The following is a 53,034-nucleotide window of genomic DNA, read 5'->3' on the forward strand; positions in this document are numbered from 1 at the left end:
CTTGTTCAGCGCCCTCCTAGCTGAGCCTGTTCGCCGTTTGCGGCGCAGATTGTGGCCGGCTCGTCTCGTTGCTGGGTTGTTTCGGTTTGGAGCGAAGGGAAAAACTTGTGTTGAGGAACGCCGCAGAAGAGTCGATCGTGACTCTTGATACCGCCGATCCCGCTTTCCGGGCGGACCGGTTCAGGACGTATCGAGAGATCCGGGAGTCCAGTCCGGTCACGCGGACTCTGGTCAACGGTCAGCCGTCGTGGCTGCTGACCCGCTATCGGGACGTGGAGCGGATTCTGAAGGACCCCACCTGCGTAGTGGAGCCGGTTCCGGGGCAAATTCCGCCACACGTCGGTGACGGTCCGGCGGCACACTTCTATCGCCTGTCGCTACCGAATATGAGTCCGCCGCACCACACTCGGCTGCGCAAGCTCGCCGGTCCAGCGTTCGCGCCGCGGGCGATCGCCTCGATGCAGGGCTGGGTAGAAGGAATTATCGCTGAGGGCATCGACCGGCTCGCCGACTTCGATTCGGAGGTCGACTTCGTAGGTGAGTTTGCGACGCGGGTGCCGGCGCAGATCGCGTGCCGGTTGCTGCACGCGCCCGTTGAGGACGCAGACACGGTGCTGGAGCGAATGCCGGCGCTCAACGCGGTCCTCAGTCAGAGCGACATCACCGCTGACCAGCTCGCCGATGCTGATGAGGTGGCCCAGTTCTATTTCGACTACATCGGCACCATCATTGACCGGAACCGAGGACGGCTCGGTGAGGACGACCCTGTTGGTGCACTACTCGCCGCGGAGGAGGCAGGGGACAAACTCTCCCGTGAGGAGTTGGTTGTTACTTTGGTCGGATTTTTTGTCGCCAGCTACCACACGACGATGGTGGCAATGACCAACACCGTTACCGCACTGCTCACCGATCGAGCTCAGTACGTTGCCTTGACGCAGGATCCCTCCTTGGCGGGAACTGCGTGGGAAGAGTCGCTGCGCTTCGACGCGCCTGTCCATTTCGTTTGGCGCTACGCACCGCCCGGTGGACTCGAGATCGACGGTCACCACATTGACGCGGGCTCGCATCTGCTGCTCGGCCTCGCGGCTGCGAACCGCGATCCGGAGAAGTTCGACAACCCCGAGGTGTTTGATCTGACCCGGGCGCGGATTCGGCATCTAGCCTTCACGGCCGGCGGTCACTATTGTCTCGGAGCTCCACTGTCTCGGATCGAAGGAGAGATCTTGTTGCGTCGTCTCCCGGAGAAGCTCCCGAACATCGAACTGCGTGAGGAGAATCCGACGCGGATGCCGGATTTGTCTTTTCCCGCGATCACCCGGCTAATGGTCTCGCCGCACGGCCATTGAGTATGTATTCACTGAGGTTGAGTATGTGTCAGCCGAGGAAGTGTGGTGGCGTTGCGATAATCGTGTGATGAGTGGTAATGGTTGGAATTCGGAGGTACCGGTGCTGCTCGACGAGGTCGAGGTCGACCAACTCGCGGCCGAACTGACCGTGCGAATCCGGGCGGCGATTCCCTCTTACAACGGCCTGCCCTACGGCGAGCACCAGAAGACCGTGCGTGAGCACCTCAGTCTTCTGGTGCACAACGTGGCGGCTGGGGAGCCACCGCCAAAGGTACTGCGGATGACTAGCGCCGCCGCCCGCCGCCGTGCGCACTACGGAATGCCGGTCTACGACGTCCTCGGGGCGTTCGGTGTGGTCAGCGCGGGGTTGTGGGATGCACTACGCCTTAAATACTCGGGCGACGAGTCACTCCTCGTTGGACTGGTGAGTCTGCTCGGGGAGTGGAATCAAACCATGAGCCAGGCCGTGGTGGATGCGTATGTGCACGAGAGCGGGAGCCGATTCGAACGCGAACGTAGACTGCGTGGCCGGCTGTTCGCGATCCTGTCCGGCTCAGAGATCGGACAAGAGCTCGACGATGTGCTGTCCCAGCTCGCCTTCGATCTACGGCGACCCTTCTCCGTCCTGTGCTGGCGGAGAGAGCCGTGGTCGCTCGAGGACATCGAGTTTTTGCAGCGATCCGGCCGACGATTGACTGGAATCTGCCATGTGGGAACCGTCCACGAACAGACAGTTCTCGTCGCGCAAGATGTCGACTTAGACGAGTTGGCCACCCGAGTCCTCGAGGTGATCGGCACGGGCGGCTCTCTCGGCCTCGGGTTGGCCCGAGCAGGCGGAGATGGTGTTCTCGCCAGCCTGACCGAGGCGCAGGCCGCGCACCGATTCGCCCTGCTACAACAGGTGCCCATCGTGGCGTTCGCGGATCGTTGGCTCGAGTGCACGCTGTTGGACTCGAGACAGATGCTTTCCCCGCTCGTGGAGCGGCCGATGGCATGCGCCCATCGCATGCCTGATCTGGCCGCCGCGGTGGAGACCTTCGCGAACTCAGGCTTCACCCATGTCGCCGCAGCCAAGAGTTTGCATCTGCATCCCAACTCAGTCGCGTACCGGTTGAATCGCTGGCACGAACTGACCGGGCTCGACCCGCGTCGCTTCACCGACCTGACGTTGTCGCTGGTGGCTATCGCCTTTGCGCGCGGCGACCGAGAATCCGGTCAAGGTGAAGGGACCTACACCAACGCCGAGCCGGGTTCCGAGTGACCACCTGAGTTCTGAACGGCTTCTCGGGACCTCTGCGGGCCCGAGCGCTACGCTGCGGTCGCCTGCACAAATGTTTCGAGATCGAACCCCTCCTGCTGTGCGGTCTCGGGAGTGAGGCCGACATGGCCAGCAAGGAGCCGGCGCGCGCTCATGTGGTCCTTGGGCCGATTGACCGACTCAACGCAGATCAGACGGCCGTTACGGAAAAGCAGGATCGAAAAACTCGACGACTCGGGGTCGCCGAAGGGGACTGCGACGTCGTACCCGGTCGACAGTCCAGCGATCTGGAGTTTGGTCCCACATTGCTCGCTCCAGAACCACGGCACCGCCTCGTATGGCACGGTCGCACCCATGATGCGGGCGGCGACGCTGCGGGCCTGATCAACCGCATTCTGAACGGATTCGAGTCGAACCATCATCCGGCCGAACGGCCCGGCAGGGAAGCGTGCGCAGTCACCGATCGCGGAGATTGCCGGGTCACTGGTCTGGAGGAAACGATCAACGAGGATGCCGTCGGCGACCGCGAGTCCGGCCTGCTCCGCGAGCCCACTGTTCGGCTGGACTCCGACACCGATCACCACCAGATCGGCGTCCACGGTCGCCCCGTCCCTCAGTTCGACGGATTCGACCGAGATGCCACCGTGCAAGGAGACGCACTGCTGACGAAGATACAGTCGGGTCCCGTGGGCGATATGCAGACGCTCGAAGTGCTGTGAGCTGTGGACGGACAACGCCCGAGCCAATGGCCGATCGAGTGGATCGACAACGGCGGTCCGCTTTCCCAATTTGGCAGCTGCGGAGACTATTTCCATACCGATGAACCCCGCGCCCACCGCGACGACGCTTGATGCGCTGTCGAGGGCCGAGCGAAGTCGTTCGGCATCACCGCGAGTACGCAGTTGGTGTACACCGGGCAGAGCGGTTCCGGACAGCCGCAGCTGCCGATTACGGGCGCCCAGTGCCAAGATGAGCTGGTCGTAGACAATGTCGCCTCCGGTGTCGAGCGTCACGACCTGGCGGGCGCGGTCGATTTGTACCGCCGTGCCATGCATTAACTCGATCTTCCTCTTGTCGTAGAACGTGGTTGGGCGCAGCGCGATGTCCCTGTCCGCCCCCCCGGGGAGCAGGTACGCCTTCGACAGCGGTGGCCGGTAATACGGCAGTCCGGGTTCATCACCGAGCAGAACGATCCGGCCGGCGAAATCGAGGTCACGCAGGGAAACAGCCGCCTGGAATCCGGCCTGACCGGATCCAAGGATGAGTACCGTCGGGTGTGACGCCATTTGTCATTGCTCCTTGGGAAGTCGGACGACGAGTCCGTCCACTGCGTCGTCGAGGACGATCTGGCAGCTGAGTCGACTGTTGATCTGCCGCGGTGACGCGGCGCATTGCAGCATCTCGTCCTCCTCGGGTTCCAAAGCCGACAATGCTGCACCACCCTCCTCGACGTAGACGTGGCATGTCGCGCACATCGCGTTGCCGCCGCACTCCCCGACGATTCCGTCGATGTCCGCCGCGATCGCGACCTGCATGACCGTCTGTCCTGGCCGGGCGTCGGCAACATACTGTGCCTCGTCGGCTGCGATGAACGTTATTTGCACCATAAAAGGCTCCTCTGCCATTGCTTGAACGGGGCGTCGCCGAAGTCAGATCCGCTCGTCCTGGACGACGAAAGACATCTGGCCGAGTCCGGAGATTGAGGCCTGCACTTCATCACCGTCCTGCAGGTACACCGGCGGTTCGAATTGAAAACCACACCCGGTCGGGGTGCCGGTCAGGATCAGGTCGCCCGGCTCGAGCGCCATACTTGAGCTGACCGATGCGATCAGCTCGGCGATGGGTACCAGCATGCGGCTGGTAGTGTCGTCCTGCCGAACGGTCCCGTTGACGCGCAACTGCAGTCGTAAGTCGTCTGGGGCGGGCACCTCGTCGGCGGTCACCAGCCACGGACCGGTCGGGCAGAATGTGGGAAATCCCTTGCCGCGCGCGATTTGCAGCTGCAATGGGCTACTGAGTCCGGCCCCCAACGCGACATCGCGGGCGGTGATGTCGTTGGCGACGACATACCCCATGACATGGTCCATGGCCTTGAGCGGCGAAATCCGGCGACCGGCACGACCGATCACCACAGCGAGCTCGATCTCGTAGTCGAGCATGGTCGTCTCTGGCGGTTTGATGACCGGGTCGTTCGGACCGCTCACGCTATCTGAAGGCTTGAGGAACACCACCGGTTCGGTCGCGGTGGCTGGCGACCCGAGTATTTCATGGGTGTGCTGCGGGTAGTTGAACCCGATGGCGATGACCTTGCCGGGCCGGACAAGGGGTGCACCGATCCGCACTTCCGATGCCGCGAGCCGCGTCGGTTCGCAAGCTAGCTGCGGCTCGATGGCAGGTCGTACTAGGTCCCATAGTGCGATCACGTCCTTCATGTCGCGCAGGTACAGGCCGGTACGGGCGAGGATCGGTCCCAACGGGACGATCGTGTTGTCGTCGACCAGCACACCAGGCTGCTCGGACCCTGCGGGCCCGAAGTTCACAAGTCGCATGTGGAGATTCCTTGTCAAAGAGTGGAATTCGAGAACAGAACGTCAAGCGCAGAGACGCCCCATACCGCGGACGCGTGCCGGGTCACGATGCGGGGTCGTCCTGAAGGGTGATCGCAGGAAAATCGTGCGGGTGGTCGCACACCCATCCGGCGACTTCATCCGGAGACGTGAGCCATACGTGCCGGTCCCTGGCCAGGATGTCGCTCACGTGCCTTCGGCTTCAGCCTGCGGCAGCTTGTACATCGGTTCGTTCCACCAACCGTGCAGCCCAGTGAGTGGCCGGTGGCCATGATGGTCCGAAGAGCATCCGGGTACGACTCGCAATTGAGGGCCTCGACGTAGAACGTGGTGGTCAATCCCCGATCCTGCAGCAACTCGAGCACGTGCGGCAGGGGTCGGGTGGCACTCGGGTGTTGCCCTCGCGGTGTATCGGAAGAGAGAAGTCCGGCCTGCCGCTCAGCAGCCGCTCCCAGGTGTTCGAACGTCACGCAAATCGCCGCCTGATACTGTTCTGGCCCCAACAGTCCGTGAACACTCACTGCTCTCTCCTTGGAGTTCGGATCCAGTTCCGTCGAATCGGTGACCAGCTGAAACGACCAACTGACGCCTTTACAGTAAGGCGGAGGGATCAGCTAGGGCCTCGTGGAAACCACAAAATCTCCGCGTAGCGGCTTTGGGAATCTTCAGACGGCGCGGTGCACGACCCGTATCCCCGACGACGGGCCGCCGGCTGGTGCCGGCTGTGACCTGTTGTGATGACTGTGTCTCGGTCGTGTTGCCGGCACTCGGATCGGTCGTGAGGCCGGACTCACTCCAGCACTGGTCAAACCTCCACGGTGTCGAGCTGACCGGTCCGAGGTGGGTCGTTTGGGGGTAACTCACTGGCCCGGCGCTCGAGGAATGTGCTGGACGGCCGCCCAGCGAAGCCGGACACGTTCATAGCAACTCCGGGAGCAGGGCGGATGGGCCAGTGTGTGGGCCGTCCGTGCTGCTCATGGACAGTGAACTCCAGGAAGGCCGTCCAGTGGCACGAGTTCCACACACTGTTCCTCCCGACAACAGCCCACGACGTCGTCGATCCACCATGGTCACCGGCGGGTGCCCTGAGCGCACTGCTTGCGGCGGGCCACCGACGAGGGGCGCTTGTTCTCAAGTGAGGACGAGGGGCGGACTGCCGATGCGGTTGCTCACCTTCAACTTCGCGCGAAAACAGGTCTGGTGTCAGTCCATCCCGGTCGTGGAGAGCGAGACCGTATCGCCGTTCCAAGCCGCCGGCACGGTGGCGACCTGACCAATCTCGTCACCCATTGGGGCACGGACGGCGGCCGCCATATCAATGCCGACGTCCACTCACCTTGGCGAGGCTCCCCGCGAGACATGACCTGGGCCTATCGGCGACCGGTCGAGCCGGATCGGACGCGATTTCGCAGGTACAGCCGAAATATACGACAGTCTAGACATATTCGGCTACCAACGGCGTCACTGTCCTGCAATCCAGTCGTCCGGTGGACACCCTCACCCAGCTTATGCGGAGCAGTCCGACCGAGCTTCCAGCGCATCGTCAGGGAAGGATGGCAGAACCGTGACCGCGTCGAGACGGCCGGACGTCGCGACCTTCCAGGCCCACCGCGACAACGAAACTTCGATGATCGCAGTCAACGAGTTCCGATGTGCGGTCCCCACGATGTGGTGGTTGTGCCGCGAGCTACGGCGCTCCATGTCGCTGATCCGCTGATGAGGAAGGGCGAATGCTTGGTTGGGCCTGAACTTCTCTTCGTGCCGGGAATGGGGGCGGCCCAGCGAGTGATCGAGGTAGGCGACGAGGGCGCTTACGTCCGCCGGGGTGACAGGGTTCTCGCCGTGATGGCCCGGGGGGAGTGATTGCCGGCGCCGCAGTGACACCGGGGCGCCGGTCGCTACGATTCCGGATCCGACGACCTCCTCCGCCGCCGCGATGTTGCCGCGTGGGTTGCAGACCGCTTCCTCGACGAGTGAGTCGCGGTGCGTACAGGTAGGGATGTGGGTATTTCTACGCGTGTGGTCCGCGTCTCAGTCGTGCACGCTGGCCTGCATGCGTGTCGGACGAGGTCGATCCCGCCGAATCGTCGGCCACCTCCGCGGGCAATGGAGGGTGGTGACCGAGTTCGGTGTCGCTGACCTGGGGCAGCTGCCCATCGCTGCACCGGACTTCCCTCGCCGCGAAATCCGATGGGCCGAACGGCACGGGGCTATGTAGCAGAAAGCGCTCACGAATACGACCGATCCGACGGCGCACGGCCAGCACGCGACATCACCCCACGGCACCTCGATGCAACTCGGCACCGACATCGATAACAAGGACAATGAGCTATTTCCATCACTGCTGGTTGGACGAGAGCGTTGCTCTCTAGCGGTTGGTGCCAGCCACTTTGCCGGGCACCACCTGGGTGGGCCGCAGCGGAATTGCAGGGTGGGATGTCGTGCCGTCGTGATGCCACCGGGACGGCACCGCCGAGTGATTTCGCCCTCGAATTGTAACGAGGCCCAACTTGGATCGACCAGGTCTGGCGTTCGTCCGAGGAGCCCGAATGGCCGACCCGAGGCCGTGCCCATGCGCGGTGACCTAGAATGAATTCCATTCGTTACATCGATGAATCTTCCCTTATGCTCACGAATCTCGCTCATCAGCCACGGACTTCATCCGGATCGGAGTGATCAATGAAAACAAAGGCGGCGGTACTCACGGGCCCGAACAGGCCGTTTGAGATCATGGAGCTCGAGTTGGACGGGCCACGCGCTGGCGAGGTCTTGCTCCGCTATGTCGCATCTGGGCTATGTCACTCGGATCTTCATATGGTCGATGGAAACTCCAACCCGAGATTTCCTCTCGTCCCCGGTCACGAGGGCTCTGCCATCGTCGAAGAAGTCGGCGCCGGGGTCACGCGGGTAGTCCCCGGAGACCACGTGGTATGCAGCTTTGTGCCCAGCTGTGGAGTATGTCGCTATTGCTCGACCGGACATCACAATCTGTGCGACCTCGCGGCCTTCATCCGCGAAGGGTGCATGCCGGACGGGACTTTTCGCTTCCACCGGAATGGCATCGACTATGGTGCCGGTTGCTTCGTCGGAACATTCTCCGAGCGAGCGACCGTTCCACAGCAGTCGGTGGTGAAGATCGACCCCTGGCTGCCACTCGAGGCGGCCGCCTTGGTAGGTTGTGGCGTCGCAACTGGTTGGGGGGGAGCGGTTTACACTGCTGGTGTACGTCCGGGCGACACAGTAGTCGTCTACGGAAGCGGCGGAATCGGGATCAATGCGGTTCAGGGTGCAGCGTACGCCGGAGCGAAGTACGTAGTGGTCGTGGATCCAGTCCAATTCAAGCGAGACACGGCACTGAAAATGGGTGCGACGCATGCCTTCGCCGATTCCGATCAGGCCGCAACAGTGGTGAATGATTTGACGTGGGGTCACGGTGCCGACCACGCTCTGGTTATGGTCGGCACCCCGGATGCAGGTGTCATCAGTGCGGCATTCGACATCGTCGGCAGGAGAGGCACTGTAGTTCTGACGGCGTTGGCACACCCGGACACAATCAACATTCAGCTGTCTGGGTCAATGCTCACACTGTATGAAAAGACCATCAAGGGTAGCGTTTTTGGCTCAGCAAACCCGCAATACGACATCGTCCGGCTGCTGCGCTTGTATGACGCTGGCCAACTCAAGTTGGACGAGTTGGTCACCAACACCTATTCACTCGAACAGATCAACCAGGGCTACCAGGACTTGCGTGACGGAAAGAACATACGTGGAGTCATCCTCCATGACACTGAGTAGCCATCCGATCGATGCACGGAGGTGCCACAACATGTCAGACCTTCCGCGGTTCAGCGTCATAGGCCGTGACCCTGTCCCCTCGTCACACGGCGATAGATGGTTTCCTCTGCAGAATCCAGCGACCGGGGAAGTATGGGCCGAGGCCCTGGAAGCCGAAAAATTAGTAGTAGACCTTGTAGTCGATGGTGCTGTGTACGCCTACCGGTCGGTGTGGCGCAATACTGCGCCAGTCGAACGGGGCCGACTGCTGAGTCATTGGGCGACGCTTCTACTCGAGCATCGCGACGAAATCGCGGAGCTCGAGGCAACCGACGTCGGACATCTCCTACAAGAGTGTCGGGTTGATGTCGAGCGCGGAGCCAAGTGGTTGTCCTTCTATGCTGGTATGGCCGACAAGATCGAGGGTCGTACATATCCTCAAATTCCAGGCCAGCTCGCTTACGAGGCTCGTGAGCCCTTCGGTGTCGTCGCTGGAGTGAACCCGTTCAACGGGAATCCGCTGATGTTTGCGATGAAGGCCGGCCCGGCACTTGCTGCTGGAAACTGTCTGATCTTGAAGGCTCCCGAACTTGCCCCTGCGTCCTCCTTCCGAATCGGAGAACTTGCGCTCGAGGCAGGATTCCCGCCAGGTGTCGTCAATGTCGTGACCGGACGAGGTGAAATCACCGGAAAGTTCCTCAACGAGCATCCAGATGTCACCATGATGGCCTTCACTGGAAGCATTCCGGCGGCCCGATCTGTAATTGCACAATCGGCCAGCACGATTATGCCTCTCATTCTTGAGCTTGGAGGCAAGAGCGCGGTGATCGTACTCGAAGACGCAGACCTTGATGTGGCAGTAAACTCGATCTTGCATTCAAATTTCGTGAAGAGCGGCCAGAGTTGCGTTGCGGGCTCTCGAGTATTCGTGCCTTCGTCGCTCGCAGACCAGTTGCATACGAGATTCGCACAGGTTGCGTCGCGAGTAAGGGTTGGTGATCCGCGCGATTCACGGTCTGATATGGGAGCGCTGATCAGTCGCCAATCACGCGACCGCGTAGAGGGCTTGGTCAGCGAAGCCATCCGGCAGGGAGCTACGTGCTTGCAGGGTGGAAATCCGGCGACAAGCGGCGTCTTGGCGCGCGGGAATTTCTTCGAACCTACAGTATTGGTCGATGTTGAGGACGACAATATTGTTGCTCGGGAAGAGGTCTTCGGACCCGTGATGAGTGTGCTCGAGTACTCTGACGTTGATGAGGTTCTCGCTCGGGCGAACTCACTGCGGGTGGGCCTCAGCGCTCAGATATGGGGTAATGACGCAGCGAAGATTCAGCACTTGGCGGGACGGCTCGAAGCCGGAATGGTGTGGATCAATACATACCGCGCCATAGATCCCACAATCCCCTTCGGCGGATTTAAAGAGAGCGGCTACGGTCAAGAAAATGGTTTCGCTGCGATCGATATGTATACGCGCTCGAAAGCGGTTGTATGGGATCTGACAACAGATCGTCAGCTGCCGTACACCTGATAGCTGGCGTGAGGGCATTGTCAACTTGGTTGTCGGCTGGTTGCGAGCCATAGTCGTCGGGTTCAGGGAAAGGGGGTTGTAGACGCGGAAGCGCTGAAACGTCGATGGATGGGTTCTTTCGGGCTGCGCGCGCACCGCGTGTGTTTCGGCTGAGCTTTCGACGAGACCCCTCCACTAGCACATCGGCCGACGTACCAGGTCGCGTTTGCGTCGCCTCGCCGCTGGGTTCCTCAGATCCAATGCTGCACTGCGGCACCAGTGGTTGAGGAGGTTGAAGAGCGGATCCACCGGTGCGCCATGTCGTAGCAGGGCAGTCGGTCGATTCGGATGATATTCGCCCCAGGTCGGACAGGAGAATGCAGCAGAATGAAACCGGTCGCCGCCCAGTTCGACATCTTGCTGCCCGCGAGAGCATGGAGTTGCCATCGCTTCTGGTTTCAATCGAATACTTCCGAGCCTGCCCGGCCCTATTGATACTGCCAATTCAAATAGTGCGAAGCATCGATTTGAACATCTTGAATCGCATGCGCATGGATTTTCGCCATCCATTCTCATTCTTGACGGCCTCTACCGGATAGGGGCAATATCACCGGAGGCATAGTCGAATATCTGTCACGGATGCGGCGACCTGCCACGTCCAGATACACCCCCGTTCGGTGGCGTCCCGATGCCGATCCTTTGCCGCGAGTTCGTTTCGAAGGCGTGGCGGTGCTCGCCAACGCCCCACCAGTCAGTTTCGTCACCAAGGAGTGCAACAGTCATGAGGGAATCGATATCTCGCACGGGTACACGCGACAGCGGGGAAGTGGTGCGGCCGTGCTGACGCGGGGAGCGGTGCTGCGACAGTCGCCGGGTGAGTACGAGGTCGTGGAGTTGGAGGTGGACGACCCCCGGCACGGAGAAATCCGAGTCAAGATGGTGGCGGGCGGTCTGTGCCACTCGGACGACCACTTCGCGACCGGAGACCAGCAACCGGGGATCCTGCCGTTCGCGGGCGGCCACGAGGGTTCCGGCATCGTCGAAGCAGTCGGACCCGGCACCGCGGGCTTCGCCGAGGGCGACCACGTGGTCTTTTCCTTCCTCCCTGTCTGCGGACGCTGCCGCTGGTGCGCCACCGGGCATCAGAACCTGTGCGATCTCGGCCGATTCCTCGGCACCGGTGCCCGCTTCGACGACCCCACCTCGTTCCGCCTCTCGCTCGACGGCGCACCGGTCGGGCAGCTCGCCGGCCTCGGCACGTTCTGCGAACACGTCACCGTCTCCACCGCCTCGGCGATCAAGATCGATCCGTCGATCCCCCTCGACATTGCCTGCCTCACCGGGTGCGGCGTCGGCACCGGCTGGGGCGCCGCGGTCAACTCCGCGCAGGTGCGGCCCGGACAGGTCGTGATCGTGATGGGCATCGGTGGCATCGGCATCAACGCCGTCCAGGGTGCTGCACACGCCGGGGCGGGCGCCATCATCGCCGTCGACCCGGTCGAGTTCAAACGCGAATCCGCATTGAAACTCGGAGCCACCCACGCTTTCGCCGATATCGAGGAGGCCACCGAGTTTGCGCAGTCGATGACCAACGGGCAAGGTGCGGACTCCTCCATCGTCACCGTCGGCGTCACCACCGGACGGCACATCGGTCAGGCCTTCGGCGCCATCCGCAAGGGCGGGACCTGCGTCGTAGTCGGGCTCGGCGACACCCATGTCAAAGACGGCGACATCAACCTTCACGAGCTGGTCCTTTACCAGAAGCGGCTGCAGGGGTCGTTGTTCGGCGCCAGTTCTCCCACCGCGGACATCCCTGCGCAGCTCGAGATGTACCAGCGCGGGCAACTGCGCCTCGACGAGTTGGCCACCGCCCGCTACACGCTCGACGACATCACCATGGGCTTCGACGACATGAAGGCGGGCCGAAATCTTCGCGGCGTCATCGCCTTCGACTCCTGATCACCTGAGCGAACCGGTCGCCCAGTCGAGTCGGCAGGCGACCGGCCTCCGAAACGAACTTGCGCGGCCGGGTGGCATCAGGTCCACCCGGCCGCCCTACTGATCGGATCAGACTGGAGCGCTCAAGGATTTACGATGGAGAAGTCGCGCGGCAGGCCCACCGATTTGAGTTCGGTGTACGCATCGAATCCCTCGGGCCCCAGTTCCCGGCCGATACCGCTGTTCTTGAACCCGCCGACCGGAGCCGACAGCCCGACCGGGTTGCCGTTGATCTCCACGGTTCCGGTTCGGATCCGTGCAGCCAGGTCCACGGCGTGCTGTACGTCTGCCGTGAAGATCGATCCGTTGAGTCCGTACTGCGAGTCGTTGGCGATCGCAATCGCGTGGTCTTCGTCGTCGTACTCGAGGATCGACAGGACGGGCCCGAAGATCTCCTCGCGGGCGATCTCCATCGAAGACTCGACATTCGTGAAGATGGTCGGTTCGACGAACCACCCCGCATCCAACCCGTGGGGGCGCCCACCGCCGAGCGCGATCCCGGCACCGGACCCGCGTCCCGATCGGATGAGGCCCTCCACGCGTTGGCGTTGCTGGGCTGTCACCAGCGGGCCGAATTCCGTCGATGGGTCGGACGGGTCTCCGACTGGCATCTTCTCGGTCGCCGCCACCAGCGCGTCGATCAGGTCTTTCGCGCGTGTGCGCGAGACGACGACGCGCGTCTTGGAACTGCACACCTGGCCAGTGTTGCGGAAGGCGCCGACGCGGAGAGACTCGACCGTCGCGTCGAGATCGGCGTCGTCGAGGACGATCGCGGCCGACTTTCCACCGAGTTCGAGAGTCACGCGGCGTAGCGCCTCGCCGCACAGGGCTCCGATCCGGCGACCGGCGCCCGTCGACCCGGTGAACGAGACCTTGTCGACCCCGGGATGCGTCACGAGATGCTCGCTGACATCACGGTGTGCTGGAATGACGTTGACGACACCGGCCGGAATCCCGGCTCTGTCGATCAAGTCCGCCAGGAGATACGCGTCCAGTGGGGTTTCGGGGGAGGGTTTGAGCACGACAGTGCAGCCGGTCAACAGTGCAGGCGCGAGCTTCATCATCGTGACCAGGTGAGGGGCATTCCACGGAACGATCGCGGCCACCACACCGACCGGCTCGCGAGTGACTCGGGCGCGTCCGGTCGCGGACTCACGGACGACGTCGAAGGGATACTCGAGCGCGAGATCGATCGAGGCATCCAGGATCAATCGTGGGCGCAACGCCTGAATCGCGTGCGATTGCGTTATCGGGCAACCCATCTCTGCGGTCACCAGCTCTGCCATCACAGTTTCGTTGGCGGCGAGTAGTTCACTCAGGCGCCGCAGGATCTCGACCCGCTCGCCGAGCGTCATCCGCGGCCAGGGGCCCTGATCGAAGGCCCTGCGCGCGGCGGCTACCGCGTCGTCGACGTCTGCATTCGCGGCCGCCGGTACCCGAGCGATCTCCTGTTCGGTGAACGGCGACACGACGGAGATCACCTCATCCGTCGACGGCACCACCCACTTACCGTCGATGTACAGCCGGTTGTAGTTTCCTTGCCACTTCATGTCTTCACTCCCATAACTCGGGCTGATCCACTTGAGAATTCGCGAATCGCCAATCTGGCCAGAACGAATTGACTTGATTTACCTTTCCGCGCGCGGCATTCTCCCATCGTCGGCGCATGAACATCGCGAATTACATGCTGATACTCCGGAATCAGCGTCACTGCTGGCGTGAGCGCATCTGACGATTCGGTGGAAACGCAAATTCCTCGCGGGCGCGTTGCACGTCTTTCGTGGTCGAAGCCCGATGGAATTATGCGGAAATTGGAGTGGCGGTCACCCATACTGGACGAGGCAGAAGTCCCCGTGGCAGCAGTTCTGTGAGGCACACTACTGAAGTGCAGTCGAGCCTATTTCGCCCAAGGACGTGCGCGCAAGTCCTGCAGCGAGCTACTCCAGGAGCGTGGGATGGTCCTTCCTCTCACTCGAATGGCTTGGTGACGGTCAGGTCGGTTCGGGTAGGACCTTGAGGCGATCCAGTGCGGCGATGATCGCTCGTGCTTTAGGGGCTCGATCAGCGAGTCTGAGCTGGATGCGGCGGCGGGCGCACGATCCGACCGGCAACCGAGAGGATACGCAGCCGCAGCCTTTGGGTTCCTAGCGTCGAGCGGGTTCGATGTTGAAGGCGACCATCTGGGGCGACGAGATCGCAGGCGAGCTGCACGAGGGCCGGCCCAATCCGGTTCTGGTCGAAGCGTGCAGCGGTGCTTTTCGCGGACCGGGTGCGGTCTTCGCACCGGGCTCGACGTCGGTAGCAGTTTCAGATCGAGCAGCTCACCGCGGCGGGTCTTGGTGACAAACGCGGTCAGACGTAGCCCGTCGTGGTCGGTGAACCGCAGCTGCGCGCCCTGATGTGGTCTTTCCTTCCGCACAAGCACCCGAACTCCCCGCAGGTCAGTGCTGTCGATGCGGCGTCGTGGCCCGCGGATGGCGTCGTGAGTTTTGTTTCGAGCACGGTTGAGGATGATGCCGGCGACGAGCACGGCGTGCGCGCAGCCATACGCACCGCGACCGCGTTATGGCTTGTAAGACCGCGACATTTGGGCGCCGGTGATGCCGGTGCGGCGCGCAAGACAAGCACTACATCGCCCCGTCTCGGCGAACGCGTCGACGAGCGAAAACTGAACCATTGAAAATGGAGAGAATTCCGCTGACGTTATGCCCCGATGTAGCTCCTCGGCGGACGGGATCGTACTGCCTCGCTGTCGTGCTATCACGCGATACCGCAACCGCGGCAAGCCGATCAACCTTTTGACCATGGCGAACCCGGCTGGCGACGGCAGACTGCGGAGAGCCCGCTGCATCGAACATGTTCCGTAAGTGAGTGGGGGCGGCCTGATGAAGGCGGACCGGCGGGAACGCCGGCGCGGCCAGGCCGATTGCAACCAACCTGATGGCTGGATACACCCAGACGAGTTGGTCGCGGTGCGCACAGGTATGGATACGGGTATTTATACGCGTGTGATGCGAATCTCACCCGTGCAGGCTGGCTTGTGTGCAGATCGACAAGCGCGAACACCCGCGAGTCGCGGGCCGGCTCCGAGGACAACCGACCTTCCCGCAGGTCGATATCGTCACCGCAGTGATCGAGTTCGGCATGGCTGACATTTAGGGCGGCTTGCGTTTGCTGTACCAAACTCCATCTCAGAAGCACCCGGTGGATCGAACGATGCGCGCAGCCTGCGTAGTCGGAAAGCAGTGCACACGACCAATACGCCGGTGGCTCCAAGCACGCATGCTGCGTCGCTCCGCAGCACCCTCGATGCAACTCAGTACTAAAGGATCCCAAGGACAATGAGCTACTCCGTAGGTACAGATACCGGTGGCACGTTCACCGATACAGTTCTGATCAACGATGCGGGCGCGGTCACGATCGGCAAGCGCCCGTCGACGCCCCCCGAGTTCGTGGACGGGGTTATCGACAGCGTCGGTGACGCCACCGCGAAGCTCGACAAGCAGGGCCGCTTGCTGGCCGACGTCGATGCGTTCCTCTACGGCACGACGATTGTCGTCAACGCCATCGCCACCCGGAAGGCAGGCGAAGCAGGCATTCTCACGACACAGGGATTCGCACGCACGCTGTCCATGGCCCGAGCCACCAGCCGCACCAACGGTTTCTCAGCCGAAGGCCTCCGGCACTACGCCAAACGCCGCAAGCCCGATCTACTCGTGCCCAGTAGTCGCAAGTTCATCGGTGAGGTCCGCGAACGGATCGACTGGAAGGGACACGTTCTGGCCCCGCTGGACGAGAACTCCGTCCGCTCCGAGATCACCCGGCTGCTCGACCTCGGCATGGAATCGCTGGCGGTATGTCTGCTGTGGTCATTTCGCAACGACGTCCACGAACGCCGAATCCGCGACATCGCCCATGAGATGGCGCCCGACGTGCCGGTCACCTTGTCCAGCGAAATCGCCCCGAAGCTGGGGGAATACCAGCGGATGACCACCACGGCCTACAACGCCGCGATGGCGCCGGTGGCGACCGCACATCTGACGGACCTGAACGATCGCCTCGTGGACTCGGGACTCGAGGATGGTCAGTTGCTGGTGATGCAGGGCAACGGCGGCCTCGACCGAGCTGCGCAAGCCACGAACCGGCCGGTGAACCTGATCGGATCGGGACCCGCAGGAGGAGTACTCGGAGCGAAGATCCTGTCCGAGGCGATGGGTCTCCCCAACGTCATCTGCACGGACGTGGGCGGGACGACGTTCGACCTCGGCCTGCTCGTGGACCACACGCCCGTGTTGACCCCCACCGCCGTCGTCCACCAGCACGAGCTGTATCTGCCCGTGGTCGATGTGGTTTCGATCGGTGCAGGCGGTGGCAGCATCGCCCGGGTCGACCCGGTGACCGGCCTGCTCAGCGTCGGACCCGACAGCGCGGGCGCGCGGCCGGGTCCGGTCTGCTACGGCAACGGCGGCACCGAACCGACTGTCACCGACGCCGACGCGGTCCTCGGGTTCATCGACCCCGACTACTTCCTCGGAGGCAGCATCCGGCTGGATGTCGAGGCTGCACGGCTGGCGATCAAGGAGAACATCGCCGATCCGCTGGGAATGGGTGCCGAGGAGGCCGCCGCTGCGATCGTCGAGATCGCCGACAATCACATGGCCGATCTCGTGCGGCAGATGACCGTGGAGCGCGGACATGATCCACGCGAGTTCAGCGTTTTCCTCTACGGCGGTGGCGGGCCATTGCACGGCACCTCGTACGCAGCGAAGCTCGGCGCACGGTCGATGGTGGTGCCCGGCGGCGAACTTGCCTCGGTCTTCTCCGCCTGGGGGATCGCCAACGCCGACATTCACCACACCCATGAGCAGTCCAGCCCGCAACGGGCACCCTTCGATCCTGTCGCCACGGCCGCAGTGTTCGCCGAACTCGAACAGCAGGCCGACAACCAACTTTCGCTGGATGGGGTGGCCGAGGCCGACCGCGTGTTCGAGCGTTTCGGTGAGCTGCGCTATGTGATGCAGACCAATGAGGTCGTGGTGCCGATCCCGCCGGGTCCGATCAGCGACGTAACCGTCGCGCAGATCGTCGACGCGTTCGAAGCGCGGTACGAGCAGCTGTTCGGCAAGGGAAGCGGGTTCAGCGCCGCGGGGATCGAGTGGATCAACTTCCGCGTGCAGGCCTACGGCCGGCGACGCAAAGCAGCCCTGCACAAGCAGACAGTTCACGAGGACCATCGTCCGGAACCGGCCGGGGCAAGACCGATCTACTGGTACGAGGAGCAGGGAACCGTCACCACCCCGATCTATCGCGCCGACGGGCTACGCGCCGGTTCACAGATCGAGGGCCCCGCCGTCGTCGAACTACCCACCACCACATGCGCTGTCCATCCGCGCCAACGGCTCGTCGTCGACGAGTACGGCAACTACCTCATCTCCAATTCCTGAGCGACGAGGAAGAACCATGACCACGACCATCCCCGGCGCGGACAAATTCCAGTCCACCGCCAAACTCGCCACCGACCTCACGATCGACGCCAGCCTGCGCTTGTACACCCCGTCGGACGACACCCCGGTCGACCCGGTCACCTACGCGGTGATCTCGCACAAGCTCACACAGATCAACGACGAGGCCGCGACAACGATACGCAAGGTTTCCGGATCGCCTGTCGCCAACGAAGCCGCCGACTTCAACACCGTCTTGGGTGATCCCCAAGGAGACTTGTTCGCCCTGGGCTCCTACATCAGCATGCACGGCACCGTCGTGCAGCGGCTGATCCAATGGACCCTAGAACACCGCAGTAAGAATCCCGGAATCCGGGAGGGCGACGCGTTTCTCGTCAACGATCCGTGGGTAGGCGCAGCACACCAGAGCGACACCGCTATCCTTCGCCCGATCTTCGTCGACGGGAAACTGTTCGCCTGGGTCGGCGCGACGCTGCACTTCCTCGACCTCGGTGGGCGCTACCCGTCCAGCCTGATCCCGGACGCAGAGGATGTGTTCACCGAGAGCCTCCCGATCCCGCCGGTGAAAATCGTCGAAAACGGCGAAATCCGGGAAGACATCGAAGACATGTTCCTGCGCCGGAGCCGGCTGCCGTTGTCGGCCGCGCTCGACCTGCGATCACTATTGGCGGCGACCACCGTTGCCGAACAACGGATCCACGACGTCGTCGCCACCTATGGGGGCGACACGGTGGCCCAGGTGATCCAGCAGATACTCGACTCCACCGAGTCGCGATTCCGGCACCGTCTCCATGAGCTACCGAACGGGACGTGGCGACATATGGTGCTGTGGGACAGCGCCGGCGTCGGTGACCGGTCGGTCTACCAAATCCCGGTCACCATGCACAAGCAAGACGATCGCCTAGTCTTCGATCTCCGCGAGGTCGCCGAGCAGAGTGGTGCGATCAACAGCACCCGCACCCTCACCGAGGCGTCCATCATGAGCGCGGTCCTGCCGCTGCTGTGTCCCGACCTACCGTGGGCGCCCGGCGCGATCCTGCGCGCCGTCGAGTTCCGGTTCACACAGGGGACCATCCTCGCCGCGGAGTTCCCGGCATCGGTGGGTGGTGGTACCACCCAAGCTGCCTGGAGCGCCGTCAATGCGGCCACAGCGTTGATCTCCAAGATGCTGACGGCCTGCCCACAGTACAAGGAGAATCTCCTCGCCGTCTCCACGCCGGCATGGATCTTTCAGCTGATCGGCGGATTGAACAAGGACGGCAGCCCGACGCTCGCACTGTCCCTCGACCAGGCGGCGGGTGGTATCGGAGCGCGCGCCTGGGCCGATGGCGACGACGTCGCGGGAATGATGCTCAGCCCTTCGTGCGAGATCGCGAACGTGGAAACGCAGGAGTGGCACGAACCGCTGCTGTGGCTGTATCGCGACGAGTTGCCCGACAGTGGCGGGCCGGGCCGATTCCGCGGCGGCAACGGCGGCCGTTCCGCGATCATGGCGTACGACACCGCCGCACCGCTGTTCAACATGTGCTACACATCCGGCGTCGCCGCACCCTCAGGCGCAGGCCTGTGTGGTGGCTGGCCATCCAAAACGGGGTACTACAAACTCGCCCGCGACACCGACATCTGGCAGCGGTACGCGTCGTCCGACATCCCTCGCAGCGAGCACGACATCAGCGATGACCTCGAATGGCCACCGTCGCAAGGCGGAATGCTGCCCATCGGACTCGACGACGTGCTCGCGATCGGATGGTTCGGCGGCGGCGGCTTCGGCGACCCCCTCGAACGAGACCTCGATGCGGTGGACCGCGACCTGCAGGAAGGCGCGATCACCGAGCAGCACGCACGGGATGCGTACGGCGCCGTCCTCACCGGCGGCGTCGTGGATGTCGACGCGACCGAACGGCGTCGCGCCGAACTGCGCGGTGCACGAATCGGGTCCGGACCGAAGCCGGCGCCCACCCCACCACAGCTGCAGGCCGGACACCGCTGGCTGGACGAGAACATCGCCCTCGACCCGGTCGGCGCCAGCCACTGCGCCCGCTGCGGACACCACCTGGGAGGGCCGCAGCAGAACTACAAATTGGGATGTCATGCCATCGAGACGCCTCTCGGAGACACCGACCGAGTCTGGATCTCGCCCTCGAATTACGTCGACGCCACCGACATCGTGTTCCGCCAGTACGTCTGCCCTGGCTGCGCGACTCTCCTTGAGACGGACATCACCCTCGCCGGCATCGCGCCGATCCACGACAAGGAGCTGACACAGTGACCACATGCGAGCACGACGCAGGCCACGACGCCAGGTCGGTGCGGCCGTGCTGACGCGAGGTGCAGTGTTGCAGGGGGTTCCGGGCAACTACGAGGTGGTCGAGCTGGAGCTGGACGATCCCCGACCGGGTGAGATCCAGGTGAAGATGGTGGCGAGCGGTTTGTGTCACTCCGACGACCACTTCGCTACCGGCGATCAGCAGGCCCCGATCCTGCCTTTCGCGGGTGGGCACGAGGGTGCCGGCATCGTGGCAGCCGTCGGTCCCCAGACCACAGGGTTCGCAGAGGGCGACCACGTCGTCTTCTCCTTCTTGCCGGTCTGCGGCCGGTGCTGGTTCTGTTCGCACGACATGCAGAACCTGTGCGATCTCGGAGCATCCATCGGCACGGGCGCCCGTTTCGACGACCCGACGTCGTTCCGGCTGTCCCTCGACGGCCGGCCGGTCGGGCAGATGGCGGGCCTGTCGACCTTCTGCGAGTACACGACCGTGGCGACGAAGTCCGCGATCAAAATCGACCCGTCGATCCCACTGGAGGTTGCGTGCCTCACCGGTTGCGGCGTCGGAACGGGTTGGGGTGCGGCGGTGAACTCGGCTCAGGTGCGGCCCGGGCAGATCGTCATCGTGATGGGCGTCGGCGGAATAGGGATCAACGCGGTGCAAGGCGCCGCTCACGCCGGAGCCGACGTGGTGATCGCTGTCGACCCGGTGCAGTTCAAACGCGAGTCGGCGATGAAACTGGGGGCCACCCACGCTGTGTCGGACATCGGGGAAGCCACCGAGCTGGCACGCTCGATGTCCAACGGGCAGGGCGCCGACGCGTCGATCGTCACCGTCGGAGTTGTCAAGAGCAAGCACGTAGGTGAAGGCCTGGCGGCCATCCGCAAGGGTGGCGTCTGCGTCCTGACCGGTCTGGGGGACACCTTCGTGCGCGACGGCGACATCAACCTCCACGAGCTCACGCTGTACCAGAAGCGTTTGCAGGGTTCCCTTTTCGGTGCCAGCGCACCCATCGCCGACATTCCGGCACAGCTGGAGATGTATCGCAGGGGGACGCTCGCGCTGGACGAGTTGATCACCACCCGTTACACCCTGGACGACATCGCGAAGGGCTACGACGATATGCGGGCAGGCCACAACCTACGCGGCGTCATCATCCACACTCCCTAATTGCTCACGCGACAGCAGCAACTGATACGGGGTTCACGTCGTCCACCGGCATCGGGTCGCTTTTGCCCGAACGGATCACGAGCAAAAGTGGGTTCTGGTGGGAATCCTCGGCAAGCCTGCCATCGTCGCCGTGCATGACCACCCGGCGAACCCTCGACTGCGCGAGTTCAGTTGCTCTGCGGGGCGCGGATACCACAACGCACGCCTCGGACGGTGCGCCTCGCACACGGTGCATCCATCCATCAGAAAACACCAGAGCTATCAAACAGAAAAACAATCCCTACGCGCTCTCCAGCGGCACGCGGACATGACCCGGATCAATCCGTTCCCATGAGGCGCCCTTTCCAGGCGTTCGACACGAAGGAGACGAAGATTATTACCACGGTTCATGACTGCCATTTCATCGGCGGCAAATTTCAATCGTCGAAGTCATCCGATCGAATACCTGTTGTGAACCCCGCAACCGAGGAGGAATTTGCTTCAATAGCCAATGGGAGCGGCGAAGACATTGGTCGCGCTGTCGACGCTGCCGTCGACGCGGCGAGCGGTTGGGCACACACTGCCCCGGCCGATCGGGCGAACCACCTGCGTTGGCTGGCAGATGCGTTCGAGAGCCGGATCGACGAAATCTCGACGTTGGTGACGCGGCAGAACGGCACACCCATCAGTGTGTCGCGAGCGATGCAAAGCCAGGTTCCGGTCTACTACCGGTACTTCGCCTCGCTGGCCGACGAGTTGGTGGTCGAGAAGCATCTGCAGACATCTGTCGGGGATGCGCTGGTACGAAAAGAGCCGGTCGGTGTCGTCGGTGCGATCACGCCGTGGAACGGCCCGCAGCCTCTGCTTGCCTGGAAGATTGGTCCCGCGCTTGCTGCCGGCTGCACGACGGTGGTGAAACCTTCGCCGGAGACATCACTCGATGCCTTCCTTTTCGCCGAGTTGCTCTCGGAAGCAGGCATTCCCGACGGAGTCGTAAACGTAGTCACCGGTGGGCGCGACACCGGTTCGACGCTCGTCGGTCATCCACTTATCCGCAAGATCGCCTTCACCGGATCGACCGCCGCGGGAAAGGCAATCGCGGCGGCGTGCGCCGCCGACCTGAAACGCGTGACGCTCGAACTGGGTGGGAAGTCGGCCGCGATCCTGCTGGACGACGTGAACCTCGATGCGTTCAGCTCGTTCGTGGCGTCGGCGTGTGCACCGAACACGGGTCAAACCTGTCGTGCGCTCACCCGAGTATTGGCTCCTCGTTCGCGTTATGACGAAATCGTCGACATGGTGAGCGCCACACTGAGCAAAATCCCGCTCGGCGACCCGACCGATCCCGGCGTGTCTTTCGGGCCGCTGGTCAGCGCACGGCAGCGGCAGATCGTCGAATCCTATATCGCACTCGGCAGGCAGGAAGGCGCAAAAGTGGCTGTCGGCGGCGGCCGGCCGGCCGGCCACGACCGCGGATACTATGTCGAGCCGACCGTCTTCAGGGACGTAACGAACGACATGCGCATCGCTCGCGAAGAGGTGTTTGGTCCAGTGATCGTGGTGATCCCCTACGACAGTGAGGATGACGCCATCGACATCGCCAACGACTCGGAGTTCGGGCTCGGAGGGGGCGTGTTCTCGCCCGACAAGCAGCGTGCGACTGACGTCGCACGACGGATCGTCACCGGGACCGTCGGTGTCAACACGGCCTCGTTCCCGGTCGAGGCACCGTTCGGTGGGGTGAAGCAAAGCGGGCTGGGCCGCGAGCTCGGACCGGGAAGCCTCGACGCCTATCTCGAGCCTAAGACGATTTATCGAGGCACCTGAGACTCCTGTATCTCAGACTCACGGGTTGCACCCGAGGCACATTCCCGAGAGCGTTACTGCCGAACCGTGACGCTGAAACATGCCTATGCTCTGGCATATTCTTGCGGAGTCACTCCGCCTCTGCTTCCGAGGCATTGTTCCCAGCATGCGGTGATCAAAGTCCACGACCACCTGATGCCTCCTCCAGGATTGGCTGTCCCGACTATTGGATGTGTGAATTCCCATGAACTCTCGTGAGTATGGCCAGTGGCGCCAAAGGCGCCGGGCCGCCTGGATCGAAGCCAACCGCAAACGCAATCATCCTGACACCGAGGCGGACCGCCTCATTGAATTCGCCAGCAAGTGGGCACCATTCGGGGGTGCCACCGAGGAGGAAGTCCTGGTGCACTTCGGAATGACAATGCTCCGCTTCATCGAGCGATTGTGGCAGGTCATCCCTGAATCGAACTGTGTCCAAGACGAGATACGCATTCTAGCGAGCGTATACCCGCAACCCCACCGAGTCGGTGGCACGCACGTCATTGGGCATGACCGGATCTTCTAGGTTTCGTGACAAACTTCCTGGCAAACTACTTGCCCCGCGGCGCACCGGTGGCATAGATGTCGAGGATCACCTGATCCTTCGGGCGCTTCGCGGGTCTGTTCACGCGACATCAAGAACTCCGGATGACAATCCCGGGGCCCGCACTGGCCGATCATGTTTCCGGTAACACATCGAGCACCAAGTGCTGAATTGCATTGCTAAAGAGCATAGTCCGTCTCAGGCGTTCCTGTGACGATCTGATCAAGAATAGGGACCTTCATGCAACCGTCCATCCAAAAAAGAAGCTGCCTAGTCGTCCTCGGGTTGTGCTTCGTCACGCTCATCGCAGACGGCTTCGACCTGATCATTTACGGCGCGACTTTGCCCTCACTGATGACTCAATGGAAGCTAGAGAAATCCGCGCTGGCTGATGTCCACAGCCTGACGCTGCTTGGCCTAATGGTTGGCTTCCTAATCGCTGGGCCCCTCGCCGACCGCTTCGGCCGTCGCATCATTCTACTGGGCGGCTGTACGTGGTTCTCGATCGCGTGCACGCTCTGTGCGTTCGCTCCGAGCTTCCAAATGTTCGGCGTCGCCCGGGTGATTGCTGGCATCGGCCTGGGAAGTGTGGTCCCTTCGGCAGTAGCCCTTACAGCTGAGTACGCGCCACGCGCACGCAGACAGCTGTACAACGGCATCATGCTGGTGGGTTACTCCGTAGGCGGGATTCTGGCTTCCATCGTCGCGCTGATCGTCCTACCTCGTGCTGACGTGGTCGCCGCGGCGATCCCACCAGACGAGAGCTGGCGTATTTTGTACGGATTTGCAGCACTGTTTCTCGTTGCCCTGCCTATCATGTACTTCAAGCTTCCCGAATCCGCCAGCTACCTGCACTTCCAAGGCCGCACCGAGGAAGCAGAGATTCTCGCCAATCAATTTGGCCTGGACTTCGATGAAATCAAGGCCGAGAAGACCGCCCACGATGCTCTGAACTCGGGGGGCGGTTACCGTCTGGTGCTGTCGCCTCGCTTCCGGCTCGCCACAGCCGTCTTCATCCTGATCATGGCGTGCACCCAGATCCTGAATTATGGCCCCAACACATGGTTGCCAAGTATGACCAAGGAGATGGGTTTCGGCGGCGTTCAAGGCACGATGGCGCTAATGATGCTGCAGATCGGCGCCGTGATCGGCACCATCGTTGGTGCGATTCTCGTCGACCGTGGCGGCGCCACCAAGGTTATCGTTCCGTATTTTTTCATCGGTGCCATATCGCTGTTGACCTTGGCGTTCGGTGCCGACATTGGTGCGGTGGGAATCTTCGTCGCGTCACTCTTTACCGGTGTGGGAACCTTCGGAACCGGTGCGCTGATGTACGGTGTCGTAGCTGCGCACTACCCCACTGTCTGCCGGAGCTCTGCGATAGGCCTGATCCTGGGGATTGGCCGTTTCGGCGCGATTCTCGGGCCGCAGATCGGCGTCATCTTCGGCAGCCCGCGCGCAGGTCTCCTCGCCTTCATGGTGCCGGCTCTACTTGGCGCGGCTCTGTTCGCATTCCTCAGCGTGATCACTCGCCCCGACTCTCGCGCTCAGAACGGAGTGGGGGGTGAACTCGCAGTCCGGTACTGATCGGACAACGATGTTCATGGACCGCAGGTCGAAATCTGGACTGTCGGGACAGGCGCCTCAGATAGAGTCGTCGGATTGTTGTGAGGTGCCCATCGACCGCAAGTTTAGGAGGCCCCAGATCGAGCGCCGTACCTGATAGGGAGTCGGTGCCGTCGGCAAAAGCAGAATCTGTTGGCCACCCATGCAATAGGGGATTGGTAGAGTTGATGTGAGTTCAAAGCCGATCTGTCCCACTGGGGACACCGACGTCCGCGATGGCGACATCAACCTCCGTGAGCTCACCTCTACCAGAAGCGATTGCAGGGTTCCCTTTTCGGTGCCGGGGCACCCTCGCGGACATTCCGGCGCAGCTGGAGATGCATCGCGAGGGCACGCTCTAGCTCGATGCGCTCGGGGATCACGAGTGAAGCCATGCGCCCGTGAAGCAACCAGAAGGCCCGCAATCGCGGATGATCGCCAGCGAACCGTGAGAAGGGGTGCGTTATCGGGAGGAATCGGTGTACGACTCTCCGGCGGTATGCCGACAAGACCCCGATGCATGTGTACCAATCGAGATGCTCCCTCGGGCTCTCGGCACGAATGAGCCGGTGAGAATCGGGTGTTCACAGGTCGATTGGGTGGCAGCCGAGACTACGTGCTCCCGGGAATCTGAATCGATTGGGGCCTGACGGATCGGTCCGCGGTCGAATCCATCACGCGATATTCCGGCTGTAGTCCACTTCTGCCGCAGGGTGACAGCCGTTGTTCCACAGACCGCGTCGATCGAGTTCCGCGATCATGTGATCGGCTCGGGCCAAGGTGTGGGTCTCCATGAGCGTCTTGGCAAGAGCGGCGTCGCGCTTGTGAAGAGCGTCAAGAAGACGCGTCTCGTGTGTGGTCGACTGGTGGGTATCGGGTCTGGCGTCGAAGAAGTTCGGCAGGTTCGCAGCGACGGAGTCCAGTAGGCGAGCAATCCGGGGTGAGCCGGCAGTCACGATGATTTTCCGATGGAAGTCGTGCCTGAGTGCAGCGATATCGTCGACTCCACCCCGGGAGATCGCTTTCTGATGGTCGTGAAGAATCGTCTCGAGCTCATCGATGGCGGTGGGGGTGATGTTCTCGGCAGCGCGCGAGGCGAGTTCACCCGCGAGCCTCGCGTGTGCCCAGAAGAGGTCGCGCACATCTTGTTCGGTAAAGGGAGCAACGACATAGCCCCGGCGAGGGGCGGCTTCGACGAAGCCCTCACTGTGGAGTTTGAGAAGCCCCTCTCGGACAGGCGTGGTGCTGACGCCGACGGCCTCCGCGATCCGCTCGATGCGTAGGAACTGACCTGTTCGCACTGTCCCGGAAAGGATCATGTGGCGTACATAAGTGGCCACTTCGTCGGGAAGTTGCTGGCGTTCGAATGCGGGATGCTCGGGCATGGGCAGTGGCACCCTTCTGGTAGTTGAAATCGGATACGTGCGGGCACCTGTGTGAGTTAGCAAAGGTGGTCGTGTGGCGTTGTCCAGCGCGGATCGGGCGACTATTGGTTCTTCGCCCGTGCCGGCATTAGCGAGGGCGACCACCTCGCACAGAACCACTCGTCTTATTCGAGTGGATTCCTTATCTGGCGCGAGCGGCGCTATGGTGCAGGCCGTCCGCACCGGCAGCGATCACGTTCTCTGCCCACCTTCGCGATGCGCGGGTACGAAGCGGTCTCATGGTGTCCCTACGTGTGTGAAAGCCATTGTCATAACTGATGATTACGAACGAACACCGATGTCGCGGTGTGCTGTGCTTGCGAACTCCGTCCGGATGGCCTCGGTGTCTGCGCCCAACTCGGGGACGCTGCCCGATGCGGCGGTCCATTCCTGTGCGAGGGCGGGGGGAACGAGCGCGGGGACCGGGCCGACCGGGGTGTCGATGTCCCGCCACCGTCCGCGGGCAGCTAGTTGCGGATGGTCGGCGAGGCCGCGGACCCCGTTGAGCCGGGCGTTGCCGATCCCGGCCGCGTCGGCGGCCTGTTGGATCTCGGCCAGACTTCGCTGCGCACACCAGGCCGAGACGATCTCGTCGAGCTCTCCACGTAGCCGGACCCGATCCTCGTTGCGGGCGTATCGCGGATCGTCGGCAAGATCCGGGCGCTGGAGGAGGTCAGCGGCCAGGCGCCGCCATTCCCGGTCGCTGGTGGTGCCGAGCACGGCGGTCCGATCGTCGATGGTCGGATAGGCGCCGTAGGGTGCGACCATCGGTGATCCCATACCGACTGGCTCGGGTTCGACACCGCCGTGGATGACCTGGTTGAGGGCGAAGCCCATCATCTCGGCGACCACGTCCAGCATCGCGATCGGGATCACCGCGCCGCGCCCGGTCTGCTCCCGCTCGTAGAGGGCGGCGAGCACCGCCGAGTACGCATACAGTGCCGTTCCGATGTCGGCGATCGGAATGCCCGGTTTCGACGGGTGTCCGGGCAGGCCGGTGATGGTGCAGGACCCGGCCTCGGCCTGAATGAGCAGGTCGTAGGCCCGTTTGTGATCGAGCGGCCCACCGCGCCCGTACCCGGAGATGTCGACGATGATCAACCGCGGATACCGCTGGGCCAGTTCGTCCACCCCGAGACCGAGCCGGTCCAACGCACCGGGTGCGAGGTTGCTGACGATCACATCGGCACTTCCCAGCAGGTTGTGCAGCAGGTCGTGGTCGGCGGGCGCATTCAGGTCCAGCGCTGCCGATTCCTTGCCGTGGTTGAGCCACACGAAGTGAGCGGCCAACCCGCGCACGGTCCGGTCGTAGTGGCGGGTCGAGTCTCCGAAGCCGGGTTGCTCGATCTTGATGACCCGGGCGCCGAGGTCCGCGAGGTGCCGGGTGCACAGCGGTGCGGCGATGGCCTGCTCGAGGCCCAGGACGGTCACCCCCTCCAACGGCCGGCTCATGCGAACCTCGGCTCACGCTTGTCGCGGTGCGAAGCAACACCTTCGGCGACGTCCGGACCGCCGAACCCGTAGAACTCGAAACCGAGGGAGGCGTCGAAGATCGGCATCGCCTGCCGGTACCAGTTGTTCAGCGCGTGCTTGGTGAACCGCAGTGCGCTGCGGGATCCGCGGGCGAGGTTCTCGGCGATCTCCAGGGCGCGGTCCTGCACTGTGTCGTCGTCCACACACACCGACACCATCCCGATCCGTTCGGCCTCCTCACCGGTGAGCACGTCGTTGGTGAGCAGGTGATACTTGGCCTTGGCCATCCCGCAGAGCAGTGGCCAGGCGATCGCGGCGTGATCGCCAGCGGCCACCCCGATCCGCACGTGGCCGTCGACGATCTTCGCGCGTCGACCGGCCACGGACACGTCCGCCAGTAGAGCGGCGACAAGTCCGGCACCGACCGCGGGGCCGTTGATTGCGGAGACGATCGGTGCCGGGCATTCGATGATGTTGCGGACCAGGTCGCGCGCCTCGTGCATGACGCGGGTGCGGGTGTCCCAGTCCTTCACCATCGCGTCGATGAGGTCGAAGCTGCCGCCGGCTGAGAAGGCGCGGTCGCCGGCGCCGCGGATCAGTACCGCTCGTACCGATTCGTCCCGGGCGATCGCCGCCCACACATCGGCCAACTCCCGGTGCATGTCCGCCCCGACCGCGTGCAGGTCGGGCCCGTCGAGCACGATCCGCAGCAGTCCGTCCGACGGCCGGTCGATGGCCAGCGTCGGGAACTCGTCATACGTCTTCACTGGTGTACCTCTAGTTTTCTCGGTAACGTTGTTCGGCTGAAGCCCGGACGCCGCCCAGGCGCGGCTCGGTTCGACCGCCGGGTTATGTTTGCGCAGTGCGGCTTCGGCTCTCCTAGCGAACCCCGCACAGGCCTGATAGGCGCGTCGCTGTTGTGGAATGCCGTCGGCCACGGTTGGCGGTCCGTGGCCGACGGCCATGCCCGTGGCCCCCTGTGATCAGCAGGACCCCGGGGGTCGGGGAGGATCAGTACAGCGGCACAGTCCAGCACCGTTTTGCAGGGCCCGCGCCTCTTGCCAGGAACACGTGGAACGTAGATCCCAGTGCGCGGGTTGCTCGTCTCACGAGCTTGATGTTGCTTCTGCTGGTCTGACTCATTGCTGGTCTCTCGACGGGGCGGAGGAAGAGGGGATGTCTTCGAGCGGTGTTGCCGGGTCGAGTGACGACATGTCTCCGACCGGGTCCCCGAGGAACCGTGACCGGATGGCGCGGCGCATGATCTTGCCGTTCTTCGTTTTCGGCAGAGTCGCGACCGTATGGACGGTCGGGGCGAAGGATTTGCCGGCGTTCCGCAGCGCTGTTTCCTGCAGGTCATCCGGATCGGCGTCCTCATTGTTGCGGAGGACGACGAACGCGACGGCGCGCTGACCACGCAGTTCGTCGGGTACTCCGATGATGGCAACTTCCGCGATGCGGGGATCCCGCAGGAGCGCCGCCTCGATCTCCGCCGGGCCGACGCGCCGGCCAGAGAGTTTGATCGTGTCGTCGGAACGGCCATGGATCCGCCACACCCCGTGCGCGTCGACGCTGGCGAGATCTCCGTGAACCCACACGTCGTCCCAACGCTTCCAATAGGTTTCGAGGTACCGGTCGCGGTCGTTCCAGAATGCGTGGGTCATACCCGGGAACGTGTTGCGGACGGCGAGCTCCCCCACATCGTCGACGAGGGGTGCACCATCCTCGCCCAGGACGGCCGCGACGACGCCGGGCAGCGCCCCGTTGAACGCGGCGGCGGCAGTGGGCAGGAACGGGTACCCGATGAGGATGCCGCCGCCGACTTCGGTTCCGCCGCTGTAGTTGATGATGGGCCGGCGCGACTGCCCGACCTCCTGGAACAGCCACCACCAAGTCGGCTCGTCCCACGCCTCACCGGTGGAGACGAACGAGCGCAGCGTGGGCATCTCGCGCACCGATCCGTCCCCGCCCGCCATCAGCGCCCGGGCCGCCGTCGGCGCGATGCCCTGCACGGTGACACCGTTGCGTTCGACGATCTCCCACATCCGGTCCGCGGTCGGATAGGTGGGCAGACCCTCGACCATCACGATGGTGGCACCGAGTTGCAGCGGCCCGGTCATCAACAGCGGTCCCACCAGCCAGCCGAGATCGGTGATCCAGGAGACCACATCGTCGGCGTGGACGTCGAAGCCGTACGCGAAGTCCACCGCAGCTTTCACCCCGAAACCGCCGTGCGAGTGCACGATGCCTTTCGGTCGGCCCGTGGTGCCGGACGTGTAGACGATGGTGAGCGGGTCGTTCGCCTCGGTCGCCGCCGTCGCCACCGGCGCCGGATTCGGGTCCAGGTCGTCGAAGTAGACGTCGCGTCCTGCGCGCATCGCAACATCACTGCCGAGGTGACGGAGGACGACGACATTGCGAATGGACGGGACCGATTCGAGTGCCTGGTCCGCGGTCTCCTTCATCGGCACCGCCTTGCCGCGGCGGGTCGTGCCGTCCGCGGTGATCAGCATGACTGCCTCGGAGTCCTGCAGCCGGGTGGCGAGCGCATCCGGCGCGTATCCAGTAAAGGTGGGCACCGAGATGGCGCCGATCATCGCGATCGCCAGGAACGCGACCACAGCTTCGGGGACCGCGGGGACGAACAGCACCACCCGATCGCCGCGCTGGACGCCGAGCTGAGTCAGGTTCGCCGCGAACCGCCGCACCCCACGATCCAGTTCGGCGTAGCTCAACGTCCGCCGTTGCCCGCTGTCCCCCTCGTAGACCACCGCCGTCTTATCCACGAGCTGGCCGACAGCGTGCCGGTGCGCGCACAGGTTCGCGACATTGAGGTGCCCGCCCGGGAACCACCGCGGGAACGGCTTACCCTCGGACTCGTCACGGACCCGATCGAACGGTACGTCGAAGGTGATCTGCAGATCGTCGACGACATTGCGCCAGAACCGCTCCGGGTCGGCGACCACGGACTGGTTCAACTCGTCGATGTCCTCGTGTCCCCAGCGCCGCATCGCCGACAGCAACCGGCTGCGCTCGACTACCGAGTCACTCGGCATCCAGGCGTACCGCCGGGCGGTATCGTCCTGCTGGCTCTTCGTCATACCCGTTCCTCCTCGACGCCCGCGATCCGGTTAAGCGCTGACTGATTCCGTCGCCGTGCGCTTGAGCATGAGCCCGGCGCGACGGCACTCGCACACGACCTCGTCGCGCTGGTTGATGCCGTAGTGACGGAACTGGACGATGCCGGAGTCGTTACGGCTCTTCGACTCCCGCTTTTCGAGGATCTCAGTGCGCACGCGGATGGTGTCGCCGTGGAAGACCGGCTTGGGGAACTTGACGTCCTCGTAGCCGAGGTTGCCCAGTGTGGTGCCCTGGGTGGTTTCGGGCACCGAGATGCCCGAGACAAGGCCGAGGATGAACAGGCTGTTGACCAGGCGCTGCCCGTAGATCGAGTCCTTGCTGTATTCGGCGTCCAGATGCAGCGGTGCCAGGTTCAACGTCATCGTGCTGAATAGGACGTTGTCCGTTTCGGTGACGGTGCGACGGGTCGGGTGGTCGATGATCGCACCCGGCTCGAATTCTTCAAAGTACAGACCGGGCATGGGAAGTCCTTTCGATTCGGCAGCACCACTGCTGCCGGAGTTGATCGTGTGATGTCGATAGTTGGGGGTGGCCGGTTTCACGGCACGTTCATGCGGTGGTCCGCATGGGTGCTGGTAGCCGCGGACCAGATCGCGCCGCCCCCGAGGCACGCTGGTGCGTCGAAATTCAGGCGCTTGCCGGTTCGTCGACACTCTCGGGGCTCGACTTCGTGCTACTTCGCGTCAGCACGCGCTTCTTCTGGTCGAACAGGACGCCGACAACGACGAGGAGTGCGCATCCCATCAGGAGGAGGGAGACACCCCAGGTGGCGTTTCCGGGGGAGAGGGTGACGATTGTCAGGGCTGCCAGTGGGGCGAGGCCGCCGGCGATGGCACCGCTGACCTCGCGGCCGGCGCCGAGGCCCGAGGCTCGCACGTCGGTGGGGAATTGCTGTGCCATGAAGGGACTGGAGGCCACAATCATGATCGGGGCCAGGATTCCCGTGCCGAGGATCAAAATCGCCCAGACGTACACCGGCTTTCCGGTATCGAGCACCCAGAACATCGGGAACGCAATCAGCAGAACGCTGGCAGCGCTGAACAGCATGATCCACCGGATATCGATCCAGTCGCACAGTCTTCCCACGAGCGGGACGACGGCAATTGCCACTGCGCTGGCTAATGCGACGCCGAACGATCCTACGTTCGCCGGTACATCCTGGAACTCACTGAGGTAGGAGAGCGAGAACGTCTTGAACGTGTAGGAAATCGCCGCGTAGCCCGCATACACTGCCGCGACAACCAACAGCCCACGCCAATCGGATCGCAGCAGATCACTGAAGATTTTGCGGCTCCGGCGTTGGGGCCGGGCTGCCGCAGCACGCTCGAATTCCGGGGTCTCCGGCATGTTTCGGCGAATCCAGTACCCGATCGCGACGAGCACGAAGCTGGCAATGAAAGGGATTCGCCAGCCCCAGCTGTATAGGAACTCGTCGCCGAAGCTGGTGACTGCGGTCACGGACAACGAGGCAGCCAGCAGTCCGATCTGGACACCGAGCGCAGGAAGCGAGGTGTAGCGGCCCCGGGTCTTCGCACCGGCATGCTCGTAGGACAGGGCGATGGCGCTCCCGAACTCGGCGCCCGCACCGAATCCTTGTATCACCCGAAGTATCACCAGGAGCACCGGTGCGGCGACTCCGATGGTGGCGTAGGAAGGCAGCAGGCCGATCAGACCCGAGGCTCCTCCCATGATCAAGAGGCTGAGCGAGAGCACTGTCTTGCGGCCGATCTTGTCGCCCATGATGCCGAAGATGACCCCGCCGAGTGGACGGGCCAAGAACCCGACGGCGAATGTGGCGAATGCAGCGAGGGTGCTCCCGGCGGAGTTGCTGGACGGGAAGAATACCTGCCCGAAAACCAGCGCTGCCATGGACGAATAGAGGAAGAAATCGAACCACTCCAGCGCGGTGCCGATCACGACGGCCGGGCCGATTTTCTTCATGGGTGTCGGCGGTATTGCCTGTCCGGGACCGTCTCCTGGCTGTGACATCGATTCGATTCCTTTCGGGTGCTGAGTCATTGCGAACCCCGTAACTGCTCGATCGCGTTCTTCGTCGCCAGATTCGCGATCTCGTTCGCGTCGAAACCCCAGTCGCGCAGGGCTTCGTCGGTGTGCTCCCCGGGCCGCGCTGCCGGGAGGGTGACTTGCCCCGGGGTGCGTCCGAAGCGCGGCGCCGGCGCGGCCTGCATCACGCCGTCAAGCGGGACGAATGCCGAGCGGGCGACGGCGTGCTCGTGTTCGAGCGCTTCGTCGAGGGTCAGGACCGGGGAGAAGCAGGTCTCCAGCGCTTGCAGCCTCGTCACCCATTCCTGGCGGGTCCGGGTCCGGAAGATCTCGGCGAACCGCTTGCGGGTGTCCGCCCAACCGCTCTGATCCATCTGATCCGGCAGCTCGTCCAGGGACAGGCCGAGGGCCTCGACCAGCACCGCGTAGAACTTCGGCTCGTTTCCGGCTACCGCCACCCACAGGCCGTCCGAGGTCTCGTAGGTGCCGTAGAACGGCGCGCCCCCGTCGAGCCGGTTGGACTCGCGGCGGTCATGCCACGCATCGATCTGCCGCAGCCCGTGGAACATCGACCCCAGCAGCGAGGCTCCGTCGACCATGGCCGCGTCGACGACCTGGCCCTTCCCTGAGCGGGAGGCCTCGAGCACGCCCGCGACGATCCCGAACGCCAGCAGCATCCCGCCGCCGCCGAAGTCGCCGACGAGGTTGAGCGGCGGAACCGGACGGCCCTCCGGGCCGATGGCGTGCAGCATCCCGCTCAGTGCGAGGTAGTTGATGTCATGTCCGGGTACCTGGGCCAGCGGGCCCTCCTGGCCCCACCCGGTCATCCGCCCGTACACCAGGCGCGGATTCCGGGCCAGGCACTCCTCGGGGCCGATGCCGAGGCGTTCGGCGACCCCGGGCCGGCTTCCCTCGATCAGGGCGTCGGCCTGTTCGACCAGCCGAAGGACGACTTCGGCACCGTCGGGATTCTTCAGGTCGACGGCGACCGAGCGCCGCCCGCGCCGGTTGACGAAGTCGATCGGACGCGCACCGTCGGGCTGCGCACCGACGTGGTCGGCCCGGTCGATGCGCAGGACTTCCGCGCCCATGTCGCTCAGCATCATCGCGCACCAGGGGCCGGGGCCGATTGATCCGATCTCGACGACCTTTATCCCGTTCAGCGGTCCCATGTCAGTTGTACTCCACAGTCTTGCCGACGACGCGCAGTGCATCGACGGTCTCCTCGACCAGTCGGTCGAGCACCTCGGCGGCTCCGGGTAGGTCGTTGATCATTTCGGCCTGCATGCTCGGTAGGTCAATTCCCAGCAGGTCACCGATCGGCGTTTTCAATGTGGGCGACATGGTGTGTCCTCTTCTTCATTCTTGTTCAATCCCGTCCGTGGAGTGGATATTTGGGATCGAATTCAGCTCGGTGGTTAGTCCGCGTCCGACAATTCGATTCGTGTGCAGGGCGAGCATGTCGTCCTCGCTATATCCGATCTCGCGGAGGACCTCGTCGGTGTGTTCACCGAGATCGGGTGCGTAACCGCGTGGGCCGGTGTCGGCGTGGGCGAACCGGATGGGGTTGTTGGGGGCCCGGTAGCTCCCGTGTGTCGGGTGGGTCAGGTTGATCACCGCTTCGTTGGCGATGACCTGAGGATCTTCGAGCGCCTCCTCGAGGCGGTGAATTGGACCACATGGCACCCCGGCGGCCTCGAGGTCGATCAGCCAGGAATCGGCTGGGCGCTTGCCGAAGATGGTCTGCAGCCGCTCACACAACTCTCCGCGGTGCTCGACCCGCCCGGTATTGGTCCGGTATTTCGGGTCGCGGAAGTCACCGTACTCATCGAGCATCGGCAACAACTTCTGCCAGAACTTGTCGCTGAGGCAGGCCAGGACGAAGTACTTCTGATCCGAACCGAGGAACGGCTGGTAGGGCACAAGCTGCGGATGCCCGCCGCCCTGCGGGCGGAACGGGACCCTCGTCTTGTCGTACACCGTGATGTAGTTCGCGAACGTCGCCACCTGGCCGTCGAGCAGATTGATGCTGATCTTGTCGCCATGACCGGTTCGGTCACGCAACCGAAGCGCCGCGCACACGCCGAAGCCGAGAAGGAAGGATCCGACGAAGTCGGCGATCGGGACCCCGACCTTCACCGGACCACCACCGACCTCCCCGGTGACGCCCATCAACCCGCTCATTGCTTGCGCCAGGATGTCCATGCCCGGCTGGTGGGCGCGGGGGCCGGTTTCCCCGAAAGCGGTGATGGAGCAGTAGATCAGGCGGTCGTTGAGCTTGCTCAGCGTGTCGTAATCCACGCCCATCCGCTCTACGGCGTCCGGCCGGAAGGCGACGACGAAGATGTCGGCGTCGCGGACCAGGCGGGTGAGCACTTCGTAGCCCTGCTCGCTCTTCAGGTCCAGCGCGATGGATCGCTTGCTGCGATTGACTCCGAAGAAGTAGGCGCTCTCACCCTCACCGAAAGCGCTGTCGACATACCGGAAGCTGTCGCCTTCGAGGGGTTCGACCTTGATGACATCGGCGCCGAGGTCGCCGAGAAGTGAAGTGCCATAGGGACCGGCCCCGACCTGAGACAGGTCGACAACCCGCACACCGGTCAACGGGAGGTTGTCACCGGCGCCGGCCGGACCGTTCGCCCGGTCGTTGTTCTTCGACATTGCGAGCTCCTTGTCGTGAAGTGGTTCGGTTGCAGGAACCGCGAGGCCGGTCTCGGGTCGGTCCCGGGCTGGATTCGCAGTGGTTGTCAGGCCTCACCAGCCGCCGAAGGACAACCCACCGTTGACACTTACCGTCTGCCCATTGATCTGTCCGGCTTCGCCGGAGACCAGGAACGCCACCACGTCGGCGACCTCGTCGACCGTCGGCGGCCGCCCCTGCGGGAATCGTTCGGCAGCCTTCGCGAACAGCTTCTGCTGGAAGTTCGGGTTGGAGAAGATGCGATCCCAGGACGGCGTGCCGGACGTGAGCGTCATGGCGACGCTGTTCACCCGGATCTGCCAGCGGGCGAACTCCTTGGCGAACACTTTGGTCATCAGGATGTAGGCGGCACCTGCCGCGCCCATCACCGATTCCCCGGGGGTTGGGTGTCGTGCGGCGTCGGTGGAGAGCATGACGATCGAGCCACCCCGGACGCGCAGTGCCGGAATCGCGGCATGGACCGGGAAGAGCCGGGGGTACAGGCGCGAGTTGAACGCCGCCTGGATCTCCTCGGGGGTCATCTCCGCGAACGGTTTCGCGCCGGGCTGCCCCTCCGCGCCCGCACTGATGACAATGTCGAGAGCGCCACCGCTCCGTGCGGCGGCCCGGTCGACGGCCGCGCCGATACTGCCGGCGTCTCCGGAGTCGGCGGCCTCGAAGTGGACGTCGTCGGATACCGCCTTCAGTCGAGCCAGTGCGTCCTCAGCACGTTCGGGGGTGCGCCCGGTCACGGTGACGCTGGCACCGGCGCGCGCCAGCCGGATGCCGGCCTCGAGCCCCACGCCGCCCGTGCCGCCGCTGATGAAGGCTGCTTTCCCTGCCAGCTCGTTCTGCTTCATAGATGTTCGCCTTTCGAGATTGTTGCCGCGACTTCAATGCCGCGACAATAGATTTCAGTTTCAGGAGGAGTAGCTCGCCCGCAACGTTGCGCGGTGTTCCGGTGCAGCAACCGCGATGAGGCGTTCCGCGCGCTCACGGAGAGTTGTCGCACGGAGATCGGCGATGCCGAATTCCGTTACCACGAGGTCAATGTCGCTCTGCAGCGACGTGACCGGCCCACTGAGCCTGCCGACGATCTGGCTGGTGTCCCCGGACGGGCTCCTGGCCGCCATCGCGACGATCGCGAGACCGGATTCGGCGAGCCGGGTGGCACGGAACGTGTCCACCTGGCCGCCCACGGCACCGACGTAGCGCCCCTTGATCACCTCGGAGTTGACCTGGCCGAGGAGATCGACCTCCAGTGCCGAGTTGACCGCGACGTAGGGGTTGCACTCTGCCATCGCGGCCGCGGGAAGCAGCTCGATCGTCGGCACCAGCTCGATCGCGTCGCTGTCGCGGATGAACGAGTACAACTCGGGATCACCCAAAGCCATGCTCGTCACACACGCTCCTGCCGCGGTGTCCAGGGAGCCGGCCTTGTGCAGGTCCAGTAGCCAGTTACCGACCAGGCCCGAGCGCACCCGCAATTGCTGGTGGCCGCGGAGCTCGGTTGCGATCGCGTCGGCCAACGCGCCGATTCCGAGCTGGATTGTGGCGCCGTCCGGGATGAGGGAGGCGACGTTGCGGGCAAGAGCCAGCTCGACTGCTGACGGTCTACGCGACGGCGTCCCCGCGAGGGGGCGGTCGGTGGTGATCGAGGCCGTGATCTGGGTGCGGTGCAGCCGCCACTTCGTCCGTGTCGACGGCAGATTCTCGTTGATCTCCACGAGGACGACACGGGCGGACTGCGCCGCCAGAGCCACGTAGTCCATGGTGGCGCCCAAGCTGTGGTACCCGTCCGGATCGGCCGGCGGTAGTTGCAGCAGCACGACGTCGACCGGGAGTCGCCCGCTGGCGACGTGCCGCTCGAGTTGGCTGTAGTGACATGGCAGGACTTCCATGAGCCCCTTGGCTGCCAACGGCCGCAAGGCACCGTGCGCCGCATATCCGACAACCCTCGGCCGACCCGCAGTCACCTTCGCCCATGCACCGCTGAGGGAGTAGCCGCACACCGCGGTCAGCCGCTCACACTGGTGCGCCACCTCGATCAGCCGAGCGACCAGTTCCGGAGGTTCCGCGGTTGCCTGACCGATCACCACGGTGTCGCCGGGCATGAGGTAGTCGGCCATGCGCAGATCCACCAGCGGATCCCCCTGCCGCACCCCTTCGGACACACCGAGATCAGCAGACCGTGTGGTGGTCCTGCGCGAATGGAGGTGCTCATGCAGGTCCCCTGGACGCTGCTGTCGGGTGCTCATGGGCACTATCCTGCGCCGATGAGACGCCGATCACTTGGGGGTAAATACCTGTATGCGTACCTGTACGAGGCTGCGCTCACTCCTGCGTCTGGCTACGCTCGGTTACCCACGCCGCGATCTGAGTACGCGAGCGAAACCCTAGCTTGGTGAGGATGCGTTCGACGTGGCCTTCGGCGGTTCGTTGGGCGATCACCAGCTTGACGGCGATGTCGCGGTTGCTCATTCCACTCGCAACGAGCTCGGCGACCTCGTTCTCTCGTGGGGTGAGCCGAACGGGCCCAGAAGGCGCACGCGCCGCGGACGGTTGGGGCCGACCGCCGGTCGCGTACTCGAGTATCTCCTCGACCGAGAATTCGGCACCCCGGCCGAACGCAGCCCGGTACATTGTCTCGCTCAGAGCTCGGCGGATCGCCTCGTCGACGGATTCGGTGCCGAGGCCGCGGACCACGGCCTGGGGAAAAGGCGCCGACGTTGCGCGCCATAAGGTGTCGGCGGCTCCTCGCAGACACGCGGCACGCTCGTAGTCGCCGAGAGACGCAGCAGACCAGGCCAGACCTTCGCAGCACATCGCGATTCCGGCGACGAAGCCGACCGAGTCGTAGAGCGTCACTGCTTCCCGCAGCCGTGCAGTTGCTCGCTCCTGCTCGCCGTTCCGCCAGTCCTGGAGTCCGGCAATCCACTGGCCACTTGCGATGCGAAACGGCGAACCGTGCTCTCTCGCCAGCACGAGCGAGGCCTCCGCAAACTCGGCTGCCCGCACATCTCGCATCCCGAAGGCCGTGACGGCGGCGCGATACAGGGCGTCGCAGGCGCCGGCGGCGTTGCCCACTTCCTGACAAATAGTCGCGGCTTCCCGCGCGAGTTCGAAGGTTCGAGGCCCGTCGCCTCGGTAGAAGCTGGCTCTTGCGATGCTGCAGGCAGCATCAGCGGCGACCTGTGGAAGGTCCAACTGCGTTGCCAGAGTTTCGGACTCGCGTGCTCGCCGTTCGCCTTCGTCACCGTCGCCCATGAGTGAGGCGGCGTAGCTGCATGCCGCCAGGGCGCGAGCTCTGACCTCGCTCGGCTCGGCGTCGAAATCCAGTGCGGTGGTGAGCCACCGGTGCTCCTCGACGACGAAACTTGCCCCGACTCGATAGAGTTGAAGGGGGGAGGCGATCTCGAGAATCGCCGTGAAATCTTGCAACTCGGTTTCGCAGAACTGTACCGCGGCACGGATATTCGCGTGTTCCCTGCGCACGCGCCGCGACCACTCGAGTTCCCGCGGGCTGAAGTAATCGGTGCTACCCCGCATCGCGAGAGCGCGGAAGTAGTCGCGGTGACGCAGCCGAACGGCTTGCTCCTCACCGGACTCACGCAACCGCTCGGCACCGAAGCCGCGGAGGAGCCCGAGCATTTGCAGTCGGGCCTCACGTCCGTGGGTCTCGCCGTCCCGGGCCACTATCGACTTGTCGACGAGTCCTGCGATCAGATCGAAGACCTCGTTTCGGGGAACCGTAGCGCCGCCGCAGACGTCCTCGGCTGCGCCAGCTGTAAACCCGTCCGCGAACACCGAAAGCCGCGCCCACAGGGTTCGTTCGGCGGGCGAGCACAGGCGGTAACTCCAGTCGAGGGTCGATTCCAGTGTCCGGTGCCGCTCCGGGGTAGTGCGGAGTGTGCTCACCAGCACGTGCAGGGAATCGCCGAGGCGACCGAGAATGTCCTCCAACGAGTGGGCCCGTAACCGGGCTGCGGCGAGTTCGATCGCCAGCGGAACGCCATCGAGGCGTTGGCAGATACTCGTCACGAGTGCCCGGTTGTCCTTGTCGACCGCGAAGCCGGGAAGCGCCGCGGCTGCCCGCTCCGCGAACAGGGCCACGGCATCGGAACCAGCGGCTAGCTGCCGATCGGGCACAGGCGTGGACAGGGGAGGTACAGGGAGTACCACTTCGCCCTCCACCCCCAGCACTTGTCGGCTCGTGGCCAGGACTCGGAGGGTCGGCGCTGCCATGAGGAGCTTGCTCAGCAGTGCCGCGACCGGCTCGATGATGTGCTCGCAGTTGTCGACGATCAGCAACAGTTGCTTGCCCTGGAAGTGCTCGACGAGATCAGTCACCGGGGACGTCGTGGTGTGAAACAGCCCCAGCGCAGACCCTATGACGGACGGCGCCATCTCACCGTTGGCGAGATCGGCCAACTCGACCAGCCACACGCCGTCAGAGAAGGAGCGCTGCGTCTCGGCAGCGATCTGCCGGGCCATTCGGCTCTTGCCGACCCCGCCTGGACCGGTCAAGGTCACCAAGCGGGCCGACCACATCAGCTTCACTGCTTCAGCAAGCTCCCGGCGGCGGCCGACGAAGCTTGTGACCTCGGCCGGTAGGTTTCCTCGCGCGCGCGCCGTCATGTTCGTATCGTGCCACCACCCCGTACGACTGTGAACGGGGCCGCCAGTTTCACTCTCTGTAGCGGTGGAACGGTCTGAACTGGACTCCTGACGAGGCCGATGTGCCGTGTGAGGACGCGACATCGCCACGGTCGCGAGATTCGCCGGCATGCTCCTGTTGGGGAGCCTTCGATTGGGAAGCCGATAGGCAGACCCGTTGGACAGACCAGAAACCTGGTCATCTGAGTTGGTCTTTCTGCGCGCGCGTGTCCGGTCGGGCGGACTGAATGTCATGAGACTGTTCGGTTGCCCAGGAAGCAAGGAAACGTAGAGCCTGGTGTGAGGGGCTTCCATGCGGTGCCGTCATGATCATGATGGATTGTTGCAGGTCGTGTGGGCAGGTGAGAATCTGCCAATCGAGAGTGATCTCGCCTGCTACCGGATGACGGAAGCGTTTGGTGCCGAAGGTCTTGTGGGCGACGTTGTGCGAGACCCACCAACGACTGAAGTCTTTGTCGTGGACGGACAGCTCCCCGACCAGGGCCTGGAGATCAGGATCGTTGGGCGCGTGGGCGGTGTCCATGCGGATGAATGCCACGCATTCGCGAGCGCTGTCTTCCCAGTCCACATAGAGGGACCTCATCCGCGGGTCGAGAAATGTCAGGCGCAACATATTGCGGTCGGCGGACGGCAGGGCGGAGAAGTCGGTATACAGGGCTGCGGCGAGGTCGTTCCAGGCCAGGACCTGCATGTGGCGGCCGAGGACGAGTGCGGGGGTGTCGGTGAGGTTGTCCAATAGAACTTGGGTCTGGGGATGAACACGTTGAGGGGCGGATCGGCGTCCCCGGGCGGTGTTGGGCTTGTTGGCAAGCTGATGGAGGTAGCTGGTTTGATCCGGGCTCAGGCGTAGAGCTTGGGCGATCGCATTCAGTGAAGCGGTAGAGGCACCGGATAGGCGCCCTTGTTCGATTCGGGTGTAGTAGTCGGTGCTGATCGAGGCGAGTTGGGCGACTTCCTCTCGTCGCAGGCCAGGGACACGGCGATGGTGAGTGCTGGGCAGGCCGACGTCGGCGGGGGTGACTTCGTCGCGCCGGGCTCGCAGGAAATTGCCGAGCTCGCTACCCGTGCTCTGGCGGGGGTTCATAGTTTCCGATTGTTCCTTTTCGGTTCGATTCCTGGGAGGGCAAATTCTCTCCTCGGAACCCAGCGCACCTCGGATGTACGTGGCTCTGTTGGGGTCGATGGGCTGCAGCCAGAGCGGATGATCGACTGGTTCGACACCCACATCAAGTGCCTGTGGTCGGGGAGTGAAGAGTGGACCCGACGGTAGCCGTACCGTTTTGCACGGTACGGCTACCGTCGGTGGAGCGAAGGCTGGTAGGGCCTCTCCCGTCCGTCTGATTCAGTTGGACGTGAGATTCTCTCGGAAGAAGCCGGTCAGCTTCGTCACGACCTCCGGCACGTATTCGTCCTTGTCGTAGAGGTCGATGTGGGTGGCGCCCTCGATCCAGTACAACTCCTTCGGCTCGTTCGCCTTTTCGATCGCTTCGCGGCTGAAATAGGCGGTGTCCGCTTCGGTGCCTGCAATCATCAGCAACGGGCGCGGCGAGATGAGATGGATCAGGTCATACGAGGAGTACTGGGCGATCTGGTCGACGCTCCGAGCGACCCACGAGTTCGGGGAGTTGGGATGCTGGGCGCGAGGGGTGCGGTAGTAGTCGCGGCCCTCGCGGTACAGAGTGGGCATGCCCTTGGCATCCTCCTCGGTCTCGGGGACAACGTTTAGCAGACGGGGTTCCTTGCCGAGGGCTTCCTCGGTACGGTCCTTTCCTGCCTCGTCGAGCATTCCACGGATGACGTCTTCGCTCTGGCCCCCGCCGAGGCCCTCGCGGAACAGTGCGCCCATGTCGGCGCCGCTGACGGTGGCGACGGCCTTGATGCGGTGCTCGGTTTGGGCGGCGAACGGGACGTATCCTCCGGACGCGCAGATACCGAGAGCGCCAATGTGCTCCGGATCGACCTCGTCGCGTGTCGTCAGGTAGGTGACGGCACTCTTGATGTCCTCGGCACGGGCGAAGGGGTTTTCGAGGAAGCGCGGCTCGCCTTCACTTTCTCCCTGGTAGGAGGCGTCGAAGGTCAATGCAATAAAGCCCTCGTTTGCCAGCTTGGCGGCGTAGAGGCCGGCGGTCTGTTCCTTCACGCCGCCAAAGGGGTGGGACACGACGATCGCAGCGCGACGCTCGTTCGTGGTGTAGTCATCGGGAGTGTAAAGCTGCCCGGCGAGCATCAGCCCATTGCTTGGGAATTTGACATCTGTTTTCATCTTCGTCTCCTGGGTTATGGGTGCAAACCGGCTCTGGACGAATCTCAGCCTGCACTCAGTTTGGCGCCGGAAAGCATCTCGGCTGGCCACGCAACAAACCTCTCACAGTCGCGAGGGGTTCAACAGGGCAAGTTGCTTCCTGGGAAGGAGCCTTCCCCCCTTGCGGGAAAGTGCTCCTGCGGCGATCACCGTGGGTGATGTACTCGGATCGATTCCGCACCAAGAGGCGTGACACGTGGACGTGGGACCGTGCGCATCTGAACACATGCATCACTCCCGTTCTGACTCGGGACGAGGCGATGCAGCATGAGCACAAACATCGAACGAGATGGGCTGGTGAAGGTCGACGGTATCCTCCAGCCTGCACGGGCGCCCCCGGGTTCTTCCGAACGCCTGGCGTGGTGGCTTCAGGCGCCGAGGGACGGGCGCTCGACGGACTGCGTGACTGGGGTTTTGAGTAGTGTGAGATTGCCGGTGGTGTCGGCAGGGCACCGTGCGGCAGCACGATTACTGACCGATGTTGCTACTGCTTCGTGTGCGCTGGCCCTTCCAGCCCGTTCGTCATGAGTCGGACCATCACGTCGGTGGTGTGGGCAATGGACGTCCGTACCGTATCGGGCCATTTGATGATCTGCTCGGATGTGTGTACGACGAATAGGTGGAGGACGAACGGATCGATGTCGTTGCGGATCTCACCGGACTCGATGGCAGCGATCACCAGCTGGTCCCATAATGACGAGAACGCCTCGAGTTCTGGACGTAAGCGTTCACGCATGTCCTTGGGCAGGTCCCGGTAACTGCGGATGTGTGCCGGCGACATGCTGCCGATCTCCAGCCGCGCCTTCACGAACGCGCGAACAGCGGCGAACAGACGTTCCCCCGCAGTGGCTGGGTCGGGCAGGTCGTCGACTGACCCTCGCACTCGTTCGTGGACCACGCGGACGCCGCCGTCCAGCGCCTCTTCGACCAGCTCCTCCTTGGAGTCGAAGTAGTAGTAGAGGCTACCGGTCTGCATGCCGGCCTCCGCTGCGATCGCGGAAAGTCGAGTGTGCCGGTATCCGGTCTCGGCGAGGACTTTGCCTGCGGCGGCGATGATCCGTGCTCGGGTTGCCTCCGATTTCGCCATGCGCGGCGCCGTGACTTCGCCGTGCTCGGTCGCGGTCATCTGACTCCTCGTGTGGGCTCGTCCGGACAACTCTATCGCCTATGAATTCTGCAACCGTATTAGATTATCGTTGTCCAGTGTAGGCCGAGCCGTCGGGCCCGCAGGTCATAGGCACCCATGTCGTTCTGAACTGAGCAGCTCACCGGCAGCCGTTCGATCGGCAATGTGATCGCGCTGGGCCAACGGCAAATCGGAGGTGGAGTCGGCGGATGGCCGACGGTGTCAGGGCGCCGTCATCCCTGATCAGGACGCTGATCACGACCACGTGTGAACCCTGGTCGAGGATCGGAAACGAGACCAGGCACAGCCACTCGCAATCGGTGGAACGTATCCCGTCTCCGGGGTAGAAGCCGGGATCCGGCGTCAGGTCGCCACCGGGCTGGACCTCGTAGCTGGTGATCGTGTCGGAGAAGGTAATCGCGCAGTAGATTAAGCGGCCGTCCTTGCTGAAGACCTGTTGTGCCGCGCTAACAGTGGGGTGTCGGTCATTGTGATCTCCTCATGTATTTCGGAGATGCCGGCGTGTCTGATCGGGTTCTGGTTGCCATGGCGGGGTCGTTGTCCGGCGAGTTTCTCGCCGGACGAGGCAATCGAAGAACGGCTGATGTTCGCCGCGGTGCGTTGAGAGATTTCTTTCTGGCTTGTGGATCTGCGTCCGACCCTCGCAGGAGGGCCGGACGCATCGGCTGTCAGCGTTCGGCGTAGTTCTCCAGCAGTCGGCGACCCACGATCATCCGCTGGATGTCAGCGGTGCCTTCCCCGATCAGCAGCATCGGCGCTTCCCGGTAGAGACGTTCGATCTCGAATTCCTTGGCGAACCCGTAGCCGCCGTGGATACGGAACGAGTCCTCGACGACGTCACGGCAGAACTCCGATGCCAGATATTTAGCCATGCCGGCCTCGAGATCATTGCGCTGGCCGGCATCCTTGATCCGGGCCGCGCGAACCACCATCTGATGAGCCGCTTCAACTTTGGTGCCCATCTCAGCGATTCGGAAGAGCACGGCCTGATGCTGAGCGATCGGCTTGCCGAAGGTCTGGCGCTGCTGTGCGTACGACGTGCCCAACTCGAATGCACGGTTGGCGACCCCGACCGCGCGGGCCGCGACGTTCACGCGTCCCACTTCGACTCCGTCCATCATCTGGTAGAAGCCGCGACCGGGTTTGCCGCCGAGGATCTCGTCGTAACCGATCGCATAGCCGTCGAAGATGAGCTCAGTTGTGTCGACGCCTTTATAGCCCATCTTGTCGATCTTTCCGGGAATTGTCAGCCCGGGTGCGACCTCGCCGAAGCCGGGCGTCTTCTCGACGAGGAACGTCGTCAGATTCTGGTGCGGGCGGTCCTGGTCCTCGGGAGTCCGGACCAAGACAGCCACCAGGCTCGAGCTGCCGCCATTGGTGAGCCACATCTTCTGACCGTTGATCACGTAGCCGTCCCCGACGGGGGTCGCGGAGGTCTTGATGGCAGCGACATCGGAGCCGAGACCGGGCTCCGACATCGAGAAGGCACCGGTCAATTCACCGGCTGCCAATCGGGGCAGGTATTTGTCCTTCTGCGCCTGGGTTCCGTGCTGCTGCAGCAGGTAGGCGACGATGAAGTGGGTGTTGATGATGCCGCTCACGCTCATCCACCCGCGCGAGATCTCTTCGACGACCAGGGCATAGGTCAGCAACGATTCACCGAGGCCGCCGTACTCCTCGTCGATCGTGAGCCCGAAGATCCCCAACTCCTTCATCGCGGCGACGATCTCGGTCGGATACTCATCGGCGTGCTCGAGCTTGGTGGCCACGGGCAGGATCTGCTCGTCGACGAACGCACGCACGGTCGCGACAATGTCGCGCTGGACATCGGTGAGGTCGGCGGTCGCGCACAGCTTCGTCATCGGACTCCTTCTCCAGGTTCTTCTCTGGGCGTGATCACGTAATGGATCGCCCACGTCGTTGTGTCTACCGCCAATATAATCTAAAGTTTTGTTAGAAAACATCCGCTGCTATTTGGTCTATCAAGTTTGAGGAGGGCAGCCATGAGGCCGCTTCGTTCGCTGTTGTTCGTTCCCGGTCACCGTGAGGGCTGGGCTGAGAAGGCCGTGGCGGCCGGTGTCGACGGGGTGATTCTCGATCTCGAGGATTCGGTCCCCGAAGACTTCAAGGACGCCGGCCGTGCTGCCGTGGCGAAGACGATCCCCGACCTGCGGTCGGCGCATCCCGACCTTGGTATCTACGTCCGGGTCAACGCGCTCGAGACCGGACTGACCGGTGACGACATCGAAGCCGTCGCCCTGCCCGAGCTGGACGGGTTCGTCATCCCGAAGTTCTACGGACCCGAGGACATCCTCCGGATCGACGCTCTCGTCACGCATTTCGAGCGGAAGAACGGTGTCGAGTCGGGCACCCTGGAGTTCATCCCGTGTCTGGAGAGTGCGCAGGCCTATGAGACCTGCGCGGAGGTCGTCACCTGTTCGCCGCGCGTGGCCACGCTCTTTGCCGGAACGGCCCGCGACGCGGACGTCTCGCGCTCGATCGGGTTTCAGTTCACGCCCGGGGGTCAGGAGACGCTCTTCCTACGTAGCCGCGCGGTGCTGGCTTGCCGTGCCAACGGTAAGGACTTTCCACTGACTGGCGTGTGGCAGGACCTCAAAGACGATGAGGGAGCGCGCGCCTTCGCCGAGCAGAACCGCCAACTGGGGTTCCGTGGCATGTTCCTTATCCACCCCAAGCATGTCGAGCTCGCAAACGCTGTCTTCAGCCCATCCGCCGAGGACGTCAAGTTCTACTCCGAGATGATCACGGCGTTCGACGCGGCCGTCGCCGACGGGAAGGCCGCGGTCTCCTACGAGGGCATGCACGTCGACTACGCCCACATCAAGACCGCCAAGGACGTCATCGCCTACGCCGAGCAACTCGGCACGGGAGTCTGAGCATGCGCGACGCCGTCATCTGTGAACCGATCCGTACCCCGGTCGGCCGGTACGGCGGGATGTTTGCCACCGTACCCGCCGCAGACCTCGCATCGACAGTCGTCAAGGCGCTCGTCGAACGGACCGGCATCACCAGCAACGACATCGACGATGTCCTGTTCGGTCAGTGCTATCCCAACGGTGAGGCACCCGCGATCGGCCGCGTCGCCGTTCTCGATGCGGGCCTGGACATCTCGGTGCCCGGCCTCCAACTGGACCGACGTTGCGGTTCGGGCCTGCAGGCTGTCATCGACGCCGCCATGCGAGTGCAGACCGGCGTGTGCGACCTGGTACTGGCAGGCGGCGCGGAGAGCATGAGTCAGGCCGAGCACTACGCACTCGGTCTACGTTTCGGGCTCCGCGGGGCCGACACGGCACTATCGGACCGCATCAACCGCGGTCGGATCACCGCAGGAGGAAAGTTCCACCCGGTACCGGGCGGCATGCTCGAGACTGCCGAGAATCTGCGAGCCGAGTACTCCATCTCCCGGCAAGCACAGGACCAACTCGCACTGAACTCGCACCAGCGCGCGGTCGCCGCACATGAAGACGGCCGGTTCGCCGACGAGATCATCCCTGTCACCGTCTCCACCCAAAAGGGCGACGTGATCCACGACCGCGACGAGCACCCGCGCGCGGACGTCTCCATCGAGTCGTTGTCGGCGCTGAAGGCGGTGCGCCGCAAGGCCGATCCCGAATCGACCGTCACCGCCGGCAACGCCAGCGGTCAGAACGACGGCGCCGCCGTGTGCATCGTGACCACCCGTGAGAAGGCAGATGAACTCGGTCTGCGGCCGCTCGCTCGGCTGGTGACCTGGTCCGTCGCGGGAGTCGAACCCTCGCGGATGGGCATCGGCCCAGTTCCGTCCACCGACAAGGCGCTCGAACGCGCCGGGCTGACCCTGGCCGACGTCGATCTGATCGAACTGAACGAAGCTTTCGCGGCCCAGGTTCTTGCATGTACAGCCGCGTGGGGGCTCGGGGAGACCGATCTCGACCGCCTCAACGTCAACGGCTCGGGCATCTCGTTGGGACATCCTGTCGGCGCCACCGGCGTCCGAATCCTGGCGACCATGCTCCGCGAGTTGAACCGTCGGGCCGGCCGGTACGCGATCGAGACCATGTGCATCGGCGGCGGCCAGGGCCTCGCCGCCATCTTCGAACGAACGTCCTGACCACCTCAACAAAACTGCCGCGGCAAAGCCCGCGGAAGACCAGCCAAGCGTGAAACCCGCCATACATGAAGGAGAAGACAAAATGGCAACTCTCAAGACCGATCTCTGCGATCTGCTGAACATCGAGTACCCGATTCTGCAGGCCGGCATGGGCGGTGTGGCCTTCGGCCCACTGGCCGCAGCCGTCTCCAAAGCCGGAGGCCTCGGCACCATCGCGGCGATCTCGCCGACGCCCGAGCAGGTCGAGGCGGAGATCAAGTACGTGCGCAGTGTGACCGACAAGCCGGTGTGCGTGGACATCGGATTTCCGCCGCGTGCACCCCAGAAGCCGGAGCCGGTCAAGCACGAGGATCTGCCCGATCCCATCAAGGAGTTGCAAGCAGAGGTCGAAGCGCTGGGCATCGAGGTCAAGCCGGTCGATGACCAGGCGATGGGTATCGAGGACGCCAAGCGCAAGATGGAGATCTGCGAGCGGTACGGAGTCGAGGTCATCGCGTGTGCGCTGGGTACGCCGGAGTGGGCGGTACAGCATGCGCACAGCTGGGGCGCAAAGACCATCTCGATGGTCGGTCGGGCCTCGCATGCAAAGCGCGCGATCGCGAACGGCACGGACATCGTCGTCGTGCAGGGTACCGAGGGCGGTGGTCACACGGGTGACGTCGGCCTGGTGACGTTGCTGTCGGAGGTTCTCGAGTTCGCCACCGTTCCGGTGGTTGCCGCCGGTGGTCTGGTGACCGGTGCACAGATCGCCGGTGTGCTGACCCAGGGCGCACAGGGCGCCTGGATCGGCACTCGGTTCATCAACACCGAGGAGTCCAGCGTCGGGCCGAATTACAAGCAGTCGATCGTGGAGGCCGATCACGACACCACGATCCGTTCGCTGCTGTTCGATGGTCTGTACGTGCGCCAGCTGCAGAACCGTTTCACTGACGTGTGGCAGGGCCGCGAGGATCAGCTGCTCGGTTATCCAAAGCAGCGTGTGGCCATCGGACCAGTGCGATTCGCCGCTGCAGCAGCTGATCTCAAGGACCAGCAGGCCCTGCCCGCCGGACAGGGCTCGGGTCTGATCCGCGATGTCCTGCCGGCCGGTCAGGTGCTCGAGCGTCTCGTCCAAGAGACTGCGGAAGCCCTCGACGCATCCAGCGGGCGCATCAAGTACTCGCAGTAGATCGTCGCGGATGGCGTCGGCCTGAACAGGTCGGCGCCACCCCGACCATCGGAGCCCGGGGTCACGCGGACCTCCGCCGAGCGACATCCCGACGAAAGGTCTTCCGTGTCTCTGTCTGCATTCTACCGAGTCGATTCCAACGTTCCCGCGTCTCCCGAACGCGAGATCCTGAGTCCATTGCCCCGTGCCCACGGAGGATGGGGGAGCCGCACGCTGCGCGGCATGGCGGTGAGCGGGGCGTTGGCCCGAGCGGCGGAACGGAAAGTCGCCGACCTCGGTCGGTCCGACCTGTCTCCGGCACGATGGACCCTCGATCTGTTCCGTCCGGCGAGCGAGTCACCGTGCTCAGTCGCCACCACCGTCTTGCGGCAAGGACGCAGGCTCTGTCTGCTCGACGCCACACTGATGCAAGACGGCGCCGCGGTGGCCCGTGGGACTGCACTGTTCCTGCGTCCAACAGAGTTGCCGCACAGCGGTATCGACGTCATTGCGGAAGTCCCGGAGCCGCCTGTGCCGATGGGCGGTATCGAACGCCTCTATCGCCCGCGCGAGGGGGACTGGATCACAGACGGCGCAGTGCCGCGCGACGCACATGCCAAGAGCGTCTGGCACTTCCCGGTACCGATCGTCGAAGGCGAAGACCTGACGCCCTTCCAAGCCGCAGCGGCCGCCGCCGACATCACCAATGCGGTGGCGAACACAGGACCTGACGGCTTGGCATTCATCAACGCGGATCTGACGATGAACATCGTCCGCCGTCCCACCGAGACCGCGGTGGGCATGACGCTCGCGGAGCGGTTCGAGGGCGACGGATTGTCGGCCGGAGTAGCCACGATGTTCGACTCCGCCGGGGCATTCGGGTCGGTGTCTGTCTCCTGCCTTCAGCAGCGGCCCATTGTGCTGCAGCAGGTGATGCTCGAGCAATGATCAGCGCGGTGTGGCCGACTTCCTGGATCGCAGAGTCAGCACGGGTTGAGTGCGCCCATCACATAACCGCCCGCCTGTCACCTCCATGACCGCACCCTTCATGTAGAAGAACAGATCTGGCACGAAACTGTGCCATCTTGACGATCTCCTCGGCCTCACAGTCGCGCCCGATCGGGATCTCGGTCATCTTCTGCTCTCCGATACTTTCGGGCTTCGCCTCGGTCATCCCCGTGCCGGAGACCGGGCTGTATGGCATTTACGCGAACACCGCGATGGGCCTTGGTGGCGGCATTGGCGGCAGAGTGATTGGTCGGCCACCAAGGCCGATCGTCCCGGACAGCAATGGCATGTCGACGACCGCGCCGCTGCCTGATTTCGCACATGACGGGCCGCGCTGCGCGAGTGCCATTCCAAGCGCTGTCAAATGCACTGCGATGACCTCACGGAACTGGTCCTCGGTCATTCTGTGCATGGTCGAATTGCGAGTGATGCCGGCATTGTTGACCATGATGTCAAACGATCCGAGGCGTCTACCGCGGTGCTCACGAGGTCATCGACGTCCGCGGTAGAGGCAACATTGCATGCAGCGTCAATGGCCGCGTCACCACCGAGAGCTGCTGCAGCGGTTTGCTGCACCTGAGTCGGATTCGTATCGCCGAGAACGACGCGTGCTCCCTCCCCAATGAAGCGCTCGGCGATCGCGTAGTCGATTCCTTGCGCTGCGCCGATGATGATGGCCGTCTTGGCCGCCAGGAGAGATTGCGATTGCGAGGTCGTGTATCCCTCGTTCGAGATTGTGGGGGATACGCGGCGAGACGGCGCGCCGGTGGTCGGCGCGGCGACGTTGATTGTCTGGGTGGGCAAGTCTTTACACGCCCTGCTCCTTCTTGGCCCGACGAACCAGTCCGCCACCGATGATGAGACGCTGGATCTCGCTGGTGCCCTCGTAGAGACGTAGGAGGCGTACATCGCGGTAGATACGCTCGACGGGCATCTCCCGCATGTAGCCACTGCCGCCGTGAACCTGCACGGCCTTGTCGGCGACGTCTCCGGCCATCTCGGTGCAGAAGAGCTTGGCCACCGACGGCGCCACGCGACGGTCCTCTTCGGACACCCACTTCGCCGCAGCGTCGCGAACCAGCGCGCGTCCGGCCATCACACCGGTCTGCATGTCGGCGATGTGGCCCTGCACCAACTGGAAGTCTCCGATCACCGTGCCCCCCTGAGTGGTGACCGCGGCGTGACGCAGCGCCTCGTCGAGCGCACGCTGAGCAGAGCCGACGGCGAGCGCGGCGATGTGGACCCGGCCGCGGGCCAGAGAGATCATGGCCGCCCTGTAACCGACGTCCTCGCTGCCACCGACCAGCGCCCCCGCCGGGACGCGTACCCCGTCGAAGTGCACGTCGGCGGTCCAAGCCCCTTCCTGGCCCATCTTGCGATCGTGCTCGGCCACCGTGACACCGGGAGTGTCGGCGGGGACCAGGAACACCGCGATGCCTGGACCGTCGCTGTCGGCAGGGCGGGTGCGCGCGAAGGTGACGAAGAGGTCTGCCAACGGTGCGTTGGTGATGAAGCACTTTGCGCCGTCGATCACCCACTCGTCACCCTCTCGCACGGCCTTGGTGCGCAGTCCTGCAGGGTTGGAGCCGGCGCCGGGTTCGGTGAGGGCGAACGAGGCCACGACGTCGCCAGAGGCGATCCCTTCGAGCCACGAGGCCTTCTGCTCGTCTGTTCCGAAGTTGACCAGGACCTGCCCGGCGATACCGTTGTTGGTGCCGAACATGGAGCGCAAGGCCAAGGTGGTGTACCCCAACTCCATGGCCAACTCGACGTCCTGCGCCAGGTCCAGGCCCAACCCACCCCACTGCTGCGGGATGGCATAGCCGAAGAGCCCCATGTCCTTACATGCCTGACGGATCTCGTCGGGCATGGCGTCCTTCTCGGCGATCTCCTGTTCGCGAGGAACGACCCTCGTCCGGACGAATTGTCGAACCTGATCCAGGATCGGTGCGAAATCTTCGGAGCTCACTTGCGACATGCGTGGTATCCCTCTCTTGGCAAAATCTATCATAATGTTAGAAAATGACTCTAGATGACGTCACGCCACCCCTGCAAGGGCTTTGGGGGTGGCTGTGGCTCAGTGGAAAGGACTCCAAAATGACGGGTTGAATATTTCGAGGAGACTCTCAGCTGATGCTCAAACGACCGAGCAAGGTCACCAGCACAATCAGTACGGCCGTCCAGATCGCCGAGTGACATGGTCGTTCGTTGTGTTCGGGCGGGCAGTGTTGGCCGGCGCGACCCTATATCGACTGCCGTTCACGTTGCTCGTACTGGTTCACGTGTAGCCAAACGAACTCGGAAACGCGTAGGTAGATAAACCCGTCCGACGGTGCATCGTCGGACGGTGACACGCCCCCTTGTTGGATGACCCTCAGCGGTTCTGGCGGTGACCGCATTTCGGATCTGGGCGCGCTGCTCGGCGTCGGAGTAACGGCTTCGTGTGTCCTCGGTGATCCCGAGCATGACAATGACGCCGGAGGGGGCGATTCCCGAGCCGTGGATAAGTGCGGCGAGCATGTCCTCGACGAGAAGGTTGCCGGCGATCGGGGCTCAGGGGTGGTCCAACAGCGCAGCGCTGGTCTCGCGCGAGACCAG

Annotated in this window: 37 protein-coding genes and 2 pseudogenes; 16 read left to right on the forward strand and 23 right to left on the reverse strand. The window is 63.7% G+C overall.

The annotated features are described in order from the left end of the window. Positions 1-137 precede the first annotated feature (137 nt). Together AZG88_RS14885 and AZG88_RS14890 are read left to right on the forward strand one after the other, a co-directional pair. Positions 138-1,346, forward strand: a complete 1,209-nt coding sequence (locus AZG88_RS14885) for a cytochrome P450 (protein WP_231914008.1) — start codon at positions 138-140, stop codon at positions 1,344-1,346. Positions 1,347-1,413: 67 nt separating this feature from the next. Beyond that, positions 1,414-2,607 carry a PucR family transcriptional regulator gene (locus tag AZG88_RS14890; protein WP_082833315.1) on the forward strand — a complete coding sequence of 398 codons (1,194 nt, stop codon included), beginning with the start codon at positions 1,414-1,416 and terminating at the stop codon, positions 2,605-2,607. Positions 2,608-2,654: 47 nt separating this feature from the next. Here the strand turns inward: AZG88_RS14890 and AZG88_RS14895 are convergent, their stop codons facing one another. The 3 genes from AZG88_RS14895 to AZG88_RS14905 are packed head-to-tail and all read right to left on the reverse strand — an operon-like array spanning position 2,655 to position 5,153. Next, entirely contained in the window at positions 2,655-3,890 is a 1,236-nt protein-coding gene (locus tag AZG88_RS14895; protein ID WP_061698120.1) for an NAD(P)/FAD-dependent oxidoreductase, read from the reverse strand. Positions 3,891-3,893: 3 nt separating this feature from the next. Continuing rightward, positions 3,894-4,211: a 2Fe-2S iron-sulfur cluster-binding protein gene (locus AZG88_RS14900; RefSeq protein ID WP_061698121.1), complete on the reverse strand. Its 318-nt coding sequence runs from the start codon at positions 4,209-4,211 to the stop codon at positions 3,894-3,896. Between the two features lie 42 nt (positions 4,212-4,253). Further along, positions 4,254-5,153 carry a fumarylacetoacetate hydrolase family protein gene (locus AZG88_RS14905; RefSeq protein ID WP_061698122.1) on the reverse strand — a complete coding sequence of 300 codons (900 nt, stop codon included), beginning with the start codon at positions 5,151-5,153 and terminating at the stop codon, positions 4,254-4,256. A gap of 1,582 nt (positions 5,154-6,735) precedes the next feature. Here AZG88_RS14905 and AZG88_RS51655 point away from each other — a divergent pair. The 4 genes from AZG88_RS51655 to AZG88_RS14920 all read left to right on the forward strand — a co-directional run bounded on the left by AZG88_RS51655 (position 6,736) and on the right by AZG88_RS14920 (position 12,411). Beyond that, complete coding sequence (locus AZG88_RS51655; RefSeq protein WP_156517485.1) at positions 6,736-6,888, forward strand: hypothetical protein; 153 nt, start codon at positions 6,736-6,738, stop codon at positions 6,886-6,888. A gap of 962 nt (positions 6,889-7,850) precedes the next feature. Beyond that, positions 7,851-8,966, forward strand: a complete 1,116-nt coding sequence (locus AZG88_RS14910) for an NDMA-dependent alcohol dehydrogenase (RefSeq protein WP_061698123.1) — start codon at positions 7,851-7,853, stop codon at positions 8,964-8,966. Between the two features lie 31 nt (positions 8,967-8,997). Beyond that, the gene (locus AZG88_RS14915) at positions 8,998-10,473 is read left to right on the forward strand and encodes an aldehyde dehydrogenase family protein (RefSeq protein WP_061698124.1); all 1,476 of its coding nucleotides are present in this window, start codon (positions 8,998-9,000) and stop codon (positions 10,471-10,473) included. Positions 10,474-11,289: 816 nt separating this feature from the next. Then, positions 11,290-12,411, forward strand: a complete 1,122-nt coding sequence (locus AZG88_RS14920) for an NDMA-dependent alcohol dehydrogenase (protein WP_061698151.1) — start codon at positions 11,290-11,292, stop codon at positions 12,409-12,411. Positions 12,412-12,533: 122 nt separating this feature from the next. Here the strand turns inward: AZG88_RS14920 and AZG88_RS14925 are convergent, their stop codons facing one another. Further along, positions 12,534-14,000: an aldehyde dehydrogenase gene (locus tag AZG88_RS14925; RefSeq protein ID WP_061698125.1), complete on the reverse strand. Its 1,467-nt coding sequence runs from the start codon at positions 13,998-14,000 to the stop codon at positions 12,534-12,536. 441 nt (positions 14,001-14,441) lie between these two features. Next, positions 14,442-14,887: pseudogene (locus AZG88_RS55550) on the reverse strand (transposase); the annotation flags it as partial. Between AZG88_RS55550 and AZG88_RS52585 the strand changes: the two are divergent. From AZG88_RS52585 to AZG88_RS14955, 6 genes are all read left to right on the forward strand, one after another. Further along, positions 14,819-15,130, forward strand: coding sequence for a hypothetical protein (locus tag AZG88_RS52585; protein ID WP_197487823.1), 312 nt, complete (start codon positions 14,819-14,821; stop codon positions 15,128-15,130). The pseudogene AZG88_RS55550 and the gene AZG88_RS52585 sit on opposite strands and share 69 nt — an antisense overlap. A gap of 661 nt (positions 15,131-15,791) precedes the next feature. Next, entirely contained in the window at positions 15,792-17,894 is a 2,103-nt protein-coding gene (locus AZG88_RS14930) for a hydantoinase/oxoprolinase family protein (RefSeq protein ID WP_061698126.1), read from the forward strand. A gap of 16 nt (positions 17,895-17,910) precedes the next feature. Next, positions 17,911-20,181: a hydantoinase B/oxoprolinase family protein gene (locus tag AZG88_RS14935; protein ID WP_061698127.1), complete on the forward strand. Its 2,271-nt coding sequence runs from the start codon at positions 17,911-17,913 to the stop codon at positions 20,179-20,181. A gap of 46 nt (positions 20,182-20,227) precedes the next feature. Beyond that, positions 20,228-21,349, forward strand: coding sequence for an NDMA-dependent alcohol dehydrogenase (locus AZG88_RS14940; protein WP_061698128.1), 1,122 nt, complete (start codon positions 20,228-20,230; stop codon positions 21,347-21,349). Between the two features lie 330 nt (positions 21,350-21,679). Beyond that, positions 21,680-23,155 (forward strand): aldehyde dehydrogenase, encoded by a 1,476-nt coding sequence (locus tag AZG88_RS14945; RefSeq protein WP_082833317.1) that lies wholly within the window; start codon positions 21,680-21,682, stop codon positions 23,153-23,155. Between the two features lie 802 nt (positions 23,156-23,957). Beyond that, on the forward strand, positions 23,958-25,304 hold the full coding sequence (locus AZG88_RS14955) for an MFS transporter (RefSeq protein ID WP_061698130.1): 1,347 nt from the start codon (positions 23,958-23,960) through the stop codon (positions 25,302-25,304). A 692-nt stretch (positions 25,305-25,996) separates the two neighbouring features. Here AZG88_RS14955 and AZG88_RS14960 read toward each other — a convergent pair. The 16 genes from AZG88_RS14960 to AZG88_RS15030 form a co-directional block, all read right to left on the reverse strand. Further along, positions 25,997-26,707 carry a GntR family transcriptional regulator gene (locus tag AZG88_RS14960; RefSeq protein ID WP_082833318.1) on the reverse strand — a complete coding sequence of 237 codons (711 nt, stop codon included), beginning with the start codon at positions 26,705-26,707 and terminating at the stop codon, positions 25,997-25,999. A gap of 321 nt (positions 26,708-27,028) precedes the next feature. Beyond that, positions 27,029-28,198, reverse strand: coding sequence for a CaiB/BaiF CoA transferase family protein (locus AZG88_RS14965; RefSeq protein WP_061698132.1), 1,170 nt, complete (start codon positions 28,196-28,198; stop codon positions 27,029-27,031). Next, positions 28,195-28,986 (reverse strand): enoyl-CoA hydratase/isomerase family protein, encoded by a 792-nt coding sequence (locus AZG88_RS14970; RefSeq protein ID WP_061698133.1) that lies wholly within the window; start codon positions 28,984-28,986, stop codon positions 28,195-28,197. Before AZG88_RS14970 ends, AZG88_RS14965 begins: the two co-directional genes overlap by 4 nt. 372 nt (positions 28,987-29,358) lie before the next feature. Then, positions 29,359-31,320 (reverse strand): AMP-binding protein, encoded by a 1,962-nt coding sequence (locus AZG88_RS14975; protein WP_061698134.1) that lies wholly within the window; start codon positions 31,318-31,320, stop codon positions 29,359-29,361. A 30-nt stretch (positions 31,321-31,350) separates the two neighbouring features. Then, entirely contained in the window at positions 31,351-31,821 is a 471-nt protein-coding gene (locus AZG88_RS14980; protein WP_061698135.1) for a MaoC family dehydratase, read from the reverse strand. Between the two features lie 166 nt (positions 31,822-31,987). Next, a complete protein-coding gene (locus AZG88_RS14985) occupies positions 31,988-33,349 on the reverse strand; it encodes an MFS transporter (RefSeq protein ID WP_061698153.1) in 1,362 nt (453 codons plus the stop codon). 26 nt (positions 33,350-33,375) lie between these two features. Continuing rightward, entirely contained in the window at positions 33,376-34,536 is a 1,161-nt protein-coding gene (locus AZG88_RS14990) for a CaiB/BaiF CoA transferase family protein (protein ID WP_061698136.1), read from the reverse strand. Position 34,537: 1 nt separating this feature from the next. Beyond that, positions 34,538-34,708, reverse strand: a complete 171-nt coding sequence (locus AZG88_RS51670) for a hypothetical protein (protein ID WP_197487824.1) — start codon at positions 34,706-34,708, stop codon at positions 34,538-34,540. A gap of 15 nt (positions 34,709-34,723) precedes the next feature. Next, complete coding sequence (locus AZG88_RS14995; protein WP_061698137.1) at positions 34,724-36,025, reverse strand: CaiB/BaiF CoA transferase family protein; 1,302 nt, start codon at positions 36,023-36,025, stop codon at positions 34,724-34,726. 93 nt (positions 36,026-36,118) lie between these two features. Further along, positions 36,119-36,904, reverse strand: coding sequence for an SDR family NAD(P)-dependent oxidoreductase (locus tag AZG88_RS15000; RefSeq protein WP_061698138.1), 786 nt, complete (start codon positions 36,902-36,904; stop codon positions 36,119-36,121). 60 nt (positions 36,905-36,964) lie between these two features. Beyond that, on the reverse strand, positions 36,965-38,302 hold the full coding sequence (locus AZG88_RS15005; protein ID WP_082833319.1) for an acetyl-CoA hydrolase/transferase family protein: 1,338 nt from the start codon (positions 38,300-38,302) through the stop codon (positions 36,965-36,967). Positions 38,303-38,378: 76 nt separating this feature from the next. Further along, positions 38,379-40,682 (reverse strand): ATP-binding protein, encoded by a 2,304-nt coding sequence (locus tag AZG88_RS15010; RefSeq protein WP_061698139.1) that lies wholly within the window; start codon positions 40,680-40,682, stop codon positions 38,379-38,381. Between the two features lie 217 nt (positions 40,683-40,899). Continuing rightward, positions 40,900-41,805, reverse strand: a complete 906-nt coding sequence (locus tag AZG88_RS15015) for a helix-turn-helix transcriptional regulator (protein WP_061698140.1) — start codon at positions 41,803-41,805, stop codon at positions 40,900-40,902. 258 nt (positions 41,806-42,063) lie between these two features. Next, the gene (locus AZG88_RS15020) at positions 42,064-43,074 is read right to left on the reverse strand and encodes an alpha/beta hydrolase (protein ID WP_231914009.1); all 1,011 of its coding nucleotides are present in this window, start codon (positions 43,072-43,074) and stop codon (positions 42,064-42,066) included. Positions 43,075-43,507: 433 nt separating this feature from the next. Continuing rightward, the gene (locus tag AZG88_RS15025; protein ID WP_061698142.1) at positions 43,508-44,149 is read right to left on the reverse strand and encodes a TetR/AcrR family transcriptional regulator; all 642 of its coding nucleotides are present in this window, start codon (positions 44,147-44,149) and stop codon (positions 43,508-43,510) included. Between the two features lie 689 nt (positions 44,150-44,838). Continuing rightward, on the reverse strand, positions 44,839-46,032 hold the full coding sequence (locus AZG88_RS15030; protein WP_061698143.1) for an acyl-CoA dehydrogenase family protein: 1,194 nt from the start codon (positions 46,030-46,032) through the stop codon (positions 44,839-44,841). A gap of 141 nt (positions 46,033-46,173) precedes the next feature. Here AZG88_RS15030 and AZG88_RS15035 point away from each other — a divergent pair, with 141 nt between their 5' ends. From AZG88_RS15035 to AZG88_RS15050, 4 genes are all read left to right on the forward strand, one after another. Beyond that, on the forward strand, positions 46,174-47,067 hold the full coding sequence (locus AZG88_RS15035; RefSeq protein ID WP_061698144.1) for an HpcH/HpaI aldolase/citrate lyase family protein: 894 nt from the start codon (positions 46,174-46,176) through the stop codon (positions 47,065-47,067). 2 nt (positions 47,068-47,069) lie between these two features. Next, positions 47,070-48,281 carry an acetyl-CoA C-acetyltransferase gene (locus tag AZG88_RS15040; protein WP_061698145.1) on the forward strand — a complete coding sequence of 404 codons (1,212 nt, stop codon included), beginning with the start codon at positions 47,070-47,072 and terminating at the stop codon, positions 48,279-48,281. Between the two features lie 49 nt (positions 48,282-48,330). Beyond that, positions 48,331-49,449 carry an NAD(P)H-dependent flavin oxidoreductase gene (locus tag AZG88_RS15045; protein ID WP_269455038.1) on the forward strand — a complete coding sequence of 373 codons (1,119 nt, stop codon included), beginning with the start codon at positions 48,331-48,333 and terminating at the stop codon, positions 49,447-49,449. 105 nt (positions 49,450-49,554) lie between these two features. Continuing rightward, positions 49,555-50,376, forward strand: a complete 822-nt coding sequence (locus AZG88_RS15050) for an acyl-CoA thioesterase domain-containing protein (protein WP_156517487.1) — start codon at positions 49,555-49,557, stop codon at positions 50,374-50,376. Positions 50,377-50,632: 256 nt separating this feature from the next. Here the strand turns inward: AZG88_RS15050 and AZG88_RS49840 are convergent. Both AZG88_RS49840 and AZG88_RS15060 read right to left on the reverse strand, forming a co-directional pair. Then, positions 50,633-51,345, reverse strand: a pseudogene (locus AZG88_RS49840) (SDR family NAD(P)-dependent oxidoreductase). Next, a complete protein-coding gene (locus AZG88_RS15060; protein ID WP_156517488.1) occupies positions 51,245-52,414 on the reverse strand; it encodes an acyl-CoA dehydrogenase family protein in 1,170 nt (389 codons plus the stop codon). Before AZG88_RS15060 ends, AZG88_RS49840 begins: the two are co-directional and overlap by 101 nt. Positions 52,415-53,034: the final 620 nt, after the last annotated feature.

Origin of the sequence: Rhodococcus sp. LB1, assembly GCF_001583455.1 — a bacterium.
Classification (GTDB): domain Bacteria; phylum Actinomycetota; class Actinomycetes; order Mycobacteriales; family Mycobacteriaceae; genus Rhodococcus_F; species Rhodococcus_F opacus.

What these genes read in the sequence shown, in the direction of transcription:
- AZG88_RS15015 (WP_061698140.1), bottom strand. Translation starts at nt 41,805, where the DNA reads ATGAACCCCCGCCAGAGCACGGGTAGCGAGCTCGGCAATTTCCTGCGA.
- AZG88_RS14945 (WP_082833317.1), top strand. Translation starts at nt 21,680, where the DNA reads ATGAGGCGCCCTTTCCAGGCGTTCGACACGAAGGAGACGAAGATTATT.
- AZG88_RS14990 (WP_061698136.1), bottom strand. Translation starts at nt 34,536, where the DNA reads ATGGGACCGCTGAACGGGATAAAGGTCGTCGAGATCGGATCAATCGGC.
- AZG88_RS15060 (WP_156517488.1), bottom strand. Translation starts at nt 52,414, where the DNA reads ATGTCGCAAGTGAGCTCCGAAGATTTCGCACCGATCCTGGATCAGGTT.
- AZG88_RS14915 (WP_061698124.1), top strand. Translation starts at nt 8,998, where the DNA reads ATGTCAGACCTTCCGCGGTTCAGCGTCATAGGCCGTGACCCTGTCCCC.
- AZG88_RS14960 (WP_082833318.1), bottom strand. Translation starts at nt 26,707, where the DNA reads ATGCCCGAGCATCCCGCATTCGAACGCCAGCAACTTCCCGACGAAGTG.
- AZG88_RS14985 (WP_061698153.1), bottom strand. Translation starts at nt 33,349, where the DNA reads ATGTCACAGCCAGGAGACGGTCCCGGACAGGCAATACCGCCGACACCC.
- AZG88_RS14935 (WP_061698127.1), top strand. Translation starts at nt 17,911, where the DNA reads ATGACCACGACCATCCCCGGCGCGGACAAATTCCAGTCCACCGCCAAA.
- AZG88_RS14895 (WP_061698120.1), bottom strand. Translation starts at nt 3,890, where the DNA reads ATGGCGTCACACCCGACGGTACTCATCCTTGGATCCGGTCAGGCCGGA.
- AZG88_RS14890 (WP_082833315.1), top strand. Translation starts at nt 1,414, where the DNA reads ATGAGTGGTAATGGTTGGAATTCGGAGGTACCGGTGCTGCTCGACGAG.
- AZG88_RS14975 (WP_061698134.1), bottom strand. Translation starts at nt 31,320, where the DNA reads ATGACGAAGAGCCAGCAGGACGATACCGCCCGGCGGTACGCCTGGATG.
- AZG88_RS51670 (WP_197487824.1), bottom strand. Translation starts at nt 34,708, where the DNA reads ATGTCGCCCACATTGAAAACGCCGATCGGTGACCTGCTGGGAATTGAC.
- AZG88_RS15005 (WP_082833319.1), bottom strand. Translation starts at nt 38,302, where the DNA reads ATGAGCACCCGACAGCAGCGTCCAGGGGACCTGCATGAGCACCTCCAT.
- AZG88_RS14925 (WP_061698125.1), bottom strand. Translation starts at nt 14,000, where the DNA reads ATGAAGTGGCAAGGAAACTACAACCGGCTGTACATCGACGGTAAGTGG.
- AZG88_RS15010 (WP_061698139.1), bottom strand. Translation starts at nt 40,682, where the DNA reads ATGACGGCGCGCGCGCGAGGAAACCTACCGGCCGAGGTCACAAGCTTC.
- AZG88_RS14900 (WP_061698121.1), bottom strand. Translation starts at nt 4,211, where the DNA reads ATGGTGCAAATAACGTTCATCGCAGCCGACGAGGCACAGTATGTTGCC.
- AZG88_RS14965 (WP_061698132.1), bottom strand. Translation starts at nt 28,198, where the DNA reads ATGAGCCGGCCGTTGGAGGGGGTGACCGTCCTGGGCCTCGAGCAGGCC.
- AZG88_RS14995 (WP_061698137.1), bottom strand. Translation starts at nt 36,025, where the DNA reads ATGTCGAAGAACAACGACCGGGCGAACGGTCCGGCCGGCGCCGGTGAC.
- AZG88_RS15025 (WP_061698142.1), bottom strand. Translation starts at nt 44,149, where the DNA reads ATGACCGCGACCGAGCACGGCGAAGTCACGGCGCCGCGCATGGCGAAA.
- AZG88_RS14930 (WP_061698126.1), top strand. Translation starts at nt 15,792, where the DNA reads ATGAGCTACTCCGTAGGTACAGATACCGGTGGCACGTTCACCGATACA.
- AZG88_RS15000 (WP_061698138.1), bottom strand. Translation starts at nt 36,904, where the DNA reads ATGAAGCAGAACGAGCTGGCAGGGAAAGCAGCCTTCATCAGCGGCGGC.
- AZG88_RS14980 (WP_061698135.1), bottom strand. Translation starts at nt 31,821, where the DNA reads ATGCCCGGTCTGTACTTTGAAGAATTCGAGCCGGGTGCGATCATCGAC.
- AZG88_RS14955 (WP_061698130.1), top strand. Translation starts at nt 23,958, where the DNA reads ATGCAACCGTCCATCCAAAAAAGAAGCTGCCTAGTCGTCCTCGGGTTG.
- AZG88_RS14910 (WP_061698123.1), top strand. Translation starts at nt 7,851, where the DNA reads ATGAAAACAAAGGCGGCGGTACTCACGGGCCCGAACAGGCCGTTTGAG.
- AZG88_RS15030 (WP_061698143.1), bottom strand. Translation starts at nt 46,032, where the DNA reads ATGACGAAGCTGTGCGCGACCGCCGACCTCACCGATGTCCAGCGCGAC.
- AZG88_RS15040 (WP_061698145.1), top strand. Translation starts at nt 47,070, where the DNA reads ATGCGCGACGCCGTCATCTGTGAACCGATCCGTACCCCGGTCGGCCGG.
- AZG88_RS14905 (WP_061698122.1), bottom strand. Translation starts at nt 5,153, where the DNA reads ATGCGACTTGTGAACTTCGGGCCCGCAGGGTCCGAGCAGCCTGGTGTG.
- AZG88_RS15035 (WP_061698144.1), top strand. Translation starts at nt 46,174, where the DNA reads ATGAGGCCGCTTCGTTCGCTGTTGTTCGTTCCCGGTCACCGTGAGGGC.